Below are 57671 nucleotides of genomic sequence, written 5' to 3'. Positions count from 1 at the left end.
CCAATAGTATTCTTATAGCGTACTAATCTCCAATTACCCTCAATTCCTTCGAAAGTGGCTTTTCCAAAAGTTTCAGCGCAAGCTTCGATTTTAAACTTGTACGGCACCCCTCCGATGGCTTTAGCTGTTGCATCTGGCTTTTCGCGTATACGCATGCCCGACTGTGCTTCTATCTGAAGCACTTCGGTAAATGCACACTGGGTATTCTGTGCAAACGATTGATTTGAAAGGATGTATAGTAGGAGTAAAGTTTTCGTTTTTACTGAAAACAATTTCAAGGACATTATTTCTTTTTTTGCAAAAATATCAATTATTTAAAAGTCAATAAGATGAGCCTTAGCCAAAGGTCCTTCGTTAAAAATTAAATCCAGACACGAGACGTTGGGCATAAAGCCGTTTTTGTAAGAAAAAACTTGTGTATATTCCCTTGTCTTTTCATCGTTAAAAAATCCCTTTTTTAGCTCAATATCAGTTAGTTGAAGTAATTTGCAAGTCTTTTGATCACATCTTTCAGTTTTTTTTTCTTTTAACCAATACAGACACAAATCAATAGATTGGATTATAAATTCAATTAAGTAAACCGGACGATTTTTGTATAAATCTTCAAGATTATTTTGCAAAAATTCGTAAAAAGGACTGTTGTTGTAGGTAGAATGCAGGGTTTTTAGGTGAAGTGATGGCCAATCGGTGTGATAGGATATTTGAATTTGGCTTGCCAACGCATCCTTTTCAGGGTGTTTTACGGGTACAGTGAGTATTTGCTGACCGTTTGGTCCATCGATGTAAAAGCGGTTAAAGGCGGATTGCTTTTGCCAGGGCCAGTCTGTCACAATGCATTTATCCGGGCATTTTAACCATTTGCTAAACCAAGAAGTTGAGGGAAACAAAAAGGGAGGAAAACCTTTTGTATTCGATGGCATTCCAGATGTTATTATTCCAAGCCCAAGCTTTAAAATGAGAAATTACTTTCGCGGACGAATTTTTTTTTACTCGTTTATGCAGGTAGATTGCGCTTCTTATCTCTAATCTTTTTTATCACGTATTTCCAAAGCAAATTAAGCATGGCAACAACCACTACAAAGTGCCAGAAGTACGATTTCGGTTTGCCTTCGCCATGTACTGTCGTAAATATGCGCTTTGTGCGTATTCGATCGGTGAGCTTTTCGGCCGTTTTGTCATAACTCATCCAGATAAATACAGGCTTACCGACGATGTGATCTTCGGGTACAAATCCCCAATAGCGCGAGTCGAGCGAATTGTGGCGGTTGTCGCCCATCATCCAATAGTAATTTTGCTTAAAAGTATATGCATCAGCTGGTTTACCATTGATATAAACGAGGCTATCCGTTACTTGCAGATCGTTGCCTTCATAGACGGAGATAATGCGTTCGTACCACTCGATGTTGTCTGGTGAGATTTGTACCGTTACTCCCTTTTTAGGAATATACACAGGCCCGTAATTATCACGAGTATTGGTGTATTTAATGATGTCGGAGTGGAATCGGTTTGGAAACATCTCGCTGTTTGGCACGAGGTAGCGGTCTATGTAGTTCTTTAAGACGATAGGCGCGCTAGCATCATATGATCCAGGCTCTCTTGGCGCTATTACGGGTATTACCTCTTCTACATTTGGCAGGTATTTAAATTGGTCAACTTTATCCTCAGGAATAAAGAACAGATACTCGTTTTGATTGATTTGTCTTACTTGCGAAAAGTCATTTTCACCCGGTACAAGGTCCTTGGAGTAGTAAATATCGAGTTTGTCGTGCAGCATGCGTCTGTTGAAGGGTGCTCCATTGGTGCGCACGTAGTATTCGAACTGCAGTCGGGTGCGGTCAGGATAGGTAGGCTTTTGACCATTGATGATTAGCTCGCGGTCTTTTATCTCAAGGGTATCGCCGGGTAAGCCGACACATCGCTTTATGTAGTTCATCCGCTTGTCGATGGGCAGGTCGCTCTCCATTGGCCAGTTAAAAACCACGTTGTCAAAGCGCTTTATGTCTTCAAATTTGGGCAATCGGATATAAGGTAGCTGCACCCAATCGACAAAGCAATCGACATTTAGCATAGGTATTTTGCTGTGCATCAAGGGTATAGAGAGTGGTGTGATGGTAAGTCGATTGCCGTAGTGCATTTTGCTTACAAATAGAAAATCGCCTACAAGCAATGTTTTTTCCATGGATGGTGTGGGAATCACATAAGCTTCGAAGGTGAAAGCTCTCAGAACTGAAGCCACCACCACTGCGAATACAAGGGAGTTTAGCGTTTCGCCTACGTGTTTTTTGATGTAGGCATTATCGCGGCCCACGTACTGGAGTTGAGTTGAAAATTGCAAGTAGAGCAAGTATCCACCAAGGGTAAATGTGCTGATCCAAAAGTCTTTCCACTTGCGGTGATTAAATACGTGAAGAAGTTCGTACAAAGCCACAAGGGTCATTAGGTTGCTCACCACCGGGATAAAGAAGAGAAATATCTGCCATGTAGGTCTTTTAATGATTTTCAGCAGCACGTAGGTTTTATACACAGGTATTGCTGCTTCCCATGCCTTTCGGCCCGCTGCCTCATAAAAGCGAAATGTGTAGAGAAATGTAAAAACTTCAAGTATGATGAAAAAAGTAAAAAAATTGCTTTGGTGCATGTGTATATGCGGTTAAAAATTTATGTTAAGCATGTCATCCATCGTGAAAACTCCCTTTCGCCCTACAAGCCAACGTGCAGCAGCTAAAGCCCCCTGAGCGAAACCCACACGTGAAAACGCTTCGTGCCTTAAGGTTATTTCATCTACATCAGAGGTAAACTTTACTTCATGTATTCCTGTAACGTCTCCTTCGCGTATGGCATCTATTCTAAGGGTATTTTCTTCTGATTCATTGAGCGAATAGCCTCTCAATTGGGGATAATGTGGCAGCATTTGTTGGGAAAGGGTGATGGCGGTGCCGCTGGGGGCATCTAATTTCTGCGTATGGTGGATCTCGCGAATACTCGGCTTGTATTGCGAAAAAGTGGATAAAACTTCTGAAACTTTGTTTGTTATCTTAAAAAAAAGTTGCACGCCGATACTAAAGTTCGACGAATACAGCAATGCGCCTCCGTGCTGTTCAGCCAGTTCAATCACTTTTGGCAAATGCTGAAACCATCCAGTGGTGCCGCATACTACTGGTATGCCTGCCTTGAAGCATTCGTGAATATTGTCAACGGCTGCCTCTGGTCTCGTAAATTCTATGGCTACATCTGCCTGTTTCGAATATGCTGCTATGTCTTCAGTCTTAGTAATGCGCGCTATGATTTCATCTTGAGTATCAAGGGAAAGCGATTCGATCATCTTTCCCATCTTTCCGTATCCGATGAGTATGATTTTCAAAACTGTGACAGATTTTGTGATTTTTTTGAAATTCCGGAGTCAAAAATAAAAGTAATCTGCACTCCTGGAATAAAAGCTGTGTGTACTTGCTGCAAGCTCGGTTTTATGCGAAGACTGAGTTTATCAGAGATGTCGTAATAATAAAAATGTGCATCTACGTAAGCGTCAAGGATATTGAGGCCATATGCAGCTATGAACAGCAGTGCCGATAGGTCGCGCCAGCGCCTGTACGTATTGGCGATGAAAATGAGATTTTCGGGAGAATATCTACCTTCGAAAATATCGACACTGTCGAGTACCAAACGCTCTAATCCGCCGTAGTAGTAGCGATATTGATGGTCGTTTTCTAAGACAAAATATCCCGTAGCGCCCAGTGCAGCATATACGAGTGGTATCTTCCAGTATTTCTTGTTGTACGCCTGACCAAGCCCCGGAACCAGTGCACTATACACTACGGCACGCTGTACCGAGTGTCGCTCAGGGTTTTTAAAAATCCTGGATATGAGGCGTTTTTCTTGTGATGGCTTTTCTTTTTCTAACGAGTCTAACTGACCTTGGGCGTTTGAAAGAAAACCCATTAGAAGAAGAAGAATACACAGCGCTCGCAAGGCTTTACTGTTGTACGATGGCGAGTATTCTTTCCAGGTCGTTTGCGTCTTCAAAGTTGATGATGATTCGTCCTTTGCCATCGGGCTTTTTGCTGATTTCTACCTTTGTGCGCAGAGCGCGCGAGAGCACTTCTCTGATGGCGTCTAATTCTTCATCAATGGATTTTTTACCTTGACTTCGCTCTGGTTCGAGCTCTCCTTTTTGCTTATAGCGTTTTACAAGTTCTTCTACTTGTCTTACAGAGAGCTCCTTAGCCACGATTTTTTTATAAATCTCAATTTGAGCTTCCTCGTCTTCGATGTTTATGAGTGCGCGGGCATGTCCCATGCTGATAAGGCGGTCGCGCAGGCCCACCTGTATCAGGTCGGGCAGCTTGAGCAAGCGAAGGTAGTTTGTCACGGTTGAGCGTTTTTTACCCACGCGCTCACTGAGCTTTTCCTGAGTAAGGTTAATTTCTTCGATGAGTCGGCGATAACTGATGGCTATTTCGATGGGGTCGAGGTCTTCGCGCTGGATGTTTTCAACCAGTGCGAGCTCGAGCATGTTTTGGTCATCAGCTAAGCGCACATAAGCTGGTATAGTTTTTAAACCTGCCATTTGTGCAGCTCTCCATCGGCGCTCACCACTTATGATTTCGTATTGATTAAATCCTGTTTTTCTTACAGTTATTGGTTGAATTACACCCAATTGGGCGATTGATTGTGCCAATTCGTCGAGAGCTTCTTGAGAGAAATTTGATCTTGGCTGATAAGGATTTGGATGAATAGCATCGATGTCGATCTCAGCCACTGATCCTACCAGCTGTTCAGCATTTTTATCTGATGCAGATTTAATATCGGTAGCTGGATCTTTTAGCAGAGCTGATAAACCTCTGCCGAGCACTTGTTTTTTAGTGTCCGCCATTTTAAAGAAGTCAAAACCGTTAAAAAATCAAAAATACGCTATTTGGCAGTAGAGTTTTCGGTTGATGCCGTGTTATTTTTCAAAAATTCGCGTGCTAAGTTCAGGTAATTTGCTGCACCTTGGCTGGTAGCGTCGTACACTACAATGCTTTCGCCGAATGATGGTGCTTCTGAGAGTTTTACATTCCGCGAAATGATGGTGTCAAAGACCATGTTTTGGAAATGGGTTTTTACTTCTTCCACTACTTGATTGCTCAGTCGCAAGCGCGAGTCGTACATGGTGAGCAATAAGCCTTCGATATCGAGATCAGGGTTGTGAATCGATTGTACGCTACGTATCGTATTAAGCAACTTACCCAAACCTTCAAGAGCGAAATATTCACACTGTATGGGCACGATCACGCTGTCGGCAGCAGTGAGCGCATTAATTGTGATTAAACCTAAAGAAGGGGCACAATCGATTATGATATAATCAAAGTCATCTCGAATTTCGGATAAGGCAGCCCGAAGCATGTATTCACGTCTTTCCTTATCTACGAGCTCGATTTCAGCAGCCACAAGGTCGATTTGGGAAGGTATAAGCCATACGTTAGGTGTATTGGTTTTTATAATAACATCTTTGGGATTTACTTGATGCTCAATCAATTGATAGGTGCCCAACGTTACTGACTGCGGGTCGACACCTAAACCGGAGGTGGCATTCGCCTGAGGATCAGCATCGATGAGCAGCACTCTTTGTTCCAATACGCCAAGGCTTGCTGATAAATTCACAGCAGTTGTGGTTTTACCTACTCCACCCTTTTGATTGGCTATGGCTACTACCTTACCCATACAGTGTATTTTTGATTGCAAATGTACATACTTCGACTGACGCTACGGGTTAAATTTTACGTTAAATGGCCGGGGATAATTAAATTGTTAATTTGTTATAATTCTGAAAATCAGTGAATAAAAAATTTGTCTTTAGGTCTCATTACTATCCGAAGGCTTTGCTTGAGCATCCGTGGCTCATAGTGTTTTACTATTTATTTGTTCTACTTTACTACCCAAGATACCTGATTTTCATTTTCGAATTTAGCAGACATATTAAAAACCAACGTTCTAAAAAGATTTTAGAAATTGGATTTGGAGAGGGCCTTCACTTGATTCTTTTTGCATTGCGCTACAGAAAAAATACTTTCTACGGATACGATGTTCGAGAGGAGAACCGCCTTTTTGTTGATAGATTTTGTGCCCTTTTTAGATTAAAGAATGTTCACCTTTTAAACGATAGTGATTTTCGTGCACTTTCTGCCGATTCTTTTGAATTTGTATATATGGTTGGAGTGCTTCAATATGTAGAAAATGATATGGAAATATTGTTAAAAATTAAAAATCTTTTGAAGCCAAACGGCAAATTACTTCTTTATCAACCTGTGCGTTACAAAAGATATTTAAATTTACTTCATAATTTTATCGAAAGCTATGAGCATTATGAAAAGGAAGTAAATATTAAGAGACTTTACTCGGAATTTGATTTATTACAATTACTTAAGTCAGCTGGTTATACTATTGATAGTTGTAAAAAATACGCAATTAAAATTTATAGTATTTCGCACGAAATATTTTTGGTGTTTTATATTCCTTTTGTAAAAGATCATCGAGTAGCAATTAAACTTATCAGCTCGTTTGGCATATTAGGATTAACACCTATCTTGTTGATTTTAAATCTTATTGATCGTATGATCAAAGTAGGTGACAATAATACCGTGATGACAATAGCGACTTTAAGTCCGGTAAATGAGCTGATTTAAATTCTTGGTAAACGAAATTTTCTCTAAAAATCGATTAATGTCAGTAAAGGTAATAATACCTTTTCGTTTGATACTCACTCGTTCAAATTTTATTTTAAAGTATTTTTCAAATAGAAATGCTATGATTTTACCAAAAAGGGTCGAATTATTTTTTTTATTTAAATCTTCAAAGTGATTATTCACAATGTTTTTGAATGTGTAATCACCAGAAATTTCGTAAACTTCTTGAATCAAAAAGGCTTCTGAGTCTTCCTTTTCAAAACTTGCATCTGGAGTTAGTACAAAGAGAATTTTAGTGTCAAAAATGGAATATTTGTCAAAAAATTTCAGCAGTTTTTTTACAAGGTAATAAGTGGTATAAACAGTATCTTTCTCTACGATTAAATTCAGAAAAACTTCATTTGAATTGTTGTAAAAACTAGTCTTACTTATACTAACACTTTTGATAAAAGGAAAAAGTCTTAAAAATTGGCTTACTGCTCGAAATTGATTGATGAAATATTGGATTTCTAATTCTCTGTTCCAGCTTACATCAATTAAATTGAGCTTACCCGGTAATGCATATCTGTTATTTTCATACAGGAGTTCACCTTCTTCTGCCATTTGAAAAAGCATTGATGTAAAACTGGTAAAATCGACATCTGTGTCGATGTGATTGTAAATTTCCTTTGGATTAGGAGCCAATTCCATTTCATGAAAAAGAGAAATGGCTTGTATGATTTCGGCTTTCATAGTTTGGCTATGGTTTGTTAACGCAAATGTAACAAAAGTTCTTAAAATTTGTTTAACCTGGAAAGAATTTTGTAAATGAGTAAAAACGCTTTTTAAAAGGCAGTGGAGTTTAAATTGAGTTAGCCTTTCAAATTGAGTGAGTGGCTTTGAGTAAAGCCACATTTTCGATATGATGGGTGTGTGGAAACATATCGACAGGGCCGTAACGCTCTATGGTGTAATGGTCTTTCATTAGAGCAATGTCTCTTGCCTGAGTAGCACTGTTACAGCTTACGTAGATGATGCGTTGTGGCTTAAGGCGAACTAACTGTGATGCCACTGCAGGATGCATCCCATCTCGAGGCGGATCGACCACTACTACGTCTGGGTGTCCATAGTGAGAGATAAAATCTTCTGAAAAAGCGGTCTTCATATCGCCCACTATAAAATCTACATTTCTGATACCGTTTAGTTCAGCATTTATGTGAGCATCGGTTATGGCATCAGGTACAAGTTCAATTCCTGTAACGCTTTTTACATAACGAGCCATGTAGAGGGCTATTGTACCGGTTCCTGTATAGAGGTCGTAGATGTTTTCGTTACCTACAGGCTGCAGATAGTCTAACACACGGCGATAGAGTCGTTCGGCTTGCAGTGAATTTGTTTGGTAAAAGCTCTTAGGACTTACTCGGAAGATGAGGTCGGGATCACCTTCATTGTAGGCTTTCAATTTCTCTTCGATGTAGCCAGGCCCGCTGAAGGTGTGTAGGTCGAGGTCGTAAATAGCGTCATTTCCTTTAATATTGACAGCATATATTAAAGTGAAAATTTTAGGAAATGCCTCTAACAATCGACTAAGCAGTGAATGGATATCTCGCTGATTGTCTTCTCCAAATTGTATCAAAACCAAGTATTGGCCTGTGGTGCTGATTCGCAGCATTAAAGTGCGAAGTAGGCCGCGCTGCTCGCGAGGATTCCAAAAAGTCAAATTGTGTTCAACGGCATATTTAAAGATGAAATTCCTAATTTCGTTGGAATATGCATCGTGCAAATGGCAGTAATCGATGTGGAGCACTTTGTCCCAACGACCTGGGATGTGAAAGCCGAGAGCTCGACGATCGAGTGCATAAGTGGATGCAACCTCCGCCTCTGAGAGCCAGCGCATAGAACTGAAAGAAAATTCGACCTTATTTCGGTAGCCGAATATTTCGCTGCATCCCAATATCTGATCAGGTTCTGGCAACTGAAGACCTCCGAGGTGTTTCAGATTGCTGGTTACTTCGGCTTTTTTATGAGCAAGTTGGGCTTCGTAGTCCATGTGCTGCCATTTGCAGCCTCCGCAAGTTCCGAAATGTGAACATTTTGGAGGTATGCGAGCTGGTGATGGCTTTAAAATTTTATCAATTTGAGCTTCGAGAAATTTTTTTTTCGACTTTACAACAGTTACTTCTACCAAATCACCTGGAATGCCAAAGGGCACAAAAACTACTTGCCCTTCTGCAGTACGTGCCACTCCCATACCCTGTGCCCCGGCTGATTGGATTTTGAGAGTGAGTTGAGTTCCTTTTTTTATGTTCATTCTGATCGCAAAGGTAGTTACTGGTCTTACCTCTGCCAGTCGGAATCTTCGAGTTGAAATATTTGTTCGACGTGCTTTCCAAATACTTGGGCAATTTTAAGGGCAAGGGCTACTGATGGATTGTAATCACCCCGCTCAATGGCATTTATGGTTTGGCGACTCACTCCTACCTTTTGTGCCAGTTCGGCTTGCGAAAGTTTGATTTCCGCCCTTTCTACACGTAGGCGATTTTTCATGCCTCAATTTTATTGGAATGTTTCCAAATCAACCACCTGAATCGAATGATGAAAAAGAGTAGTGGTGTAAACATATTGAACACCATTACATAAAAAAACTTCATGCCGTATATAAAAGCGATTGTGATAAGTAGAACTAGGTAGTTGATGTGAATAGCCCAAGCCAAACAGTCAAGCCGTATTCTAGCAATAAATTCATCTTCTACCGTCTCACGACTAAATGCTACCAGCCATCCACCTACGATCAGGAGTACTGAGGCCACCTCGTCGAGAATAGTGTTTTCTTGAAATGTAAACCAAAGGTCCTTTCCTATAGGTTGATCTTCGTAAATGACAAAGACTTTTGAATTCGACCACGTTGGTTCAGAGTCGATCAATAGCCAGTATAATCCGGCTAGTATACCTATGCTCAATAAAATCCATCCGATTTGCTTGAATCGATGTGGAAGAAGAAATGAGGAATTCATGGCACCTCTTTTTTTGTTCAAAAGTAAAACAAATTTGTCAATATGACAATTATATTTTACATAAACGATGCTTTTTCCTTTACAAGATTGAATCTTTTCTCGTCTAAATTTAATTCTAATGCAGATGATTTCTGCCTTTTAAAATAATTTGAACTTGTTCTGTTTTTAATGAAACGCTGTTTGGGAGAAGATTTTAAACTTAAAATTAACCTTCAGAGCATTCAGAGAGGATTCTTAATACTTCGAAATTTTAAAAAGTGTAAATGACTAAGACTTTATTATTGATTTTGTTTAAATAGGTGAGAGAAATTAGGTTTGTAAACCATCTTTAACATGCACATTCAACAATTTTTTTATCTAAAAAGGGTAATGTTTCCTTTAAAATCTACAGGTTGTGGTCCATCCTCCGTATTTATTTGTACAGCAATGGTGTAAAAATATGTGCCTTCTGGACAGGGTCGGCCACTACTCTGATCGATGCCATCCCAGCCTTTTTCAGCAAACACATTAGCCTCAGACAGATAAACGATTTGTCCCCAGCGATTAAATATGGTTATTGTTCCACTGAGCACATCTGACCATTTAATAGGTAACAGAAGGTCGTTTTGCCCATCGCTGTTAGGAGTGAATACGTTGGGCATTTGAATCTCAGGACAGGGCGATAGGCATATATCTGGTGATTTTCGACTCTCTTTTGTGGGCTGTGCAGGATCTTGTGGATTAACTGTAACCACCGTAAAGGCATAGCAACCAGACAAATTCATGTTTTGAAGTTGGTAGGTAGGTTGTGTTATATTCGATACTGAGGGGGTAGTGGGATATTCGTCTGATTTCCGGTTTTTAAAGTACATGTTGTAGTACAAAAAATTCACATCTGTAGGACAAGAACCGGTATCGTTGAAAGTAAATTGAAATTCCAGATACTTTTCTTCACACCTGTAATCAACCTTTACTCTAGGTGGACAGGGCAGCGCAGTGTCCATTGGCACTCCGCAGGCGATCTGTGAACGATTGAGTATTGGTGCAGGCATTCCTGCACCGGTAAATGCACCTATGGTTTTTATATAGTAACAGTAACTACTTCCATTTGTAAGACCAGTATCCAGGTACGAGGGCTCAGTGCTCAGGCCAATGGAGTCAAAGGTGATGCTGCCCGCTTCACGGCGATATACTACAAAACTATCGTTTTGCCATGGTCCGTCGTATTGATAGCTCAAACGTAAAGCCCTGTTCGATGGCGTTAGTTCTAAAAAAGGTTGAGTTGCCGGATAAGCTCTTCCAACTACTTTTTGATTTTGACCTGACAGAAAATCAACCGTATAGCGATATAACAAACCCTCTGTATTAAGAAGAGAGTCGGTAAAAACAGTATCAATAAAAGAAGAAAAGTCTTTAACTGGCTGAAAGTCGGATCCATCAATGCCTATGGTGCGGTATAGGCGATACGAGTAGGGCGGTGGAAAATTAGAAGTATCGATTTCTTTTGGGGGTGTCCAACGGATGTGGATGATGCCTTGCGTTTGAGAGGTGTTTTCTACATCTACGTTTGTAAGAACCGGCGCGGTACGCACCACTTCGCTGCAAGCTTCGTTTGAGGCTATACTTTCGGCTCCATTTTCGAATTCAGCTACAATTCTATAACAATACTTAACACCCATTTTTGGAACGAGCGAATCCATATAGCTTGTAGCCTGGCTGCCATCGGAAAATCCGATGAGGGCAAAACCCGTAGAAGGCGGCAAGCCTGTTTGACATGAGTCAGGGGTAAAACCCGAGGGGCCTTCACGACGGTAAATTTTATAGCGTTTTACCATGTCTGAACAGCTGTATAGATTCCATGATAGCTCGATGCGACCAGCTGTACCGACGGCTTGTAAATTTTGAGGAGGAGGACCGATCACTACAATATCCGTTGTCATATAGGCTGACAGAGGATTTTCAAATGGATTAGATGGCTGATCTTCAGCTCTGAAAAATACTTGGTAGGGCTGAGGTCGTACATGGTTGCAGGAAGTAGTCCATCGAAAGATGCGCGTGACCGATGCTGAGTCAGTAGAGGCTCCCAACATGGTTGCTGGTGGTGGCAGTACAAAAGGACCGCCGGTGGCTGTGAGGGTTACATTTCGGAAGTCGGGATCGAAGGCTGCTACCGAAAATTGCAGCGTTTGGCCTGCTATTACGCAAAATGGACCAACCGGTGGGATTACCGGTGGCTTGTTGTTGCAAGGGCCTACGGTAATCTGCAAGTCGCGTGTCACTTGGCCAATGAGAGCCCACTGACCGGAAGCAGTCTTGCGAAACTCAGAAATTAAAATAGCAAAATTGTATTGACCTTGATTTTTTGGGATGTTCCATTGAAAGTCACCCGTTACAGGATCGATGGATACAGGGTCTTGTACAAGGTTGGGCGCATAAGTGGTTTGAAATTCTACTCCTCCTGCTCCACGGCAATTTACCAATGTGAAGGCCAAGGAGTCACCATCCTGATCGAAGGCTCCCGGATTGTGGATATAGGGCTGATTAAGACAAGCATCATCGATGGGTGGATTGAGCAACGTTACTGAATTGTTGGGACCAAGTATGGGATTGATGATTAAAACGCTTTGAATATAAAAGGGCACGGAGATGCTTCCCGGGATGTTGCTCACACCACCGTTGCGGTTTGGATCTTCCATGCTTATGGTGTAAATGCCTGCCGAGGGATAGGTATGGGTACCGCGATAGATGTTTAACTTCACGTCGTTGGCATTGGCGAGGCTTACACCCATGCCTATACCCGGGCCGCAATTAAGATTCGTCGGCCCATTGAGCCGGTTGAGTACTGAAGTAGTATTATCGCCCCACCAAACCGTAAGGCTGCACCTATCGGCTGCTACACTTGATTCTTTTGTATATGTAGTTATGGTAATTTCATACGTAAGACCAGAAATATGACGATATGTGATTTCGCCGGCCCTGTTGTGAGTGCCATGTAGTACAAAGCTGTAAAGAATCAAACCGGCAAAAAATCTTAACATCAGCTGCAATACTTGCTACTAAGATAAGACTCAATGCCGGTTAAAAGTTTTGTTTTACGGAATTTAATCAAAAACTCAATGTAAAAATCAGGAAATTCTTCAAGTAGTATAGGCCACTTATAGAATTCTTTTGACGTGATGTTAAAGAGAATAGTTTACGATTAGGTTGTAATTAGACATCATCACCCGATTAAATACGTACTGTAAATCATTATAGGTTTCGCCTGCGAGGCCTTTATATACATAGAGCGCCTGTAAATTCAATCCATTTAAATATCCTTTGAAACTGTAATTTAAAAACAAATTGAGCTGATTGAACGAGGGCATACCATTTTTGTTTTGGCGAAAGTTTAAAACATCGGGCATCAAAAAATAGCCGAAGGCTGCACCTGTTCTAAGTGTGTTGTTTAGCTGATATTCTGAGCGAAAGGTGAAGGCATGGGTATTGGCAGAGCCCTCATTTCGCTCACGAGCCATAAAGGTGTAAAAAGGTTCAATCCCCCATTCCCTAGGAAACAGAAATCTATCCCGGTCAAAGATGTGGGTGTAGTTGAGTGAGAAGGTTTTGTTGAGCCAACGCATGCCCAGGCGGGAACTGATAAAACCTGAAGAATGGCCAGGCAGTAGATATGCTTTGGCTTGATTGGAGTTTCCGCCGTTCCCGCTGCTTGACTGTATACCGTACTGTAAACCTGCTATGACGCTTGCTCTGTCTGATGAGAACGGATAATTGAGATCAGTTTGGACAAAGTGTAGATTAAAAACATTGTCAACATGGTAGAACCAGTAGTTTATTTTTAGGCTGTTGAAGGGTTTTATTTGGAGATTCCCAAGAAACACGTATTTGCTTTCTACCGAGTTTCTGTAGCCCGACGGATTGCCATCTACACCTTTTCCTACCGGATACACACCTATGCTTTTTCCAACAGTAAACCAATTAACTGTAGACCTCGGGCTCATTCCATAAATGTAACCTGCCCTGAATTCCAGCCATTTGAGCTCTTGCACATCGAGCCAGAAGGCATCCTGAAGCGACGGACGCATTCTTCCGTCTTGTGGGTTAATAAATGGAGTTAAAAGGTTTTGGCGGCCTATGGTGAGAGAAGTTTTCCTATAGCGGTATTTGAGGAATAGGCTTTCAAGTCGTTCGAGATTGTTGCGGTTACCTGGATCTTGAAAATCAAAATTACCCAGCTCGTAGCGGCTTCGTCCTTTGCCGAGTGTATCAATGGATCCAAGATCGTTTGACCAAACATTAAATAAGAAAAATCCACTAAATCCGGTAGAAAAGCCCTTGAATTCAGGCATTTGATAGCCTATTCCGGCGCCTACAGCAAGTGAATAATAGTCGGTTAACGGCCCATAATTGTTGGTGGCCATAAAGTAGTTGCGCATATGGCCACTCATTTTTCCTCTTTTAAAGAAATTTTGCAGACTCGATTGGGTAGTATCAACTGTTCCTGCAAAAGCATATGAAACCGATAAGACTAGAAACAGGAATTTACCAACCATTTTTACCACGAGAGCTGTGTATTTTGAAATTCTAAATAAATTGGTAATCTACACCGTACACTTGTGTAAGTAAGTTGGATGGAGCATCGATTGCCACTGCATTGCCCTTAGGAGTTGGGGTTACAGGTGAATTTGCTTTGAGGTATTCTTTGATCATCCGATGAAGTGAGAAATCCATATTTCTAGCGTCTTTCACACCAGTAAACCGGCAGAGCACATCAGCGGGGTCACCGTCGCGTTCACAGGCTGCTATTGAATAGGTTTTATCCGGGTCAATGGGTTGGCCCCCAACTGTAAGTTCTTGTACTCTGCTGCCAAAGGGTGCGTATGCCTTGAACTTGACTTTCATGCCATCAAATTTCACCACCCATCCGCCGAAGCGCTCTTTAGCTTTTTCAGCAAAAACGTTGTGCAATTCGCGCTCAATCCACTGTTGGATTTGTTTTCCAGTTACATAGCCCATTCTCACAGTGCTGTCGACGGGCAACATGTCGTAGAGGTAGGCACTTGTTATGGGAATATTCCCCGTTGTATCGCGCTGTACACGTGGTGGACAGAATCGGAAACCATTCGATAGAACAATGTCGATGTTTGGCATTTTCCAGCGCAGAGCATCGATGATGAGGGTGTCTATGGTATTTTCGATCACAAAATATCTGTACAGCGGAATAGTACTGTAGCCAATTACCGTTCTGAGGTCGTCGATAAAGGGTTTTTCGCTCTCTTCTACGATTTTCTGAACTATTGGATCAGCCTTTAATTTTTTAGGTGATACTTCTTCGAGCTTATAAATTTCATCTACTACTCTTCCATTTTCGATTACCAGCTGAAGTCTGCCCACAAATGAGCCGAAGGCTCCCGGTTCTACTACTTTCGAATATTTGCCTACAATTGGTTTTCGCACACGTTCATGTGTATCACCGCCGAGAATGATGTCCACCCCTTCACAAGCAGGCTGATTGGAGAGGTGTATTTGTTGCGAAAGCCCTAAATGAGCTACGATGATCACATAAGCGCATTTTTCCTGCTCGCGCAGCACTTTTACGTAGTGTTCCAGATTTTCTTCAGGATCTGTGTAGATAATGCCTTTGCTGTAATTAGGCGATTGGCGCTTTGGCACCAGCGGATCTGTATACCCTAAAAAACCGATTTTTACTCCAGCTACATGCCAAATGTAATAGGGTTGAAATATGAGTTCCCCTCGCTTGCCATTTCCGAGATCGTGATACATGTTGGCACAAACCTTAGGGGCGTTGAGCGAACCCATGAGGTCTTGCATGGCCGCTTTGTAGTACACTACCTCCCAGTTGCCGGGCAAATAGAGGTCATACCCTAAGGCGTTCAATATAGGAACAAGGGCTTTTCCGGTGGTTTTTACCGAGAGCTCACTGCCCTGAAACATATCGCCTGTATCGATTATAAAAGTGTTTTTGTAGCGCTTGCGCTCTTCTTTGAAAAAAGTGGCTAGCTGTGCGTATCCACCACATTGGCGAAATACGGCTTGATTGTTCTCCCAGAAAAGCTCATCGTGAGGAAATACTTGGCAGTGTACGTCAGTTGTTTGTAAAATATTTAGGATAGTGCGTGAGCTGCGGTTGCCATCTTCTGACAAACTTTCTGGTTCAAAATCTTCCTTTATGAAATCAGAAGCCATTAATCCATTCATCCATCCACTTCCAACACCTAAACCCAATAAACCCAACTTCTTTAGAAAACTTCTTCTTTTTTCTGAGTGCATGTCTTTTATTGTTAAATATTGGCAATTTTTTCGTAAAAAATCAATTTTTTTCGTGATTAATGTTACAGAATTGTTAATGCTTTTTTTATAATACTCTTTTTATTCGGTTACATGTACAATTTTTCCATTTTTAATGGTCATAATCACTTTAGAGTTAAGAATTTCATCGGGATTACAGGTTAGCCAATTTTTATTAAGCACAGTTAAATCAGCTTTTAAACCGATTTTTAAATCCCCTTTTTTGTGTTCTTGAAACATGCTGTAGGCTGCCCAGTGGGTCATACCTTTTATGGCCTGCTGGCGACTCATTGCCTGATTGATTAAAAAACCTTCTGCAGGCTCGCGCTGTGGATTTTTTCGATAGGTAGCTGAATAAAAAGTGTAAATGGGTGAAATGTTTTCAACGGGAAAATCAGTTCCGAGAGCTACCATGCCTGATGCTTCTAAAAGACTGCGGTAGGCATAGGCTGTTTTGAGTCGCTCGCCCAATCGGCGTGGGGCCCACATCATATCGCTGGTGGCGTGCGTAGGTTGTATAGACGGAATAATGTTGGGGTTTCTGAAATATATTAAGTCCTCAGGATGAACTACCTGGCAATGCTCTACTCGCCAGCGGAGGTCTTGGTCTTCGTATCCTTTCAGTAGCTGGTCGTAGATTTTTAAAATGAGTCGATTGGCACTGTCACCAATCGCATGAGTAGCTACTTGTAGGCCATATGAGCGAAGCTTGTCGAACCGCGTTACAAAATATTCAGGGTCGCGCAGCAATAGTCCGTATTGATCAGGCCTGTCGGTGTAGGGCTTCAAAAGACACGCTCCGTAAGATCCTAACGCCCCATCGCTGTAGAACTTCATACCCGTTACGCTGAATTCCCCCTCGGTGATAGGGCCATGTGTTAGAAGATTTTCAAAGGTTTTGTCATCATCGGCGGCTAAAGCGTGCAATCCGATGCGCAGAAGACCTCGTCTATAGAACTGTCGAAACCCATCAATTACATCCCAAGGCAGGCCTGCATCTGTAAGAGAAGTAACTCCTGCTTCGAAGAGCTGTTGCTCAGCTTTCTGAAGATATGGGAGGAGTTGGTCCATAGCTGGTTTAGGCACAGGGGCGAGTTTCATGGCTTCATCTACCAGCACCCCGGTGAAGCGTCCATCGCGTTTTTCGAGTTTTCCGCCTGTTACTTGTTCATTACCCGTAATGCCGTGCAATCGTGCAGCTGCTTGGTTGATCCACAGTGCATGTCCATCGATACGGGTGAGATAAACAGGTATATTAGGAAAAGCAGTGTCCAAGTATTCTGGTAAAGGCATTTGCCCATCAGGCCACAGATTTTGATCCCAACCGCGACCGGTAAGCCATTGACCGGGATTTTCAGCATAAAATTTTTTTAGCCTCTCTACTATCTCTTCCGGCGAAGATGCTCCACGCAAGTCGGCTGAGGTCATGTTAAGCGCTAATCCATAAAAATGTGCATGCGCGTCGATAAGGCCTGGCAAAACGGTTGCCCCTTTGCAGTCGATGACTTGGGCTGCTTTCCAGTGTTTTTTTATCTCTTGGTAATGACCTATTGCAGATATTGTGTCGCCACTTATTGCGATACAATCTCCCTCGAGTGCCCCTTCAGCGCCGATTAATTGTACATTGGTCAATAGAAGATCAGCATTTTGGCGAGATGTGCATGCGTGAAAGAATAGGGCAAATACAAATAGCTTAACAAAACCGAAGTAACGGATATTCCTGATGGTCAAAGGCTTGTTGAAGTGTTGGATCATAGGTAAAATCAGATGGTGATGCTTGCGAAAATAGCGCTCTCAAGAGGTAAGGTGTATGAATACCTATACGAAGGCGCTTAAGGTTTGAGACTTCGGGTTTGCCTTTAGCCGTTATCGAATAACCGATTAGAATACCTTCCAAAAAACACAAAAAGACTTTGCCGCTCCATGAATGGTCTTTTAGCTCAACCCATCCTGTAAAGTGAGAGTAAACCTCCTTTACAGCCAGGAGATCGCGAATCACTTTTTCAGCGACTTGATTGTGCTGTGGGTCATAATATTTTGCCGAAGCAGCCGATGCACCACACATAGCCGGATTGAGGTTATAGTCTGCTACAAGTGTAAGTAAGAATTCTTGAGCTTGTCTGTAGTTTTGGAAATAGGCGAGTGAAGAGTGTCTTTTTTCCTCTAGGGTTATTCCCAATCGGATGTTTCCAAAACCATCGTAGTAATAGATGATTCCCCAATTTTTCAGAGGTCTTCGCTGAGCGCTGTTAAAAGGTGGCCATAAGCGCTGTATTTCAGAATCTTCAACTAAAAGAGCTAACCAATGACTATGAGTTTCGAGAAATGACACTTGAGCGATAAAGCGACTTTTTTCAGGATCGCGCAGGTGTTGATAGACTCGATTTTTGATATTTAAAGCCTTTCCGACGTAGAGTATTTTACCCGTTTCATTTTTTAAATAATATACTCCTGTCGAGTTGGGTAGTTGATCTGTAAGGGTATTAGGCGATGTATAGCGCAATACACCCGTTGTGAATTGCTTTCCAGAGATATTTCGATAGTGATGGAGCATTTTCACAAAGGCTTCAGCGGTAGCTAAAGCATCGGGTAGGGCTCGGTGAGGACGTGTGTTTACAATGCCAAGTTGAGTGCAAATCCAGGCAAGTGAGGATTTATCGGATTGATAAAGCTTCCTGTAAAGCCTTGAGGTACAAATTTTTTCAGCCTCCCAATGTATTCCACTGGCTGCAAATGCAGCTTTGATGAATCCGTAATCAAAATGTACATGATGCGCTATAAAAATCTTGTTTTTTAACAAGGAATAAACTTCATCAGCCAGCTGTTCAAAGGGTCTGGCTGATTGTACCATTTCGTTGGTAATGCCTGTGAGGGCTATGATGTTTGAAGGTATAGGTACCGAAGGTTTTACCAGTGAGCTCCAAGTTTCTAATATCTTCGTTCCATCGGTTAGTACAATACCTATTTCAGTAATTTCAGCTAAACCCGGGCGGGAGCCTGTCGTCTCTACATCTACTACAGCATACAAATTGGACATAAAGGGCTATTGGCGTTGAAGATTTTTTGATCGCAATCAGTCGGCTAAAAATAAATTGCCTTGCCTTATACTTGCTTTTTAAAATCTCATAGTTATGCTATTAAAACGTTTGATACGCATTTCGCTTTTTGCATGGTTTTTCTTGCATGCTTCTGTTGCCTGGGCTATAGAAGGCATGTGGCTACCGATGCTGCTCGCACAGCTCAACGAGGGTGAGATGAAGACCCTTGGCATGCGAATAAGTGCTCAGGATATTTACAGTGTAAATCAGGCTTCACTCAAGGATGCTGTCGTGCAATTTGGAGGGGGATGTACTGGAGAGATCATCTCACCAAGAGGACTTTTGCTGACAAATCATCACTGTGGATATGGACAGATTCAATACCATAGTACGGTAGAACGCGATCTGCTGAAAAACGGTTTTTGGGCTATGTCGCAAGCTGAGGAGCTCAAAAATCCTGGTCTCACAGCCATGTTTGTGCGCTACATGGAAGATGTAACCAACGATGTACTAAAAGGCACACATGAGCTCAAAGGCGCTGAACGGCAGAAAAAATTGCAAGAAAACATTCAGGTACTGATTCGCCGTAAAAAGGTGCAAGAAGGCTATGACTACATCGTGCGCCCCTTCTATCAAGGCAATCAATACATTCTTTTTGCCACTGAGACGTATAAAGATGTTCGACTGGTAGGTACACCTCCCTCTGCCATTGGCAAGTATGGAGCCGATACCGATAACTGGGTGTGGCCGCGCCATACAGGCGACTTTGCCATTTTTCGAGTGTATGCTGGGCCTGATAACAAGCCAGCCGAAATATCAGACAACAACAAACCTTTCGTACCGCGCAATTTTTTAAAAATCTATATGAGTGGTGTAAAGCCCGGCGACTTTACAATGGTGTTTGGTTTTCCGGGTCGTACCAATCAGTATTTGCCGTCGAATGAGGTGCACAATATTGTAAATGTGTACAATCCAGTAAAAATTCAGATTCGCGACACGCTGCTTGCGCTGCTTGATCGTCGCATGCGCACCAGTGATGAGGTACGTATTAAATACGCTGCTAAATATGCTCGCATAGCTAACGCCTGGAAAAAGTGGATTGGCGAAACCGAAGGCGTGCGCGAAACCAAAGGTGTGGAGCGCAAACAGCGATTTGAAGCTGAATTTGAATTGAAAATTGCACAAAGTCCGAAACTCAGCAGTACGTACACCGGTACGTTAACTGCCCTAAAAAAAGCTTATGACGATCTGGTGCCCTATCAACTGGCTCGTGACTACTACATCGAAACAGCTATTCAGGGGGTAGAATTAATGAACTTCGCTCGAAACTTCATCAGCATTTATCAATTGCCAGATTCTACTCGTTTTAAACACTTACTTGAAAATCGGGAGAAATTACTTGCCTCCATTCAAGAATTTGTGAAAGATTTTGACAGAGATGCCGACGGTGAGGCATTCGAACACCTGATGCACATGTACGTAAATGCTGACCTTAAGATTGCCCCTGCACCTGCTTTAATGCGCTACAAGAAAGCATTGAATCGCGATCGTTCAAAAGTTCGTCGCGCCGTGTACGATCGCTCTTACTTACACACTTTATTGACTGAAGCACCGGAATATACCGATCGCCAATGGACTGCTGCATTAAAAAAGCTCGAAAAAGACCCCTTGTATCGCCTCTCAGCAGATATGTACAGCTACTTTTTAAGCGATATCAATAAACCCTACGACAGCCTCAGTCTCATTGCCAGAGACTTACAAGCTGACTACATGAAGGCTCTGATGGAGGCCTTTCCGGAGCGTCGCTTTTATCCAGATGCCAATGGAACACTGCGAGTGAGCTACGGACAGGTCGAAGGAATGATGCCGCGCGATGGCATATGGTATCACCACCAAACCTACGCAGAGGGCGTAAAGCAGAAATACAAGCCGGGCGATTACGAATTTGACCTACCCAAGCGCTATCTTGAGCTGTACGAAGCTCGGAATTTTGGCCGTTATGCTGATGCCAGCGGCAGATTGCCGGTATGCTTTATCGCCAGCAATCACACCACCGGAGGAAACTCTGGCAGCCCAGCCCTTAATGCCGATGGATATTTAATTGGCTTAAACTTCGACCGCTTGTGGGAAGGAACCATGAGTGATATCAATTACGACATCAGTAGATGCCGCAACATCATGGTCGATGTGCGTTACATCTTGTGGGTGGTAGATGTATATGCTGGTGCGGGTTACCTGCTCGACGAAATGGAGCTTGTTTATGGTAAATAATTCTGCTCTTTTTAGTCTGTAGTTGCTTGTATGATAAAGAATAAATGGGGGTTTCAAAAAAGCCCCCATTTTTTAAGAAAATAGCTTACTGACTTTTGGTAAATCTGCATCTAATAAGAAAAAATTACATTCTCTCCGGCGTTTTGATGCCCAATAGATCAAGACCTTGATTTAGCACAATGCGGGTGCAGTCGCTTAAAAAAATTCTGAGTTGTTTCTTCTCAATTGATTCAGCTGTAAGTATGCTGTGCTTTTGATACATAGAATTATAGAGCCTTGCCACCTCATACAGATAATTGGCCAATTCAGAAGGGTTGTACTCAGCCGCAGCTTTGTGTACGGTATCGCTGTAGAGCAAGAGCGATTTAAGTAAGTGATATTCTTCTTCGTTTAATTCAGTTGATTCAGTCGGAATGGAAACGCTTTCAGCTCTGTGAAGCAATGAGCTGATGCGCGCATGAGTGTATTGAATGAAGGGCCCTGTATGTCCGTTGAAGTCAATCGATTCTTCGGGATTGAAGATCATCTTCTTGCGCGGATCGACCTTTAAGATAAAATACTTAAGGGCACCATGGCCAATGGTGGTGTAAAGTTGGCGTTTTTCGTCCTCGGGTAGGCCTTCAGCTTTTCCAAACTGCGCTGTGAGTTCAGCACTGGTTTTTTCCATCTCGTCGAGAAGGTCGTCGGCATCTACCACGGTGCCTTCGCGGCTCTTCATTCGGCCGTGTGGCAATTCTACCATCCCGTAGCTCAAGTGGTAGAGGTGATCAGCCCAGCTGTAGCCAAGTTTTTTTAAGATGAGAAAAAGTACTTTAAAGTGATAGTCTTGCTCGTTGGCAACAGTGTAAATCAGTTTTTGAATGGGAAATTCCTCAAAACGAGCTATAGCGGTACCAATGTCTTGCGTGATGTACACCGATGTACCATCTCTACGCAACAGAAGCTTGTGGTCGAGGCCATCGGCCGTTAGATCGATCCAAACAGAGCCATCTTCTTTTTTGTAAAAAATACCTTTTTCCAATCCATGTTGTACTATGTCGCGACCGAGCAGGAAGGTTTGGCTTTCGTAATAGTTTTTGTGAAAGCTCACTCCGAGGCGGGCATACGTGCGATCAAAACCCTCGTACACCCAGGAGTTCATTTTGTTCCAAAGCTCAAGGGTCGCTGGGTCGTTTTGTTCCCAGCGCACCAGCATTTCGCGAGCCTCTCGCATGATGGGCGCTTGTTCTTTGGCTTCTTCTTCTGGCACACCTTGCTGAATGAGTTCACTGACCTGTTGCTTGTACTCTTTTTCGAATAGAACGTAGTAATCCCCAACAAAGTGATCGCCCTTAATACCTGTAGATGCCGGAGTAGCACCGTTGGCAAATTTTTGCCAGGCTACCATTGACTTACAAATATGAATGCCCCGGTCGTTGATGATCTGAACTCTGTAAACCGTATGACCAATTGCTTCATAAAGCCGTGATACCGACCAGCCAAGCAAGCAGTTGCGAATGTGCCCCAGGTGCAAAGGTTTATTGGTATTTGGCGATGAATATTCCACCATGATGTGTTGTGGCTCAGCCGTCGCGCTTATAAAGTGGCCTGACTGGTAGCGTTCTACAAGTTTTGTAAGAAAATAGCTCTTTCGAATAGATATGTTTAAAAATCCTTTTATGACGTTGAATTTTTCGACCAAATCAGGTGTGCTGACAAGCAGTTTTTCGCCAATTTCTTGGCCTAGTAGTTCGGGAGCTTTGCGAGTAATTTTTACAAGTGGAAAAACGGTGTAGGTTAAATCGCCTTCAAAGTCTTTACGCGTGGGCTGAAGGTCAACATGTTGAATTTCGTTTGAGTAATCCTTTTGTAAAATCTGAAGAAGTATGGAAGAAAGCGTTTGTTTGAGTTCGTTCATTAGTACGTCTTTAATTGGTCGGCAAATTTCGGAGCAAAGCTCGGATTTCGGGTTTTTTATTTGAAACCCTGTTTCTTAATCCAATAAAAAAAGGGTAGGAGAAATATGCTGATCCGAATTTTTAAGCAATCAGTAAAAGTAGAGCGAATAAAAAATGGTGACTTTTATGCTCTGTGTAAAAAATTTGTTTACCCTAAAACTTTAGGAACCTTAATGTAGTCGGTGTCTTTTAAAGCGGCATTTTTAAGAGCATCGTATTGACTTACGGTATAAACAACTTGGTCGTCTCTCAAAACATTCGTGTCTTCGTTTACATATTCTAAGGGTTCAATGCCTTCCAACGGGAGTTCGTTTATTTTTTCTACAAAAGCGAGGATTTTATTCATATCTGCCTCCATCGAGGTGAGTTGCTCTTCGTCGAGCGATAATTTGGCCAGAGCGGCAATTTTTAAAATTTCTTCTTTACTAATTTTCATTTTTCATTCAAAAGATGATGCAAAGGTATCAATCGCAGGAGTGTAAATAAAAAAGTCGCGACCAATGAGCCGCGACTTTTTGCGATTATAAAAAACTTTTATTGCTGAGCTACAACTTCAAACTCCAGATCAAACTGCACATTGCGGTGCAGGCGAATTTTTGCTGTGTATTTTCCAGTATTTTTAATAACTGAACCGGGAATGTAGATGTACTTTTTATCTACATGAAAGCCCATACCAGCAAGATGAGCAGCCAAATCGGCATTTGATACGGAGCCAAAGAGTTTGTTTCCTTTTCCGACTTTTACTGGCAGCTTAATTTCAACAGCCTGCATACTTTCCGCCAGTTTGCGAGCATCTTCAACGATTTTAGCCTCTTTGTGCGCTCTTTGGCGGAGGGTTTCGGCCAAGACTTTTTTAGCTGATTCCGTAGCTAAGATGGCCATGCCCTGTGGAATGAGGTAATTGCGAGCGTATCCTGGTTTTACATCTACAATATCATCTTTGAAACCCAGGTTTTCAACGTCTGTCTTCAGTATTACTTCCATGGCCTATCTTATTTAAGGTTATCAGCTACAAAGGGCAACAAGGCTAAATGACGAGCTCTCTTTACTGCCTGAGCCAGCTTGCGCTGGTACTTCAGTGAGTTACCAGTGATACGACGGGGTAGTATTTTTCCCTGTTCGTTTACGAAGCGAAGCAGAAAATCAGGGTCTTTGTAGTCTATAAACTTGATGCCATACTTTTTAAAGCGGCAATACTTCTTCTTCTTGGTAGTGTCTATTGCAATGGGCTGTAGGTAGCGGATTTCACCTTTACCTCCCCCGGTTACTGATGCTTCTAGTTCGTTAGTGATGTCCATTTTTTAAGCGTTTTGAAGTTTTTGTCTTCTTTTCTTAGCGTACTCGATGTGATCTTTATCCATGCGAACAGTGAGGTAGCGCATCACGCGTTCATCGCGCTTGAGTTCGGTTTCGAGGGTGTCGATCAGTTCACCGGGAGCTTTAAACTCCAGCAGGTGGTAGAAGCCACTGCGTTTTTTCTGAATGGGGTAAGCGAGCTTTCTTAATCCCCAGTGTTCTACGTGGGTCACCTCTCCGCCTTTGGCTTCGATGATGCCCTTGAATTTTTCGACTGTTTCCCTTGTCTGCTCTTCTGACAAGACGGGATTTAAAATGAAAACAGTCTCGTACTGTTGAACCATAACCTGTTGATTTAATTTACTTTAGTTGATTGATACTATTTTTCAATTAAGGGCTGCAAAAATAGGGGAAACATCTGTTTTTCAAAACATTTTTCATTAAAAGCTTTATAAAACCTAAAGCTATTCACATATTAATCCTCGTTGCCTTCTATAAAGGTGACAGTGCGGCCTTTAGGATATGATATTTCGAAGGCGAAAGATACAGAATTCTGTCTTCCGGGAGGTACAGATATGCTCCAGCGCAGTATTCCGTTGCGATCGGGTTGAACACCATCTGCCTTCTTAAATTTCACATCGATTTGGCTATCGGTGCTTACCGGTACTCGATCGATGATGGTAAGTGAAATGGGAGTAGATCGTCGATTCGCAATGCTTATGGTGTATTCGAAGGAATCGCGCTGTGTGTTGCCAAAAAAGGATCGGGAAGAGTAAGGGTTCTCGCGCTTACGCTGTATGGTTACATCTTTAAGGTAGCCTAATTGAAAAGCGGCACTATCACTGCTATATAGTACAGGAGCAGTGTTAATGCCTACAGGTCTGCCGTTTAATCTTACGACTGATGGAGTTTCACTGATGTCTTCAGTGCGCTCGCGTACGATGCCGAGCACTTGCACTTTATTGACTATGTAGGGAGCTACCAAAAAGTGCAATTTGATGGAAAGTGTATCCGTTGACAATTCAGCTTGCAAAGGTTTGGTAGAAGATAGCGTGTATGCACCTGTTAAAATGAATATTTCTCCGTCCATTCTTTGTTGCTTATTTGTTTGAACGTCTACTACATCTTCGGGCGAAAAAGCTCCTTGCACAGCAGTAGGTGTTAAAACCTTAGCCATATAGCGACTGGAGCTTTCACTCCGGTCACTTGAAGTGATAATTCGATGGTGAAATACTACTCTTAATGGACGTATTTGAAGTGGCTTTTCTGAAAATTCAAATGCCTTGTCGATCAATGTAAGTTTTATATTTCGCCAAGTCTCTTGAAAATCCGAATGCACCTGGGCTAGATTTTTCAAATACGCCTTTTCTTCAGCTTCTGCGATATCTATCTCTTGTTGTCGGTTCCATCTCACGCCTGAAGATACATAACTGAAATTGAGCTTATACAAACCATCGGTTTTTACATCCACCAATACTGATACTTTTCTGAAAGATTGTTTTATGTAGTTTGTACGTTGATTCAGTTGATTTTGAAGTGTTTGATATTCTTTCTGAAACTCATCGAGTTGATGTTTTGTCTTTAAACGAGCTTCTTTAATCTCTACGAGCTGCTTTTGCAAAAATGAAAGAGCATCGCGCAGCAGTTGCATATTCAAATTATTACTGTTTGTAATGCGCGAATTTTCCATGAGCAGTTTCTCCTGGGCATCGAGTTTTTCTAGTTCGAGAGATTTTGCTAAAATTTTTTCGCGAAAGAGTTTTACTTGTTCTGTGTAGTATCGACAACTGTCGTCTTCGTTACAAGTCAGCTCCATCGGTTCACTTATGCGTGCAATTTTTCCAAAAGGCATTATTTCGACTGCAAGGGTTTGCTGCTGTATTTCTCGACCGGGTAAAAGAATTGTTACGGCATTTACGCCTTTTTTCAAAGTAGTTTCGTGCTGTAGGTAAAGTTGGGCATAGCCGTTTGAATAAACTTCGGCTTCTGTAACTGCTACATTCAGGGCATTTTGTCCATTGAGATAAAAGCTCATTGCGACAAAAAGACCAAAGATTGATAGAGCATTCTTAAAATTCATTCAGAATAAAATTACTGGAATAAAACAGATTAAGTTAGTAACGAAGGTTTGCAATCATGAAGTATCTATGCTATGACAAAACGCAGCTTATGAGGTTTTTTCTACTAGGCCTTTTGGAGGTATTAGTAATCACTTTAAAAGCTCAACATAAAACCTACAGTGTCGGAGCAATCTCAGCTGCACATCCGCTGGCGGTAGAGGCTGGTGTGGAGATGTTGAGACGAGGAGGGAACGCCATAGATGCTGCAGTGGCGGTTCACTTTGCTTTAGCCGCGGTATATCAGGTAGCAGGCAATATTGCGGGTGGTGGATTTGCCGTGGTACACATACCTGAGGGGCAGGTATTGGCTCTCGACTTTCGCGAGACAGCGCCAATGGCCGCTACAGCCGATATGTATCTTGATTCCAACGGAAAGCCCATTAAACGGGCGAGCCTAGACGGTGCCCCTTCCGTAGGCATACCCGGCACGGTGGCCGGTATGAAGATGCTTCACGATTCACTCGGATGTGTGAGTTGGCAAGAATGTTTACAACCTGCCATCGAGTTGGCTAAAGGGCATAAACTCACAAAATACATGGCTGACCACTGGAACAATAACGCGAAGGAAATGCTGCGCATCAATGGTCAGCTGCCTTCGTTTCTCAACTTATATGTGCCATTCAAAGAGGGAGATTGGCTTGTTCAAACTGAGCTTGCTGAAACGCTTGAGAGCATCGCAGTTTTTGGATCCGATTCTTTTTACCTAGGTACATTCGCTCAGCAGATGGCTGAATTTCTTAAATCAAAAGGTGGGCGTCATACTCATGAAGATTTTGCCCTATACAGAGCATTATGGCGCAAACCGCAATTGATCAGCTATCGCGGCTATTCCATTTACACCATGCCCTTGCCTTCGGCGGGTGGCATTGGATTGCATCAATTCCTGAAAATGGCTGAGTTACTTTGTTTTAATCGCGTGAAGCCTTACACAGTTAAATATGCACATTTTTTTGCTGAAATGGCCAAACGCGTATATGCTGACCGCCAACGCTACCTCGGCGATCCCATGGCTGTCGATCAAATTGAAATTCAAAAAATTCAATCAGAAAAGTACTTAAAATCGAGAGCAGCTTCTATTTCTAAACGGCGAATAACTCCATCTGATGAGCTCGGCGCTTCTCAGTCGGGCAAGATCGAAAGTTTTCAAACCACGCATTACTGTACAGCTGATTCTTCAGGGTTGATTGTCAGCATTACCACCACCCTGAATGGCTACTTTGGCTCCAAGCTGTATTACAAAGGCATGTTTTTTAACAACGAAATGGATGACTTTTCGACTGCCCCAGGACACAGCAATCAATTTGGACTTCCGTATTCCGAAGTCAATAAAGTACGCCCTGGCCATCGAATGCTGAGTAGTATGTCGCCTACCATCGTTGTAAAAGATGGAAAACCGATTGCTGCACTTGGCACGCCAGGTGGAAGTACGATTATTACAAACGTCTTTCAGGTAATTGAGTTAATGATACGAGGCTGGGGGCTGCAGTCGGCTATTGATCAGAAAAAATTACACGCCCAGTGGTTGCCCGAAGATTTGATTGTCGAAAAAGGTGCACTCACGCCAAAAAAATTGAGAAAATTGAGCCGTATGGGATATAATGTTCAGGAAATCGAACAGATCGGAATTTTTAACGGAATTGAAATACAGGATAAAAAAATGATTCCGGCGGCTGATTTCCATCGCAAAGGAAATTCAGCCGCCGGAGGACTATAGTTGAGAAAAACTTATGAGTTATCGGATAAATTTTTTCTTCAGCATTGGCAGATAAATGGAGGCTTTTTCCATGTTTTCGATCTCAAAGATGTCGTGCTCCATGGCCGCCTTGTGGCGAAGGGTGTTTATGAGATTTTCTACCTTATTAAAAAAGTTTGTTATCACATCGGCACGCATCTCTTGATCGTCGATCAAAAGGAGTTTTTCGCGCAAATAGTTTTCAAGCGGAGTGAAGTTGCCCAAACTGAGTTGCTGTACAGCCATTGCTAAGGCTGAATTGGTAACAGTTGCTTGATGAGCAATGCTTTTATTAAGGAATTGTACGGAACGTTGGCTTACAATTGTTTTCATGGTGTTTGCTTTTTAAAAGGTTAGTTCGTTTTCCAATGGACAAATTTAAAAGAATTAAAAAATTTTTCTTTCAGCGAAATTTCACAAATAACAAATTTTTTTTAGTCAACCACTTAAAATCGCTTATGAAATGTCTCTTTTTGGCTATACGGATCAGAGAAACTTTAAAGTTTAAGGTAAAATTCTATCGTGCAGCTTCTTTCAGCCGTTGGAATCTTAAAAAATACCTACGTGCCAGTACCATCAATAAGCCTGAGGCTCATAGCATAATAAACTGTAAAAAAATAGCTCTTGTCTTTACTAAAAAGGTGGTGCTACCAGCAAGAGCAAGCGTGGAGGTTCAGCGCCATATAAAGAAATATGGGGCTAAGCTAAAAATCATAAAATCAAATATTTATGTAAATTTTCCGTTGATGAACTAATGCTATTTGGAAGTCTTTTTTTTCGATGCAGGTTCGTATAAGTAGAGTTTTGAGTAGTATTCGTCGGCCATTCTGATAGATCTAAAGTAGGTTAAAACCTCTTTCATAGAGTTCATCATAATCTTTTTCCACATGCCTTTTCCGTCGTAAAAGTCGGGGAGTAATTCGTTGTTTAAAACCTTGTAAAGATTTTCAAAATCCTCTTTGTCTTGAATGTCAACAATTCCCGGTGCTGTAGTATCGGGTATCAAATAACAGTTGTGCCGATGTTTTCCAAATTCTACCATCCAACCATCATTTATTGAAAAATTAACGGCTCCGTTCATAGCCGCAGTCATGCCGCTGGTACCTGATGCTTCACGCGGTTTTCGAGGAGTGTTGAGCCATACATCGGTGCCATTTTTGAGTATGCGCGATAGGGCAAGTTCATACCCTGTGAGAATACAGGCATTGGGAAGTTGCTTGGTCAAGTGAACAATGCGATTAAAAATCTCGATCGCATTGTAATCAGTAGGGTAGGGTTTACCAGCCCAGATGATTTGCACCGGATATTTTTTGTTGTTTAACAGTTCCATAAATGGCTCCATCTCTCTAAAGATCAGATTTGGCCTTTTGTATGCTGCAAATCGGCGTGCCCATACGATGGTCACTACTTCCGGATCGAAGAGTTTGCCTGTTTGGTCGGCCACGACTTTGAAGAGATTGTGCTTCAGCTCTTTTTTACGGGTTACGATGGCTTGATAATCATCGGCTTCTAAGGCTTCTTGCATGGGTTTATCGCCCCAGTATGACAGACTCTGAGCATTGGTGATGTGGTCGATCTCACAAATATCTTGGTAGTTTTTCCACATTTCGCGCGAAACTTCGCCATGCAGTTTGCTTACGGCGTTGGCTTTTTTGGCTAATCGCAGGGCTGTAAGGGTGTAATTTACCCTACCGGGTGTTTGGTGCGTAATTTTTTCAATTTCTGCTTTGTTCCAATTTGGGAAAAAGTTTATTTTTTGAAGTAACTCTAAAGATCGCTCTTCATTCCCAGCCTGTTCAGGTGTGTGCGTGGTGAAGACAAATTGCCTTTTTACGGCTTCTTTGTCTTTTGCTTTTCCATACAAATAGGTAAATGCCGGAAGAGCATGCCCTTCGTTGAGGTGATAGATGTCAGCCCCGCCTAATGCTTCTACTACTTTCGCTCCACCTTGCCCAAGAACAATGCTTTGTGCTACTCGAGTAAATTCATTGTCGTCGTACAGGCGATGGGTGATGGTACGGGAGAGATGGTCGTTGTCGTCCATATCAGTGGTTAACAGATAAATAGGTACGGTTTTAAAAATTTCTGGTCTTAAAACAAGGGCTTTTACCTTAACATGGGGGTTGTCGAAGATTTGTACATCTACTACAATTCCTGTATCTTCTAAAAAGGTGTAGTTTTTTTCAATAAAATCTACTCTTAGGGTTTGGTCGTGATTTCTGTTTTGATCGTAATATCCATATTTCCAGAGGATTCCTATACCTATTAAATTTTGTTTGAGGTTGTATGCCGAGCGCATATGTGAGCCTGACAAAAAGCCCAGGCCGCCACTGTATATTTTAAGGCTTTGATCGATGGCAAATTCCATGGAAAAGTAGGCTACTCGCTTTGAGTACTTTTCGTCTGGTGTATAAGGCATTTTCCAATTACTGTATTCTGAGACTGCCATTGTAATCGTTTATGATATGTGGGTGCAAATATGCTCATGATTTGTCGTGAAAATAAGTGTACACTATACACTTTTGATTTTATATACATCCTGTTTATTAACAATAAATTGTAAGATCTTCAAAATCGAAAAGAACTTTATGCTAATTACTAACCAGGCAGAACTCACAGGATGAATATGTAAAAAATCAAAGACAGATAAAATCTTAAAATTGGAAAAAATATTTAAAAAATCCCATTATAGGAAAACAAAAGATTTTTTCATTTTAGAAAATATCTGATAATCAATATATTAAAATTTTGGACTGATGTTTTGTTATAATTCATAAAAATGTAAAGTAATGAAAAAAGTTGTTTTAGTCTTAATAGCTGCTGGCTCAATTTTATCGAGCTGTAATAAGGAGGAAAAAATGCAAATACCTACCGAACCTGTAGATATCAAAGAATTGAAAGTAGGTAACCATTTTGATTGGAATGCAGCAAAAACTTATGAAATAGAAATCATCGGCTATGCAAATTCTGTTTTGAAAATTAAAGATATGGATGGAAACATCCTTCATCAAGCAATGCTGACTAAAAACGTGGGATATAAAACAATACTCCAACTTCCAGCTCACCAAAAAACGGTAAAAGCTGAATTTTTAGGCAACAGCTATGAAATCTCTCTAGACAATACAAATATCCAATTCACCTTAAATTAAACATCCCATGAAATCATTTATTAAGAAAGTATCATTTGCTCTTTCTTTTTTAACATACGCAGTAACCTCAAATGCTCAATCTGCGGCTTGTGAAATTACAAAAATTAACGGGGGTGGATTCTCAACCACGATAAGTTCTGTCGTTTGTAATCCTAACAACACTTACACTATTGTTCTGCACGTTTCTCACAATGGCTGTGGCGGACCAAAGTGTAAAGAACTTTCTCACTTGTCAATCGAAGCTGCACCGGGTACGTATTCTAACATTAGCTTGCAGGTACTTTCAGGGAGTATGACAGGAGGGAATTTGGTAATGGGGCCCAACCTCGGCTCTGATCCTTTCCAAGGTTTTAAGTTTGATAATACAAAAAAAATAGGTGGAGGTAGAGCAGGTTTACTTCGAATTACTTATACGCTCACTTCTTTACAAAATCAACGCGTATCAGCCAAAGCAGGTAGTAGTGGACAAATCGTTAACTTCTCCGTGGCTGATTTCACTTATGTGATGAATTGTAACGGAACAGGATGCACACCGGCACCTGCCGATACTGATGGCGATGGCGTACCTGATGGACAAGATGAATATCCTACAGATCCCGATAGAGCTTTCTCTTCCGTTGCCGCTCAAGGTACACTTGCTTATGAAGATCTTTGGCCTTTTAATGGCGATTATGATTTCAATGATATGGTAATTGAGTATAAGTTTAACGCTATCACAAACAGTCAGAATAAGGTAAAAGATCTAATTGCTACTTTTAAACTTAAAGCTTTTGGTGCTGGCTTCAAAAACGGATTTGGTTTTCAGTTTGGCAATTCATCAATAAATCAAAGTTTGATTACTATATCGGGATATCAACTCACTGAAAATATTGTTAATCTTACCCCTAATGGCCTTGAAGCCGGACAAAGCATTCCCACTGTAATTGTATTTGATAATGCTTATGCCATTATGCCTCATCCAGGCCAGGGGGCAATTGGCGTAAACACAACTCCGGGGACTGTGTATCGCGAACCACAAACACTGACGGTTGAAATCACATTTAGTACCCCTTTATACACGCTGGCCCAACTAAATCTTGCTGGTTTCAATCCGTTTATTTTCTCTAATCTGACACGGGGTCGGGAAATACACTTACCAGACAAAGCTCCTACTTCTCTTGCGAATATGACCTTATTTGGCACTGGTGACGATGATTCAAATCCTGGAGCAGGTAGATACTATAAGAACAAGCAGAACCTTCCGTGGGCTATCCATATTCCAGGAACGTTTGATTATCCCATCGAAAAGACTCCCATAACCAGCGCTTATCTGAAATTTAGCCAATGGGCAATAAGTAACGGCGTTTTATTCCCAGATTGGTATTTAAACTTGACGGGTTATCGCGACGCTACCAAGATTTATCAACGACCTTAATAGTTTCGAGGTGTTTCCATGTAAAAAAGCCCGGCTCCGCAAAGCCGGGCTTTTTATTTAAACTATAACAGAAAATCTATACTTTAAACAACTTCTCCAATCAAATCGTACTCCGTGCTGTCGGTGATGCGCACGTTGTAAAAGTCGCCAATGCGCAGGTATTCTGCTGATTCTATAGGAATGAGCACCTCGTTGTCTACATCGGGCGAGTCAAATTCTGTTCGGCCGATGTAGTGACCTGCCTCAGTTCGGTCGATGAGGACGCGGAAGGTTTTACCCACTTTTTGTCGGTTCAGCTCTTCAGAGATGCGTTGTTGTACAGCCATGATTTCGGCTGCTCGGGCTTGTTTCACCTCTTCAGGCACATCGTCTTTTAATTGATAGGCGTGGGTGTTTTCTTCGTGCGAATAAGTGAAGCACCCCAGACGGTCGAAGCGCGTTTGGCGCACCCATTCTTTCAATATTTCAAAATCCTCATCTGTCTCCCCAGGATAGCCGACAATCAGAGTGGTGCGTATGGCAATTCCCGGTACTTTTTCGCGCATGAGTGCCAGTAAGCGATCGGTCTTTTCACGTGTAGTGCCCCGGCGCATGCTCTTTAAGATAGGATCGCTGATATGCTGCAAGGGAATGTCCACATATTTGCAAATCTTCGGCTCACGGGCCATTACATCGAGTACATCCTCCGGAAAGCCAGCTGGATACAAGTAGTGCAACCTGATCCACTCGATGCCTTCTACTTTCACAAGCTCTGTGAGCAGGCGGGCGAGTTCGCGCTTTTTGTATAGGTCGAGGCCGTAGTAAGTCAGGTCTTGTGCGATCAAGATCAGTTCCTTCACCCCTTTAGCAGCCAGCGATTCAGCTTGTTTTACCAAGTCTTCGATGGGCGTACTCTTATGGCCACCGCGCATCAATGGAATGGCGCAGAAGCTGCAAGGGCGGTCGCAACCTTCAGAAATTTTCATGTAGGCATAGTGGGCAGGTGTGGTGAGCAGGCGTTCGCCTACCAACTCGTGTTTGTAGTCGGCACCCAGCACTTTAAGCAGCCGCGGCAGGTCGCGCGTGCCGAAGTATTGGTCCACTTCCGGAATTTCCTTTTCGAGCTCTGGCTTATACCGCTCGCTGAGGCAGCCTGTTACATACACTTTCTCTACTTTGCCGCGCTCTTTCAGATCCACGTAGTGTAAAATGGTGTCGATACTTTCTTGTTTGGCGTTATTGATAAATCCGCACGTGTTGATCACGATAATGTCGCCTTTTGGCGCTTCGGCTACTACCTCTTTGCCATTGGCGCGCAACTGGCCCATAAGTACTTCGCTGTCATACAGGTTTTTAGAGCAGCCGAGTGTAATGACGTTGATTGTCTTCTTTTTAATGCTTTTCGTTCGCATGGTCAGTTTCGATGAATTTTTGATATAAGTCGGGACGACGCTCTCGTGTTCGCTGCAGCGACTGTTCGAGGCGCCATTGTTCTATTTTGGCCTGATGGCCACTCAGCAGTACTTCAGGCACACGGTGTCCCATAAATTCTGGTGGCCTCGTAAAAACCGGAGGAGCCAGCAAGCCGTCTTGAAAGGTATCGGTCAGTGCTGAGGTCTCGTCGTTAAGTACCCCAGGAATCAGCCGAATCACCGCATCAGCTACCACAGCGGCAGCCAGCTCACCCCCAGAGATGACAAAGTCACCGATGGAGAGTTCCATTGTCACCAGCATATCGCGTACTCGCTGATCCACACCTTTGTAATGGCCACAGAGAATGATGAGGTTTTCTTTGAGCGACAGCTTGTTGGCCGTGTGCTGGTCGAAGCGCTCCCCGTCAGGAGTCATGTAAATCACTTCGTCGTATTTGCGCTGCGCCTTAAGATGTTGTACCAAATTGTAAATCGGCTCAATCATCATCACCATACCGGCACCGCCACCATATTGGTAGTCATCTACTTGCTGATGCTTTCCTAGGCCCCACGGCCTAAGGTCGTGTACTACTACCTCGGCCAGTTTGCGCTCCTGTGCCCGCTTGAGGATGCTGTGACTGAAGGGCCCTGTTAGTAAATCGGGATGCACCGTTATGATATCAATTCTCATGTTGCACTTAATAGTTTGTGGTCGCGCGTCACATTCATTGTCTCTCGCTCCATCAATTTAATAAAATGAATTTTGGAGTATTTGAGCTTCCTCTAAGGGGGAGTTTCCGGCACATATACTTCCGAAAAGAGGATTAAAAGAACTACACCCTGCTATCATTTGCCTTTCGTTTGGGATGTATTGCCAATAATGCATCATGGTCTATTGGCATAGTCGATAACCAGATGTTGTCCCCTCAAACCGAGAAAGACCCCAACTGCACCACCGTACACCGCCCCAAAAAGTACATCGGTAGGGTAGTGAACACCCAAATACACCCGACTGTATCCAACCATAGCCGCCCACAGCAGCATTAGCCAAATCCAGCGATAACGCTTGTGAAATAACCCCAGCATCAATCCCGTCAGCATAAAGCTGTTAGCCGCATGGCTAGATACAAACCCGTACAGTCCACCGCAACCGCCCGGCAGCCGCAGTTGAGTAGCTAAAGCCTCTACATGGCAAGGCCGAAGGCGCTTAAATGTGTTCTTAAACAACCAAACTGACCCTCCGTCGCTGAGCAGGAGCCCTATGCCTACCAGCACCACAAAGGCTATGAAACCTTGCTTACCGGCCACCTTCCATACCCATGCTAGTAGCAGGGCATACAGCGGTAGCCAATTCCATTTGCCTGTCACAAAGAGCCAAAAGGCGTCCATAGCCGGTGTGCCCCCGCCGTTGATGGTCAGAAGCAGCTGTTCATCGCCTGTGGTAAACCATTGGATAAAATCATTCATGGATCAGATTCCAGAGTTTGTCCTTTAGTACATCAAGATTCATTTGCGCGACCGATGAGATAGGCACGTAGTCAATTTCCTTTGGTACACGTCGCCATAGGTTTTTCAGTTGCTTTTCGTCCAGCAGGTCGCACTTGGTGATGGCAAGCAGCCGGCGTTTGTCGAGCAATTCGGGGTTGTATTTTTTTAATTCGTTCAGTAAGATTTTGTATTCTTTCGTAATGCTTACACTCGTGGCTGGAATCATAAAGAGCAAAACGCTGTTGCGCTCGATGTGGCGCAAGAAGCGATGACCCAATCCTCGACCTTCAGCAGCCCCTTCGATGATACCCGGAATGTCGGCCATCACAAACGATTTAAAATCCCGATAGGCAACAATTCCCAGGTTGGGCACCAGCGTAGTGAACGGATAATCTGCAATTTCAGGCTTAGCTGCAGTGATAGTGGCCAGCAGGGTTGATTTTCCGGCGTTCGGAAAACCTACCAGGCCCACATCTGCCAGGATTTTCAATTCCAGAATGCGCCAGCCTTCTTCACCAGGTTCACCTGGTTGTGCATAGCGGGGAGTTTGGTTGGTTGGCGATTTAAAGTGCGTATTACCTAGACCGCCCTTGCCACCGCGCATCACGATGTATTCTTGGCCGGGCTCGGTGAGCTCCGCTAGCACTTCGCCGGTATCGGGATTTTTCACCACAGTGCCGAGAGGTACTTCAACCACAACGTCTTTGCCCTGGCGGCCGGTACAGTTGTTCGACGATCCGTTTGCGCCGGCTTCGGCCTTGATGTGTTTTTGGTATTTGAGGTGCAGCAGTGTCCACAATTGCGGATTGGCCTTCAGGATCACATGCCCCCCGCGACCGCCGTCACCGCCGTCAGGTCCGCCCTTGGGCACGTACTTGGCACGGCGCAGATGAGCCGACCCGGCCCCACCCTTACCGCTGGCAAACCATATTTTCACGTAATCCACAAAGTTTGATCCCGACATAAGCTGCTGGCTATCAGTTTTGTAAATAGCATTAAAAAGGTTTGCAAAATTAGTTGGAAAGGCTATTATGGGGTTGTTAATATGTGTATTATAAAGCACGAGCAAGTAAGTATATCTGATTTCTAAATCATTAAAAGATGTTTGAAAAAATTTTTTAAAATCCCCATATAAGGGATGAAATCATAAACTATTCAAATTTTTTTCATAAAAAATTCATGATTAAATGAAAGAAAGAAAGCTGTAATTTCTAATTTTTAAAGTTGAATTTATTTAATGAATTTCTTCAATAATAAATATTGTATTATTTTCCAAATATCCTTTTATTTTAAAATTAAATACTTTTAAAACATTTAAAAAGTAATAGTATTAAAAATTAATTTTTTAAATCAATGATTTTAATTTTATTAGATAAAGTAAAATTTCATAAAATTCTTTTTAAAAGCTTCAAAAAGCTCTTTTCTGTTTCATCTTTATTGGGGATAGGTAGCTATGATGTGCTGAATGTTATTTGTTATATTTATCACCTAATAATTTCTAAAATTCTGAAATGTTTTTCACTATTGAAGACGCTGAAATATCCTTTGTTTTCCATCCTGTATGTTTATCAAATGTTTGTTTGTCAAATTGTAAAACATTTGTAAATTCTTTTTTGAATGAATCAAATGCTATAAATTCCTTTCAATCTGGATCATTTACTAAATAATGCAAATCATAAATGTGTCGAATCTTACCGGAAATTGCTGCCAATGAATTTTCCAAAAATGAAAATCAAATCAGCGACACCAGTTTTTCTATTAAAGTTTTTTTCCTTGCTTAAAACATTCATTTCAAAAGGATGTAACTCATATTCATCTATGAATTTTTCATGCTTTTTATGAATTAAAAATTCAGAGACCATACTCGTAATTATCTTTGCTTGAAAGGGAAAAGGATTAGCAAGTGAATTTATTTCAACCAATAGTTTATTTTTTGAGTTGTTTTTTACTATTGCTATATACTCAAAAACAGATCTCCTAAAACTTGAATCTTTACTCGTTATGCCTTGAATTTCCTTTTCCTTTAAATCTGTAGTTATTTCTTTTTGAATATTTCTTATGATTGTTTTTATTACATTTTCTGTTTGGTATTCTTTATAAATGATGGCAATATCTACATCTTCTGAATATCGGTCAATTAATTACATGCTTTTGATAAAGAGGTTCTACCTTTAAAAACTGCCTGGCTCCTGTAGTTACTTTTTGCCAAACGTTTTAGCACACTAGTAATTCAATAATCTTTTTCTACGAATTCCAATTTGATGTCCAGATATTGTGATGCTGTCCGCAGCGTTTGTTAATAGAGTTTTGTATCCTGGTGCAGTTTCATATAATATTCCATTTTTTTGCATAAATTAAAACTTTTGCTGCCCCGGGAATTTTTTATTTAGTAATCAGATTTAATGATTTGAAAAGGGGTGCGGTTTCTTGTTCCTCTTTTCAATTCATCTAACATGGCTCCCAGCAAAGCTCTTGTCGCTGAGGGATATTTCAGCGCCAAGCGAACAATTGTTTTAATTTCTTTGACACTTAACTCTTTTACGATGGTCAATAAGCGCTGGCACGATGATGCTACCTTTGTAACAGGTATTTTTTTGATGTATAGGATAGCGTCCAAAAGTTGTAATAAATATTCTCTCAGATGATGGTATTTATTTGGTTTATAAAAGCAATCGTGTAACATCTTCTTTGAAAGCCAGGACGCACCTCATTTTTACCGATGTGTATGGTATTACTTACTTGAGTAGTCAACCCCAATTGATTTAATGCGCTGTACCCTGTAAGTTAGCCGGTAATTTTTCCGTTATCTTCCAAAAGGTCTTTTACCACTTGTTATCGTTCCTGCAGTAGATTGCCAAAAGAACGGGTTTCGGGCTTATAATATTATCCTTTAGATAGTTTAGTAATTTTACCTGCTTTTACCGATCTGTTCAGGGATTTTATGACTGCTTCTTTTTGATTTACCCCGGCGGTAAAGTCTGTACAGGTGAATACATAGCCTTTGGAAAGCTTATCTATTTTATCACGAATGTATTCAGAAATTTTCATAGCGATTTAGGTATGACAACGGTAATTTATTTGTCTAATTTATTAAATAAAAAACTGGACATTTAATTGAATGTATATTCCCAATTACTAGCCCTATCTCGCTTTAAATGCAATGAAAGCTCTCACTTTAAGGAAACTTGAATTATCTCTTAAGACTTACATAGCATTTTTATACTGGGTTTTCCCATCCCCTGCCTGCCTTACCTTTGAGCGCGGTTTGTTGATGTCGCAGCTCAAAAATTTTCACTGATTCTCAGGTGTTTTTATGAATTCGTACTTTTCTACCCAAAATAAAATCGGCATACTCGGTGGCGGACAGCTCGGCAAAATGCTGGCCCTTGCGGCTGCTCCTTGGGATTTGTATCTAAAGGTGCTTGATCCCGCTCCCGATGCCCCTTGTCAACATTATGTAAAGGAATTTGTATTTGGCGACTTTCGCGATTATCAGACTGTGCTCAATTTTGGCCTTGATTGTGAAGTCATTACCATCGAAATCGAAGACGTCAATACTCAAGCCCTCTACGAACTCGAGAAGCTCAGGAAAAAAGTCTATCCACAGCCTGGAATCATCGAAATATTTCAGGACAAGCAGCGGCAAAAGCAGTTTTACATTAAGCACGAGCTGCCCACACCTTATTACCGGGAATTTTCAAGCAAAAAAGAGCTGTTGAACTTCTTGAAGCAGTCAAATGCTCAATACCCCCTGATATGGAAGGCAGCCCGGGGCGGATTCGACGGTCGCGGTGTGCGTAAGCTCCACTCCTTAGACGAAGCACAGCAGATGCCTGATACTCCTTGCATCGTCGAAGAGTTGATTGACATCAGGGCAGAAACAGCGGTAATTGTACACCGATCAGCCTCAGGCCAGATCGCCTGCCAGCCTGTGGTGCAAATGGAATTTCACCCCATGGCCCACTTTGTAGAGCTCGTTTACGTTCCTACCCGGCTAAGCATTGATATTGAACGGCAATGCTTCGAACTGGCCATGAAGCTGGCCGGAGAACTCAACCTCGTAGGTACTTTGGCGGTAGAGTTTTTTGTCACAACAGATCAGCGTGTACTCATCAACGAGGCTGCACCCCGTGTGCACAATTCAGGTCATCTGACCATTGAGGCCACAGCTTCGTCCCAATTTGAGCAGCACCTGCGTGCCATAACCGGATTACCGCTGGGCGACACATCGCTTCTTCACCCTGCTGTAATGTTTAATCTTACCGGGCATCCCGACCATCAGGGGCCTGTGCATTATGCCGGGGCTGAACATGTGCTCTCTATGCCCCAAACCTATTTTCACCTCTATGGCAAAAGCACTACCAAGCCCTACCGCAAGATGGGTCACATCACTGCGATAGGCAGTGATATAAATGAGTTACTTTCTCAAATTCAGAAAATTAAAAATACCATTCACGTCATTTCAACCTAACTGCACTTTATGGCCAAACGGAAAATACGACTTGTAAGCGTGATGAGTGAGCTTGGGGCAGGCACGCGCGGTGCCAGCCTAGGCCTTGACGCAATGCGCATTGCTTCTTTTAAACTCAATCCAAAATTTTTTAAAAAATACAAAGTCGAAGAGGTAAAACACCTCAACAACATGCTCTTCGAAGAAGATGTCACCCCATATGCCAAGCGGCTCGACGGCATCGTTACCATGTACCAGCGCATCGAGGAGAAGCTCGTCGAAGTGCTTGAAAACGGCTTTTTCCCCATCGTCATTTCAGGCGACCATTCCAATGCCGGAGGCACCATCGCAGGTATAAAAAGTGCTTATCCTGACAAACGCCTGGGTGTAATCTGGATCGACGCCCATGCCGATCTGCATTCGCCCTACACTTCTCCTTCAGGCAATGTACATGGAATGCCCCTGGCTACCGCCCTCTCTGAAGACAATCTGGACTGCAAGCTCAAGAAAGTGCCCGAAAGTACACTGCAGTACTGGAATCAGCTCAAAGGCAAGTCGCCCCGAATACAGTACAGCGACCTGGTTTTCATAGCTCTGCGCAGCACCGAGATGCCTGAAGATTATCTTATCTTTCGAAATAAGGTGCGTGTGATCAAAGTAGAGCATGTACGCGAATCGGGACCCGTACGCGCTGCCGAACAGGCTCTTCAATACCTTTCGGAGTGCGACATTCTTTACATCTCTTTTGATGTAGATAGTATGGACCCCTCTGTATCACGCGGCACAGGCACGCCTGTGCCCGGCGGACTTTACGAAGAAGAGGCTACCGCCATCATTAATCGCCTGCTCGAAGACCCCCGCGTCGTATGCCTCGAGTTTACCGAAATCAATCCTGTGCTCGACGACAAGGGCAATGCCATGGGCGAAGCTGCCTTCCGCATCCTATCAACCATTGTGGAGACAATAAAACTGAATAATTAATAGGCAACATCAATCTCTTTAGATGTTTACCTTTTAAAAAAGTTTTCTGAAATTCAATTTATTACAAACTATTAAGGTGCTGAAGAGTTAGGAAAAAGGATGCGTAAGGGCGTGTACATTTGCCAAGGATTAACGCAATGTGATATGAGTAACGATTTGTTTCAAGCGCCGGATTACTATCTGGTGGATGAATTGCTGAGCGAAGAGCACAAACTGGTGCGCGATACTACCCGTGAATGGGTGAAACGCGAAGTGACACCCATCATCGAAGAGTACGCCCAGCGTGCTGAATTTCCGGCGCATTTGAGAAAAGGTTTAGCAGAGATCGGTGCCTATGGGCCATTTATACCTCAGGAATACGGCGGAGCAGGCCTTGACTACATTTCTTACGGGCTAATGATGCAGGAGATCGAGCGCGGTGACAGCGGTATTCGCTCTACCTGCTCAGTACAGTCGTCGCTGGTGATGTTTCCCATTTACAAATACGGCACTGAAGAACAAAAGCGCAAATACCTTCCAAAACTCGCTTCCGGGGAATATTTGGGAGCTTTCGGTCTCACTGAGCCTAATTATGGCTCTAATCCCGGCGGCATGGTGACCAACTTCCGCGACATGGGCGACCACTACTTGCTCAACGGCAGCAAGATGTGGATCAGCAATGCTCCGATCTGCGACATTGCCGTAGTATGGGCAAAAAACGAAGAGGGCCGAATTCACGGGCTGATCGTAGAGCGCGGAATGGAAGGATTTACTACACCTGAAACAAAAAATAAGTGGAGCCTGCGCGCCAGTGCTACCGGAGAGCTGGTTTTCGACAATGTGCGCGTGCCAAAGGAAAATCTGCTTCCAGGTCGTTCTGGTTTAGGCGCCCCCCTTTCATGTCTCGACAGTGCTCGCTACGGTATCGCCTGGGGCGCTATTGGCGTTGCTATGGATTGCTACGATACTGCATTGCGCTATGCCAAACAGCGCATACAGTTTGATAAACCAATTGCAGCGTTTCAGCTTCAGCAAAAAAAACTGGCTGAAATGATCACCGAGATTACCAAAGCGCAGCTGTTAGCCTGGCGATTGGGTGTACTTCGCAATGAAGACAGGGCCACTTCTGCCCAAATCTCAATGGCTAAGCGCAACAATGTGGAAATGGCTCTCAAAATTGCTCGTGAAGCTCGCCAGATACTGGGCGGAATGGGCATCACCGGCGATTATCCAATCATGCGCCACATGATGAATCTAGAGTCAGTGATTACCTACGAAGGTACCCACGACATTCACTTGCTGATTACTGGTGCTGACATTACCGGTATCCAGGCTTTTAAATAATTTTCTTTACAAAGGTTTAAGACTGTAAACCCTGAAGTCTACTCGTAGAAAGCCTTCAGGGTTTTCTCTTTTAACCAGCTTTTTCTTTTTATGCAAATCAAAAGCGAGTAATTAACGCATCGGTACTTCGATAGCCAGTAGTTGTGTGTTGGGTGCTATTTCAAGCTGAAGTTTTTCGAATTCTGTCACTTCTATGCTATCGCGTCGGCTGAGTGGCATTCCTTCTACTGTAGCGCTTCCTTCAATCACCATCAAATAAAGTCCCTGTCCTTCAGTAAAAGGACGATACTCAGTTGTAAGGGCTGTATCTGTGCCCTTTAGCAACGACAAGTACGCATTCTGATGAATCCAGAGGGCCTCATCTGATGCACCTTGCGGACCGACAATGAGCGTCCACTCTCCTGGATGTAGCATTTCTGTATAAGCCTTCTGATCATAGCGCGGCTCTACATTGTCCTTGTCGGGGAAAATCCAGATCTGAAAAAGCTCAACCGGCTCATGATATGGATTTACTTCGCTGTGGTAAATGCCTTTGCCAGCACTCATCACCTGCACTTCACCGGCGTGTACGGTGGCGCTATTGCCCATGCTGTCGCGATGACGCAATCCTCCTGCGGTAGGGATGGTAATGATTTCCATATTGTCGTGTGGGTGCATGCCGAAGCCCATACCTCCGGCGATGTGATCATCGTTGAGCACACGCAGCATGCCGAAATGCATTCGACTAGGATTAAAGTAATTTGAAAAACTAAAACTATATCTGGTTTTGAGCCAACCTAAATCAGCTTTTCCTCTATTTTCTGATTTTAAAATGTTGATTTTCATATTTTAATTTTTAAAATTTTATTTGAAACAAATGTACATACACTTAAAAGTTACTTCCAATAGTTTTTTTCTATAAATACAGGAAAAACCCCGGTTTGGAAACCGGGGCAAGTGACATTTACATAAATCAGAAAAAAAGGGTGTAATTCAATCAGTTAGATCAATACCCAGTGTAAAACTCAGAAGATTTAATGTTGGGAGATTTGCTCTTTCTCTGAAATAAGAAAAAAATTCATAGGATACCGTGGCTGTGACGCCTCGAACGCCAAAAATGGCTCTTGCACCGGCGTAGAGTGGATTTATGTGAAAATTTGCATAAGTCACTGTTTCTCGCTTCATATCGTTGTTGGCTGTAAGGTCTCGTACGAATGTACTGTTGTTAAATCTCCAGCCGCCGAACATGCCCAAACCGAAATAAAAACCGTCGATGAAGCCTTTTTTGTGCGAAAATGTGAGCAGTAGTGGAACTTCGATCGATTGACTTCTTAGCCGGCTGTGCGTAGCTGTGGATTGTGGATCGTTTACAAACTGAATACCTGAAGGGGCTGCTACCATGCGCACTTCGTTTGGCAAACCAAAAGCTGTCCATCGGTAAGAGAGACCGTAATACAGGCCTGCAACACTAGTTTTGGTAAATTTTCGATTGCCGTGCAAGCCTATGGCAAAAGTCCATGAGCGCAACAAATCGGCGTTTAAAATACTGTTATCACCTAATTGATTGACCCCAAATGAAAAATGGAAGACAGATGCTTTATGTCCTGAACTGTATTTCGGAAATTTAAATTCATGGACAGAGTCGCGTTTGAAATAGAGTCCAGGTTTATCAGGTTTTTTTAAATTTCCAGCAGGCGGCTGATAAGCTATACCTGCACCATTTTCGAGTTCCTGTATGCGGTCTTCTATTCTTTCGAGTTGATCATTTGTTTTCTCAAAATGGTCATCGAGATACGTTTTCCAATTGTCTTTAGACATCTTGCTGAACGCTAAGCCCTCATCCACTGCTTCTACAATTTCTTTTAAAAGAGAATCAGCCTCACGGGGATCCAGAGCATTCTGTTCGCGCAAGTACTCAATCCGTTGAATCATTAACTGCATTTTGTGTGCAATTTTTTGAGCATTTCGGGTAATCTTTTTAATGACTTCGTCGAGTTCTTTCTCACTGATTGTGCGTATGTCTGGCGTATTGATGGCTATTTGGGTACCGTCCACCTCTATTTTAATGGATACTTTGGGTACTGTATCAGTAGTAGAACCTCTTTGCTGAGCTACCATATTGGTCATAAAATGTGTGCCGAATAGCACCGTTGCTGTTAACAGAACTTTTTTCATAATTAATTATTATTTTGATTTTGGTTTTTTCTTGATGAAATTCGATCAAAAAGATTATTTGAAATAGTCCGGCTGGCATCAGCTAAAGAGAAATCTTTAATACCTTTTTTCAATTGATGATACGCCTGATCAACTTCTTCGATTACAGGCGATTGAACGATAAATTTTTGATTTAATAGCTGAAAAGTGATTTGTGTTTGCTTTTCCATAGACTCAGCCATGGCATAATGGACAATTTGTTCTGAAAAACCGGTAACTTTTATTTCTATTTCAGGCTTTGCTGGAGAAATATTTTCGGTGGTTTCCGTCACTGTAGTATCTTTAAAATTAAAATCACTTACCTGTGAAAAAACTAAAGAATTGTCCTCAATTGGATTGTCATTTTTTATTGTGGCATATTTCCCTCTTGAATATACCCTTTTTTCATTAGAATAGATCACAGTAGAATGATTTTCTTTATCAATAATTTTATATGCTCCAGGTTTAAAGTTTTCATCTGAAGATTTCTCATTTTCTTTGAAAATAGTTAGTGATGTTTTTGGAGTTTGAACTACATCTTTAATCAGGAAATAACCACTAGATAAAATCAAGATAACAGCAGCTGAAGCACCAGTGGCAACTCGAAACATTTGCTTTGATTTATGTTGAGCTGCTTTTTTTAGAAAAATGGTTTTCGATTCCTGCCTTGGCTGTATTTCTAAATCCTCCAATTTTTCTTTAAAAAATCGATCAATATTCCCTTTCATTTGAGCGATTAATTTGATGGGTTTTCATAAGTTTTTCCTTCAGAATAGCCCTTGCTCGGCTGAGCTGGGATTTTGATGTGCCCATACTAATACCGAGCATCCCAGCGATTTCCGAATGGCTGTAGCCTTCAATGACATAGAGATTAAAGACTGTTCGATAGCCTTCTGGTAAACTGCGAATAAGGTCGAGCAGATATGTGATGTCGGCATCTTCAAATGCAAAATCGTTGTCTTCCTCTTCTACTTCGTGAAGTGGCACCATTTGAAATGCAGACTTTTTCCTGAGCTGTTTCAGACATTCGTTTACAGCTATGCGCTTTACCCATCCTTCTAATGTGCCTACAGCTTTATAGGATGCAATATTTTGCAGCGCCCTTAACAGCGACTGAATCATCATATCTTCGGCTTCATCTTCATCAGTCAGATATCTGTAGCACACTGCAAGTATTTTAGGTGCGAAGCGCTGGTAAAATCGTTCTTGTGCCTCCACCTTGCCTTTTTTTAATGCCTCAATCAGTTCATCCTCACTTATCTTCACGACAATTCACGTATTACTTTCAAAAATACTCACCTGTAAGATGCATTGGGATATGCAAATGGTTGCACGCGTTTAAAAATTCATAACATGAATCAAAGCGTAGAATTGAAATGATGCCTTAAACCCGAGATTGTGAAATTTTTCTAAAAAGGAAATTGAGGCTATTAAAGATAAAAAATCGCCATATATTTGCAGCCCCAAACAACGAGATAACAACTCAAGACTCGGTAGCTCAGCAGGTAGAGCACAACACTTTTAATGTTGGGGTCCTGGGTTCGAGCCCCAGCCGAGTCACTCCCCCAAAATATTTTGCCCAGGTGTTGAAATTGGTAGCCAAGCCACTTTGAGGGGGTGGTGCCCGTTCGGGCGTGCTGGTTCGAGTCCAGTCCTGGGCACTTCCAGTTCCGCTCTGTTAGCGGAATTTTTTATTTCTGAGCCACACATCTACCAAATTTCATTTGTTGTTTTCAGGGAAAAAAATATTTTTGTGGCATATCAACACTAACCATCATGCAGGAGAAAGACAATATGGACAAAGAGGAAATTTATTCCAAAGTTCTAAGAGCTGGAAGCAGAACGTACTTTTTTGACGTGCGTGCAACTAAAGCTAACGATTACTATCTCACCATTACTGAAAGCAAAAAATTAACTGAAGGTTCAGGTGAGTTTTATTACAAAAAACACAAAATTTATCTCTACAAAGAGGATTTTAACGCCTTCAAACAGATGCTTGACGATATTACAGAATTTATCATCAATGAAAAAGGCGAAGAAGTAATTTCTGAAAAACACGATCCAAACTTCAATAAAGAAAAATATTTCTCTTCTCGTCGGTCAGAAAAGTCTCTCGATTTTGAAGATCTATAAAATTCCCATTCTCACTTTTTGATCTTTACTAACCGGCCTTGGGCCGGTTTTTTTATTCTATACACATCAATATCTGACAATCGTCATATCTTGTAAGAGGATTTTTAGCTTTGCTTTACTAAAAAAATAAAAATGAAAAATTACCAACGTTGGTTTGCCGCACTTGTCATTCCAATTGCTCTCGTGCTGGCTTGGTTGATTTATGAAAAGATTCTTGGTGCAGGAAGCAACTTTGTAGGGGGTGTTAATACGGGAGAACCCATCAAGGGCAATTATCTCGGTGTAATGTACAAAGGGGGGCCATTGGTCGTGGTGCTTATTTCCTTTCAAATTATTCTTATCGCTTATGCCGTCGAAAGGCTCATTACACTTCGCAGAGCATATGGTCAGATTCAAACTCAGCTTTTTGTGTCAGAGGTTCGAAACCTCTTGAAACAAAAAAAGTGGGAAGACATCTATGCGCTATGCGATCAGCACAGAGGTGCACTGGGAAATGTAGTAAAATCTGCTCTGCAGGCATATCATCAGTGGGAACAAGCGCATCCTGAAGCTACTCAAGCCGAAAAAATTGCCTGGATCGAAACCGAGCTCGAAGAAGCAACTCAGCTCGAAATTCCCATCCTGCAAAAAAATATGGTTGTCATTTCTACCCTTGCCCAGATTTCTACTTTAATCGGTCTGTTGGGTACGGTTACGGGTATGATTGTAGCCTTTGCCTCGATGGCTCGCGTAGGGGCGCCCGATGCTGTAGGTTTGGCTAACGGTATTTCTCAGGCACTGGTTACTACAGCTTTAGGTATTCCAACCGCAGCTGTCGGCATTATTGTTTACAACTACTTAGCCACTCAAATTGAGCAAATTATTTACTCAATAGACGAACTCAACTTTTCCATCGCTCAATATTTTAAACTTCAAACTGCCTGAAAATGGCTATTGAAAAGGCTCGTCCCAAAATTGTAAAGCTCGACATGAATCCCATGGTGGACATGGCCTTTCTGCTGGTCACTTTTTTTATGTTGTCCACTTCCTTTCGCACCGACGACCCCACTGAAGTGATTTTACCTACTTCTAATGCCGAAATCCACATGCCAGAAGTGAGTGTGATGACAATCTACGTAAATCCCTCCGGACAAGTGTTTTTTGGTATAGATGGCAAATTTTCAAAAAAGGCACTCATCGAGCACATAGTCCGTCGGTATGAATTAGAACTCTCAGAGTATCAGATCGAAAACTTTTCGCTTTTGAGCGGCTTTGGTGTGCCTATCTCAGAATTACCAAACCTTCTGAATGACCGGGAAAATCTTAAGTTTTACCCGATGAAGGGGATACCTACCGATAGCCTTTCGAATGAATTGGCCGATTGGGTAGTATATGCACGCGTTGTAAATCCATCCATACGCGTTGCCATTAAGGCAGATAAAGCCACTGAGTACCAGCACGTGAAAAAAGTGATTAAGACGCTGCTCGACAACAAAATACTTCGCTTCAACCTGCTGACCGAAAAAATGCCCTCTCAAAAACAGCCATGAAAGAAACCACCTCTAAAAAAGCCCAGCGCTGGCGAAAGAAAATACTCGAATCGGGGGTTGACCTCGACATGAATCCCATGGTGGATATGGCTTTCTTGTTGCTCACCTTCTTCATGCTCACCACTACATTAACACGACCCTTTGCCATGGAGCTGATTATGCCTGCTGAAGAGAAACAACAAGAGAGCGAGCGTCCGGCTATTAAAGCCTCCAGGGTATTGGTTCTGATACCGTACAAGCAAGATACAGTGCTTTATTATCAAGGACTTCCCGAAGGAGATTTCAAAAAACTGCTCCTTTACGACGTCCAACAAACAGAAAACTTTTTTACTGCCTTTAAAAATTCAGTAAAAGATCCAGTAATTTTCATAAAGCCCACAGCATCAGCTCCTTATGAAACAGTAGTACACACCATCGACGCGCTGAATAACCACGGGCTCAACCGGTATGCCCTCGATGAACTCAACGATCAGGAATCCAAATTTTTACAACCATGAAACTTCCTGATGAACTAAAACAATGGGAAGAATGGCTCTACTACCGACGCAATAAGCTGTACGGAAGTTTTGTAGAGCGCCATAAAATCTGGAAACGCGAATGGATAGGACTCTTCGTGTCGGGTGTTTTAATACTTGCCATCTATGGTAGTCCGCTGTTAGTGTACAAGATCAAATCAGCCCGCGAAAAGGACGCCATCAAAGTAGAACAACTTACGGTCGTTTCTTATTCCCAGCTACTGCAACCACCTCCCATTGAAATGGTAAATCAACCCCAGCAAACCATCGAAAAACCCGCAGAGGTATCTACAATAAAATTTGTAAAGCCGGAAATCAAAAAAGACGAGGAAGTGCGCGAAGAAACCTACGTGCCTACGCAAGAAGAATTTCAAAAAGCTAATCCGGGTACAGAAACAGTAAAAGGCATCGACAGCGTGGTGATCGATCAGCAAAACGTGAAAGTGAAAGAAGATGAATCAGAAAATGTGCTCTTTGCTGTGGTTGAGATTAAACCTGAATTTCCTGGGGGTAGGGAAGCGCTGATGCGCTATTTGGCCGAAAACATCAAATACCCACAAATAGCCCGCGAGCTTAACATTCAAGGTGTAGTAATCGTACAATTTACTGTAGATAAAAGTGGCCAAATCAGAGATGTGGAAATAGCCAGAGGCATTGGTGGCGGCTGTGATGAGGAAGCGCTGCGCGTTGTAAAAAACATGCCCGCCTGGTCGCCTGGCCGTCAAAACAATCGCCCAGTAAATGTACGCTACGCATTGCCCATCCGCTTTGCTCTAAAAGATTAACGCTGTATAGGCTTAGCTGGAACACCTACTACCGTTGCTCCCTCCGGCACGTCTTTGTTCACCACAGCCCCTGCACCTACAGTAGCGCCATTGCCTATGGTAACGCCATTCAACACTACTGCGCCGGTTCCAATCATCACCTCCTTGCCTATACGCACTTGCCCTGAAATGTGCACGCCCGGCATCAGACTGCTGTAATCACCTATTTGAGCATCATGGCCCACTGTGCAGTTGAGATTGATCAGAACATGACGACCCACAACGATTTCAGTTGTAAGCACTGATCCGGGACAGATAGCAGCGCCCTCACCTACTTTAATGCCATTGAGATCTACAAGAATCGCTCTTGGATGAACCAGCACCGGAAATTCTATGCGAATGCTTTTATATCGTTCATCGAGTTCTCGTTTTACTTGTGGGCTTCCCACCGCGAAGAGCATAGCGCATTCATCACCTAAACTAGCTTCTTCAGTCTTGAAAATCGGATGATTGCGAAAGCTTAGACCTGATGCAGCGTCGTCTAAATAGCCTTTAAAAACATAATCGCTTTCAAAGTCAAACGTTTGGAGAATGTAGTGATAATATTCTTTTCCTAATCCTCCTGCGCCAAACAGATAAAAAGGCTTTTGCATCTAAAAACTGTAAGCTGCTTGCAAATAAAGGTAAAAAATCTGGTGAAAGGTCGTTTTGTAGTTGGCTTCTCGCCGACCAAAATCAGGAGCAAAAACATCATTTAACCCTTGATAATACCTCAATCCTGCCGTAAAAAAGGCATCTGACTCAAGCTGAAAACCATATCCTACTCCGGCAAATACTCCGCCGTCAAAGAGATTGGTATCGTTAAACAGATGGATCGTTCGACTGCCCATCTGCTCATCGCGGTATATCACCACGCGCGAAGCAAGCAAATAAGCTGCATAGCCTCCTGCTTCAAAAAGCCATCTATTTGGCTGAAATTGTATGCCGATGGGAATTTGAAAATAATTCATTGAAAAATGCCGAAAAGCAGGCGCATTTAGCCGATTGATGACATAATTACCTCCTGCCCTCAAATAGTACACCCCTCCGAAAATGCTTACATCTTGTGTCAAGCGATAATGAATATTACCTCCGGCTGATACATTTAGCTTCATCTGGGCATCAAACATATCCGAATTAAATGTGTATTGATGACTTAAATAACTCGCGACACCACCCAGCGTAAAAGAGTAATACCAGGTGTCGGCATCGTAAAACTGTGCAGATAACTGAATGCCACTAATAAAAAGGCCAAGAGATAGAATTTTTTTCATGCCAAACCTATTCGATGGCAGAAATGTAAAAGATTTATTAAAAATCCTTATTGCCTTTTTTGTATTAACTAAGCATTTCTACGCGAATGAGATGTTTCTCAAAAACATTTAAAACCAATTGCTCGTACTTTTCAAAAGTGACTTATCCATGCCAATACTCGAATTTAAGGGAAAAACCCTTGTAATCACTACAGACAAACCACTGCGAAACCAGCTGATCGAGGCCGGCCTTTCGCCACACAACGGCCAAAGTCAATGGCTTAATTGCAAAGGCCTTGGCACTTGCGGCACCTGTTGTATTCGCATCGACTCAGCTCTGTGCTCCGAACCCACGCCTCTAGAAAAGTGGCGTCTAAACTTCCCTCCCTTCAAAAATGGACTAAAAAAAGGTCTTCGCCTTGCCTGTCAAACTCATTTGCTTGACGATGGCAAGGCCGAGAAAGGCAGGGGTTTCTGGGGTGAAGAGTTCGATTGAGTGAGAGTACTTTTAGTTAAGCTTCTACACCTGTATCACCCCAGGATTGTATTTTTTAATGTTCGGGTTGTGATTAGCCATCTCTATGCCCATTGATATCCACTTGCGTGTATCCACCGGGTCGATGATGGCATCTACCCAAAGTCGAGCAGCTGCGTAGTACGGACTCATTTGGCTATCGTATCGGCTCTTGATCTTCTCCAGCAGGGCCTTTTCGTCTTCTTCTGAGAGTTGTTCGCCCTTTGCCGCGCGATTAGCTTTTTCGATCTGCAGCAATACGCTGGCAGCTTGTTGGCCACCCATCACGGCTATTTGAGCTGTAGGCCATGCTACAATTAAGCGAGGGTCATATGCCTTGCCACACATTGCGTAATTTCCCGCTCCAAACGAATTTCCAATAATCACCGTAAATTTCGGCACTACGCTGTTAGCTACGGCATTTACCATTTTGGCTCCGTCCTTAATGATGCCCCCGTGTTCCGAACGGCTACCCACCATAAAGCCCGTTACATCTTGTAAAAAGACGAGTGGTATTTTCTTCTGGTTGCAGTTGGCAATAAAGCGCGTTGCCTTGTCAGCCGAATCTGAATAAATTACACCACCAAACTGCATTTCGCCTTTTTTGTTCTTCACAATTTCACGATTGTTGGCTACTATGCCCACAGCCCAGCCGTCGATGCGTGCATAGCCCGTTATGATGGTCTTGCCGTAGCCTTCTTTGTACTCCACCCAGCTGTCAGCATCTACCAGGCATTCAATGATTTCCCGGGTTTTAAACGGTTTAGATCGATCGGCGGGCAGTATTTTGTAGATGTCTTTCGGGTCGCGCACCGGTTGTTTAGCCTCTGCGCGATCGAAGCCCGCTTTTGGCTCGTGACCCAACTTGTCCACAATCTTGCGAATGGTTTGCAAAGCCGTAGGGTCATCCGGCATCTTGTAATCCGTTACCCCCGATATTTCACAATGCGTTGTCGCACCACCCAGCGTTTCGTTGTCTACATCTTCGCCTATGGCTGCTTTCACCAGATACGAACCTGCCAAAAAGATGGAACCAGTTTTTTCTACGATCAAGGCCTCGTCGCTCATAATGGGCAGATACGCTCCACCAGCCACACAGCTACCCATGATGGCTGCTATCTGTGTAATGCCCTCTGACGACATGATCGCATTATTCCGAAAGATACGTCCGAAGTTCTCCTTGTCCGGAAAAATTTCATCTTGCATCGGCAGATACACTCCTGCACTATCTACCAGGTAAATGATCGGTATGCGGTTCTCCATCGCAATCTCCTGCGCCCGCAGATTCTTTTTACCAGTTATTGGAAACCACGCCCCGGCCTTTACCGTGGCATCATTGGCCACTACTATACACAAACGGCCACTCACATAGCCAATCACCACCACCACACCACCCGCAGGGCAGCCACCGTGTTCCTTATACATTTCCCAACCGGCAAATGCCCCAATCTCAAGCATGGGCGCATCCTTATCTAGCAGATGTTCGATGCGCTCCCGTGCAGTCAATTTGCCCTGTTGGTGCTGTTTTTCAATTTTTGATTTTCCTCCACCCAGGGCTACTTTATCAAGTCGGCTTTTCAGCTCGCCAATCAGCAGCTTCAGCGAATCCTCGTTTTTATTCTGTTCCAATTCAATCGGTGTCATCGGTAGTTAACAATTCCCTTAGTTCAGTGCCCGAAATTACAGCCTATGCACTCATTTCCAATTTCATTTTCTTTTCTTTGTTATTTATTTGGGCGTGCCCCTCGCAGCATTGCCCTTGCAGGCAGCTGCTCGGGTCGGGCTATCCGCTCATATTCGCCTTGCGCGTGGGCGCATCACTGTCTGGGTGCGTTGTCTGCCCTTTGGGCCAGCCATCCGCTCCCAGAGTGCTGCTGCCCACCCGCTGCGGCTCATATCCGCTCCTATCCCTCACGCAGCAGCGGCCTCCGGCCGCTCTATAAAACCTTACTTTTATCGAAAACTAAAACTGAGAATACAGATTTGCGCAGACTTATCCACAGATTTTCACCAATGTTAAATAAAAGACCCTTCAGAGCCATATGCTACCAGCATCTTCGGCACATATCAACCTTTTGCTCCCAAGCAGCGATATTTCCCAAGTAATGCTCCACGGCTGTTAGTCTTAGCCTACATGCAGTCCATGTGGCCGACCATCACTTACCATACACATCTCTTCAACTTTCTCTTTAACATAACCATTTCCAAGCGATTAAAAATTCTCAGGCTTATCCTCTACATCTTGTTCCAACCACTCAAAATGATTATATTGTACTCTATTAATTGATTATATAATTAACAAAAAAGAGATGCGGTATGGACATGCTGGAGCTTGCAGCGCGCGACAACAGAATCGTTACACACATGGACCTCGATACCTTCTTTGTATCGGTAGAGCGGCTTAAAAATCCCAAACTCAACGGACTGCCCGTGGTAGTAGGCGGCAGCAGCGACCGCGCCGTAGTAGCTTCGTGCAGCTACGAAGCGCGCAAGTATGGCATACACTCAGCCATGCCAGTGAAGATGGCCCGACAGCTCTGCCCCGATGCAGTCTTTGTACGTGGTGATATGGACGAGTACAGCCGGTACTCTCGCCTGGTCACCGACATCATCGCCGAGGCTGCACCCATTTACGAAAAGCGATCGATCGATGAGTTTTACCTCGATCTCACAGGTATGGATCGCTTTTACGACGCCTATCGGTGGGCCTGCGAGCTGAGGCAGCGCATTGTGCGCGAGACGGGCTTACCAATATCCATGGGCTATTCTGTAAACAAAACCGTAGCCAAGATTGCCACCGGCGAGGCTAAGCCCGCCGGATACCTGCGGGTAGAGCGCGGGTCAGAGCGCCCCTTTCTGGCGCCTTTGCCTGTACAGCGCATCCCTGGTGTGGGCCAAAAGATGCAAAACACCCTCTATGAGCTCGGCATACGGCGCATAGCCACCCTACAGCAGATGCCAGCCAGGCTTATCGAACACACCTTCGGAGCCAATGGCTTAGATGTCTGGAAAAAGGCACACGGCATCGACCCTTCGCCCGTAGAACCCTACAGTGAGGCTAAGTCTATGGGCTCAGAGCAAACCTTCGAACGCGATACCATCGACCACCAGGCCGTAAAAAGACTATTAGCCGGCATGACGGAAGAGCTGGCGCAGCAGCTGCGTAACCGAAAGCGCATGACCGGTTGCGTGACCGTGAAGGTTCGTTACAGCACTTTTGAGACGGTAAGCCGCCAGCAGATCATAGGCTATACCCAGGCCGATCACAAGCTCATTCCTGTGGTGCACAGCCTCTTCGACCGACTCTATGACCGCAGACTCCGAATACGACTGGTCGGAGTAAAGTTTAGCAAGCTCATTCACGGAGTATGTCAGCTCGATCTGTTCGACGAGCAAGAGGAACACCTACAACGCCTCTATAGCGCTCTCGATCGGCTAAATGCCCGATGGGGCACACGCGTGGTGGGCCGTACAAACTCAGTATTAGGCGTACGACTCTAACCTTTAAAACCGATAACTATTAAAAACGTATCAATTCCTTAGAAACAAACTTATCTGAATTATGAACAGCACTTGTCTCTTTATACCAATCAGTTTTTGAGCAGTACGAAGTAGAAGTATTTGTAATAAAAAATCCAGACTTCCCAAGAAGTCTGGATCGATTTATAAAGAGTAAATTTTATGTGCTAAAAGCAATATCTGCCCTCTGCAATGAGCTTAACAGCTATTTCCCGACGTAGTGCCTTCGGATTCACCGGTTGTTGGTACTTGGTAAAGCGCTTTAGCCCCATGAGCAAAATGCGTTGCTCATCGCCTTCGGTAAAGCTGTAGATGGCTTCGCGAGCGGCTTTTTGAATTTTTTCAACTGCCAAATAGGTGTACAGTTGCGCCATTTTGATTGGGTATTTTGCGGCTTCTTCTCCTTTTGTATTCAGAATCTTAAGTGCGCGAAGCACAGCTGATTCGGCCACATAGGTCTCAATTAAAATATCGGCTGCATTCATTAGCACCTCTTGTTCATCCTCCACGTTCATTCCAAATTTCTCAACTGCCTTACCGGCTACCATCAGAAAGGCTTTTTTCAGATTATTGATGATCTCGAGCTCCTGAGCCAAGGGCTGGCTGTAATCAGGTGTATCAAACGATGGAATAGCCATGAGTTCAGAGGCCACTTTCATAGCCGGAGTCATTAAATCGAGTTGTCCCTTCAGTGCCCGGCGCAGCAACATGCCTACCGAAAGCATACGGTTTATTTCATTTGTACCCTCGTAAATACGTGCAATGCGCACATCGCGATATGCAGCCTCCATAGGAGTATCGGCAGAGTACCCCATACCACCGTAGATTTGCACACCTTCATCAGCTACAAAAGAGCCCGTTTCAGAACCATGAACTTTCAGAATGGCACATTCGATGGCATATTCTTCTACCCCTTTAAGTTTTGCTTCCTGAGGTGAGAGTCCTGAAGCCTCCAGGCGAGCAATGTTGTCTTCTATGTCTTGGCCAGCACGATATGTGGCTGATTCGCTGGCCCATGAACGCGTAGCCATATCAGCTAACTTCTGCTGTATAGCTCCAAAGCTCGAAATCGGCACACCGAATTGTATGCGTTCATTGGCATACTTCACAGCTAACGAAGTAACTCGGCGGCAAGAGTCCATTACAGCAGCAGCCAGTTTTATGCGGCCTACGTTTAAGGCATTCATCGCTATCTTAAAACCGCCCCCGCGCTCACCGAGCATGTTTTCAGCGGGTATTTTACAGTCATTAAAAAATACCTGACGCGTAGAGGAGGCTCTAATACCTAATTTGTTTTCTTCCTCACCGAAACTCATGCCTGGCGTACCGCGCTCCACAATGAAGCCTGTGATGTATTTATCGTCTTCAATACGGGCAAATACAATGAACAAGTCGGCAAAGCCAGCGTTAGAAATCCACATTTTCTGTCCTGTGATGCTCCAAGTGCGGTCAGCTTCATTCCACACAGCGCGGGTTTTTCCTGAGTTAGCATCTGATCCAGCGCCTGGTTCAGTAAGGCAATAGGCACCCATCCACTCTCCGGTTGCCAGTTTTGGCAGATATTTTTTCTTCTGCTCTTCAGTGCCATATAACAAAATAGGCAAAGTGCCAATACCAGTATGTGCACCATACGCTGTAGAAAGTGAACCAGATATCCCCGAAATTCGGTCGCATACCAGCATAGATGTATTAAATCCCATGCCTAAGCCTCCGTATTCTTCGGGTACTGAAATACCGAGCATACCCAGTTCACCCAACTTTTTCATAATCTGTAGGGTGAAATCGTAATCTTTCTCTTCAAATCTGTGTCTTTGTGGCAATACCTCTTTGTCGATAAATTCAGTACAGGCATTTGCCATCATCAGCTGCTCCTCGGTGAAGTCTTCAGGTGTAAATACTTCTTGCCAAGACTGTGTTCGTATTATAAACTCACCTCCTTTGATGGGAATTTTTGTCGTTGTTTCCATATTGAAAGGATTTTATTGCCCCAAATATACTTAAAAAAGTTATGCATGCATAATAATAATTGTTTTTTAACGAATGAGGAGAAAATTTATCCGAAACTGGCTAAATCTCAATCGCTACTGAGGTGCTTATTAGTAAACGAAAAAGGAAGAAAAGTGCTTATGTCGGGGGCAACTAATAAATGACCACTCCCGTTGGCTAGAATGACTTGTATCTCAGAGTCTTGTGCATTTCTATATTCAGCAAATACTTGCAAGCATGCGCCACATGGTGGGATAATTTGCTCTCCCATGACGTGAGGTACAGCAATGGCTGCTTTTCGGATCGATTGACCATTGCATAAATGGCCTACCTGAAAGAGCGCCACGCGCTCAGCGCAGAGTCCGCTGGGGTACGCGGCATTCTCTTGATTGCTGCCTGTTATTATAGTACCGTCGCTTAGGAGTAAAGCAGCACCTACTTTAAATTTCGAATACGGAGCATGTGCTCTACTTGCTGCCCTCTGTGCTTCCTGTACCAAATCTTGTGTTTCGCGATCTGCTTCAGTGAGGTGCAGGGTGGTGTAGTGGAGGTGAATTTCCTTTTTATTCATGCGCAAGTATAAAAAGAAAGAAGGTGTCCAAAAAGTAAAGGACGCCTTCTTTTTTATTTTGATAAAACCCTTAATTGAAGTAAATTAGAGCCATCATAGACATTTTAAGTGAGGCGAGTAGTCTTTAAACAGCAACCCGGCAA

The 57671-nt window shown here is 42.9% G+C and carries 56 protein-coding genes and 2 tRNA genes (1 of these 58 running past the window's edge); 18 read left to right on the top strand and 40 right to left on the bottom strand.

The features are described 5' to 3' along the window. From EIP89_RS08240 to EIP89_RS08210, 7 genes are all read right to left on the bottom strand, one after another. On the bottom strand, window positions 1–284 hold the beginning of the coding sequence (locus EIP89_RS08240) for a hypothetical protein (protein ID WP_124398198.1). It extends 868 nt beyond the left edge of the window; only the first 284 of its 1152 coding nucleotides appear in the window; it begins with the start codon at window positions 282–284; its stop codon lies beyond the left edge, outside the window. A 30-nt stretch (window positions 285–314) separates the two neighbouring features. Next, window positions 315–920 carry a WbqC family protein gene (locus EIP89_RS08235; RefSeq protein ID WP_124398197.1) on the bottom strand — a complete coding sequence of 202 codons (606 nt, stop codon included), beginning with the start codon at window positions 918–920 and terminating at the stop codon, window positions 315–317. A 74-nt stretch (window positions 921–994) separates the two neighbouring features. Next, window positions 995–2638, bottom strand: a complete 1644-nt coding sequence (gene lepB, locus EIP89_RS08230; RefSeq protein ID WP_124398196.1) for a signal peptidase I — start codon at window positions 2636–2638, stop codon at window positions 995–997. A 12-nt stretch (window positions 2639–2650) separates the two neighbouring features. Beyond that, window positions 2651–3361, bottom strand: coding sequence for a 4-hydroxy-tetrahydrodipicolinate reductase (gene dapB / locus EIP89_RS08225; protein WP_124398195.1), 711 nt, complete (start codon window positions 3359–3361; stop codon window positions 2651–2653). Beyond that, window positions 3358–4050, bottom strand: a complete 693-nt coding sequence (locus EIP89_RS08220) for a DUF5683 domain-containing protein (RefSeq protein WP_124398194.1) — start codon at window positions 4048–4050, stop codon at window positions 3358–3360. Before EIP89_RS08220 ends, dapB begins: the two co-directional genes overlap by 4 nt. Continuing rightward, window positions 3974–4873: a ParB/RepB/Spo0J family partition protein gene (locus EIP89_RS08215; protein ID WP_124398193.1), complete on the bottom strand. Its 900-nt coding sequence runs from the start codon at window positions 4871–4873 to the stop codon at window positions 3974–3976. Before EIP89_RS08215 ends, EIP89_RS08220 begins: the two co-directional genes overlap by 77 nt. Before the next feature lie 38 nt (window positions 4874–4911). Next, a complete protein-coding gene (locus EIP89_RS08210) occupies window positions 4912–5703 on the bottom strand; it encodes a ParA family protein (protein WP_124398192.1) in 792 nt (263 codons plus the stop codon). Window positions 5704–5816: 113 nt separating this feature from the next. Here EIP89_RS08210 and EIP89_RS08205 point away from each other — a divergent pair, with 113 nt between their 5' ends. Further along, window positions 5817–6665 (top strand): class I SAM-dependent methyltransferase, encoded by an 849-nt coding sequence (locus EIP89_RS08205; RefSeq protein ID WP_124398191.1) that lies wholly within the window; start codon window positions 5817–5819, stop codon window positions 6663–6665. On the opposite strand, the gene EIP89_RS08200 is transcribed toward EIP89_RS08205, so the two are convergent. From EIP89_RS08200 to EIP89_RS08160, 9 genes are all read right to left on the bottom strand, one after another. Next, the gene (locus tag EIP89_RS08200; RefSeq protein WP_124398190.1) at window positions 6639–7559 is read right to left on the bottom strand and encodes a hypothetical protein; all 921 of its coding nucleotides are present in this window, start codon (window positions 7557–7559) and stop codon (window positions 6639–6641) included. The genes EIP89_RS08205 and EIP89_RS08200 overlap by 27 nt on opposite strands. After that, window positions 7525–8955: a 23S rRNA (uracil(1939)-C(5))-methyltransferase RlmD gene (gene rlmD, locus EIP89_RS08195; protein WP_124398189.1), complete on the bottom strand. Its 1431-nt coding sequence runs from the start codon at window positions 8953–8955 to the stop codon at window positions 7525–7527. Before rlmD ends, EIP89_RS08200 begins: the two co-directional genes overlap by 35 nt. A gap of 26 nt (window positions 8956–8981) precedes the next feature. Further along, the gene (locus tag EIP89_RS08190) at window positions 8982–9191 is read right to left on the bottom strand and encodes a helix-turn-helix transcriptional regulator (protein ID WP_124398188.1); all 210 of its coding nucleotides are present in this window, start codon (window positions 9189–9191) and stop codon (window positions 8982–8984) included. Next, a complete protein-coding gene (locus tag EIP89_RS08185) occupies window positions 9188–9658 on the bottom strand; it encodes a hypothetical protein (RefSeq protein WP_124398187.1) in 471 nt (156 codons plus the stop codon). The genes EIP89_RS08190 and EIP89_RS08185 overlap by 4 nt, the downstream gene beginning before the upstream one ends. 353 nt (window positions 9659–10011) lie before the next feature. Next, window positions 10012–12675, bottom strand: a complete 2664-nt coding sequence (locus tag EIP89_RS08180; protein WP_124398186.1) for a T9SS type B sorting domain-containing protein — start codon at window positions 12673–12675, stop codon at window positions 10012–10014. Window positions 12676–12816: 141 nt separating this feature from the next. Next, window positions 12817–14187 (bottom strand): OprD family outer membrane porin, encoded by a 1371-nt coding sequence (locus EIP89_RS08175; protein ID WP_124398185.1) that lies wholly within the window; start codon window positions 14185–14187, stop codon window positions 12817–12819. 31 nt (window positions 14188–14218) lie between these two features. Beyond that, on the bottom strand, window positions 14219–15925 hold the full coding sequence (locus tag EIP89_RS08170; RefSeq protein ID WP_124398184.1) for a bifunctional metallophosphatase/5'-nucleotidase: 1707 nt from the start codon (window positions 15923–15925) through the stop codon (window positions 14219–14221). Window positions 15926–16024: 99 nt separating this feature from the next. After that, on the bottom strand, window positions 16025–17698 hold the full coding sequence (locus EIP89_RS08165; protein ID WP_124398183.1) for an amidohydrolase: 1674 nt from the start codon (window positions 17696–17698) through the stop codon (window positions 16025–16027). Next, window positions 17637–18980 carry an exonuclease domain-containing protein gene (locus EIP89_RS08160; RefSeq protein WP_124398182.1) on the bottom strand — a complete coding sequence of 448 codons (1344 nt, stop codon included), beginning with the start codon at window positions 18978–18980 and terminating at the stop codon, window positions 17637–17639. The genes EIP89_RS08165 and EIP89_RS08160 overlap by 62 nt, the downstream gene beginning before the upstream one ends. Before the next feature lie 94 nt (window positions 18981–19074). Here EIP89_RS08160 and EIP89_RS08155 point away from each other — a divergent pair, with 94 nt between their 5' ends. Then, entirely contained in the window at window positions 19075–21252 is a 2178-nt protein-coding gene (locus EIP89_RS08155) for a S46 family peptidase (RefSeq protein ID WP_245966127.1), read from the top strand. A gap of 124 nt (window positions 21253–21376) precedes the next feature. Here the strand turns inward: EIP89_RS08155 and argS are convergent, their stop codons facing one another. From argS to EIP89_RS08125, 6 genes are all read right to left on the bottom strand, one after another. After that, entirely contained in the window at window positions 21377–23149 is a 1773-nt protein-coding gene (argS, locus tag EIP89_RS08150; RefSeq protein ID WP_124398181.1) for an arginine--tRNA ligase, read from the bottom strand. Between the two features lie 188 nt (window positions 23150–23337). After that, the gene (gene gatC, locus EIP89_RS08145; RefSeq protein WP_124398180.1) at window positions 23338–23625 is read right to left on the bottom strand and encodes an Asp-tRNA(Asn)/Glu-tRNA(Gln) amidotransferase subunit GatC; all 288 of its coding nucleotides are present in this window, start codon (window positions 23623–23625) and stop codon (window positions 23338–23340) included. A gap of 98 nt (window positions 23626–23723) precedes the next feature. Further along, window positions 23724–24173: a 50S ribosomal protein L9 gene (gene rplI / locus EIP89_RS08140; protein WP_124398179.1), complete on the bottom strand. Its 450-nt coding sequence runs from the start codon at window positions 24171–24173 to the stop codon at window positions 23724–23726. Between the two features lie 8 nt (window positions 24174–24181). Continuing rightward, window positions 24182–24487: a 30S ribosomal protein S18 gene (rpsR, locus tag EIP89_RS08135; RefSeq protein WP_124398178.1), complete on the bottom strand. Its 306-nt coding sequence runs from the start codon at window positions 24485–24487 to the stop codon at window positions 24182–24184. Window positions 24488–24490: 3 nt separating this feature from the next. Then, window positions 24491–24829, bottom strand: coding sequence for a 30S ribosomal protein S6 (gene rpsF, locus EIP89_RS08130; RefSeq protein ID WP_124398177.1), 339 nt, complete (start codon window positions 24827–24829; stop codon window positions 24491–24493). Window positions 24830–24960: 131 nt separating this feature from the next. Continuing rightward, window positions 24961–26565 carry a DUF4139 domain-containing protein gene (locus tag EIP89_RS08125; protein ID WP_124398176.1) on the bottom strand — a complete coding sequence of 535 codons (1605 nt, stop codon included), beginning with the start codon at window positions 26563–26565 and terminating at the stop codon, window positions 24961–24963. A gap of 89 nt (window positions 26566–26654) precedes the next feature. Between EIP89_RS08125 and ggt the strand changes: the two genes are divergently transcribed. Further along, window positions 26655–28319: a gamma-glutamyltransferase gene (gene ggt / locus EIP89_RS08120; protein WP_160160565.1), complete on the top strand. Its 1665-nt coding sequence runs from the start codon at window positions 26655–26657 to the stop codon at window positions 28317–28319. Window positions 28320–28337: 18 nt separating this feature from the next. Here ggt and EIP89_RS08115 read toward each other — a convergent pair whose 3' ends face one another. After that, window positions 28338–28670 (bottom strand): hypothetical protein, encoded by a 333-nt coding sequence (locus EIP89_RS08115; RefSeq protein WP_124398174.1) that lies wholly within the window; start codon window positions 28668–28670, stop codon window positions 28338–28340. A gap of 125 nt (window positions 28671–28795) precedes the next feature. Between EIP89_RS08115 and EIP89_RS08110 the strand changes: the two genes are divergently transcribed. Further along, entirely contained in the window at window positions 28796–29092 is a 297-nt protein-coding gene (locus tag EIP89_RS08110; RefSeq protein WP_124398173.1) for a hypothetical protein, read from the top strand. Window positions 29093–29094: 2 nt separating this feature from the next. On the opposite strand, the gene glgP is transcribed toward EIP89_RS08110, so the two are convergent. After that, a complete protein-coding gene (glgP, locus tag EIP89_RS08105) occupies window positions 29095–30786 on the bottom strand; it encodes an alpha-glucan family phosphorylase (RefSeq protein ID WP_124398172.1) in 1692 nt (563 codons plus the stop codon). 340 nt (window positions 30787–31126) lie between these two features. Here glgP and EIP89_RS08100 point away from each other — a divergent pair, with 340 nt between their 5' ends. After that, window positions 31127–31486 (top strand): hypothetical protein, encoded by a 360-nt coding sequence (locus EIP89_RS08100; protein WP_124398171.1) that lies wholly within the window; start codon window positions 31127–31129, stop codon window positions 31484–31486. Window positions 31487–31493: 7 nt separating this feature from the next. Next, window positions 31494–32900: an LruC domain-containing protein gene (locus EIP89_RS08095; RefSeq protein ID WP_124398170.1), complete on the top strand. Its 1407-nt coding sequence runs from the start codon at window positions 31494–31496 to the stop codon at window positions 32898–32900. An 83-nt stretch (window positions 32901–32983) separates the two neighbouring features. Here the strand turns inward: EIP89_RS08095 and rimO are convergent, their stop codons facing one another. From rimO to EIP89_RS11590, 7 genes are all read right to left on the bottom strand, one after another. Next, window positions 32984–34291: a 30S ribosomal protein S12 methylthiotransferase RimO gene (rimO, locus tag EIP89_RS08090; protein ID WP_124398169.1), complete on the bottom strand. Its 1308-nt coding sequence runs from the start codon at window positions 34289–34291 to the stop codon at window positions 32984–32986. Continuing rightward, entirely contained in the window at window positions 34272–34982 is a 711-nt protein-coding gene (gene trmD, locus EIP89_RS08085) for a tRNA (guanosine(37)-N1)-methyltransferase TrmD (protein WP_124398168.1), read from the bottom strand. Before trmD ends, rimO begins: the two co-directional genes overlap by 20 nt. 194 nt (window positions 34983–35176) lie before the next feature. Beyond that, complete coding sequence (locus EIP89_RS08080) at window positions 35177–35758, bottom strand: phosphatase PAP2 family protein (protein WP_124398167.1); 582 nt, start codon at window positions 35756–35758, stop codon at window positions 35177–35179. Further along, window positions 35751–36743, bottom strand: a complete 993-nt coding sequence (gene obgE / locus EIP89_RS08075) for a GTPase ObgE (protein ID WP_124398204.1) — start codon at window positions 36741–36743, stop codon at window positions 35751–35753. Before obgE ends, EIP89_RS08080 begins: the two co-directional genes overlap by 8 nt. 727 nt (window positions 36744–37470) lie before the next feature. Further along, window positions 37471–37917: a nucleotidyl transferase AbiEii/AbiGii toxin family protein gene (locus tag EIP89_RS08070; protein ID WP_124398166.1), complete on the bottom strand. Its 447-nt coding sequence runs from the start codon at window positions 37915–37917 to the stop codon at window positions 37471–37473. Window positions 37918–38165: 248 nt separating this feature from the next. After that, window positions 38166–38396 carry a hypothetical protein gene (locus EIP89_RS11595; protein ID WP_218019354.1) on the bottom strand — a complete coding sequence of 77 codons (231 nt, stop codon included), beginning with the start codon at window positions 38394–38396 and terminating at the stop codon, window positions 38166–38168. Window positions 38397–38662: 266 nt separating this feature from the next. Further along, on the bottom strand, window positions 38663–38827 hold the full coding sequence (locus EIP89_RS11590; RefSeq protein ID WP_218019353.1) for a hypothetical protein: 165 nt from the start codon (window positions 38825–38827) through the stop codon (window positions 38663–38665). 265 nt (window positions 38828–39092) lie between these two features. Here EIP89_RS11590 and EIP89_RS08060 point away from each other — a divergent pair, with 265 nt between their 5' ends. The 3 genes from EIP89_RS08060 (at window position 39093) to EIP89_RS08050 (ending at window position 42533) form a co-directional block, all read left to right on the top strand. Continuing rightward, the gene (locus EIP89_RS08060; RefSeq protein WP_124398165.1) at window positions 39093–40250 is read left to right on the top strand and encodes a 5-(carboxyamino)imidazole ribonucleotide synthase; all 1158 of its coding nucleotides are present in this window, start codon (window positions 39093–39095) and stop codon (window positions 40248–40250) included. Window positions 40251–40259: 9 nt separating this feature from the next. After that, the gene (locus tag EIP89_RS08055; protein WP_124398164.1) at window positions 40260–41210 is read left to right on the top strand and encodes an arginase; all 951 of its coding nucleotides are present in this window, start codon (window positions 40260–40262) and stop codon (window positions 41208–41210) included. A gap of 144 nt (window positions 41211–41354) precedes the next feature. Then, window positions 41355–42533 carry an acyl-CoA dehydrogenase family protein gene (locus EIP89_RS08050; RefSeq protein WP_124398163.1) on the top strand — a complete coding sequence of 393 codons (1179 nt, stop codon included), beginning with the start codon at window positions 41355–41357 and terminating at the stop codon, window positions 42531–42533. Between the two features lie 111 nt (window positions 42534–42644). Here EIP89_RS08050 and EIP89_RS08045 read toward each other — a convergent pair whose 3' ends face one another. The 4 genes from EIP89_RS08045 to EIP89_RS08030 form a co-directional block, all read right to left on the bottom strand. Further along, window positions 42645–43358, bottom strand: a complete 714-nt coding sequence (locus tag EIP89_RS08045; protein WP_124398162.1) for a pirin family protein — start codon at window positions 43356–43358, stop codon at window positions 42645–42647. 147 nt (window positions 43359–43505) lie between these two features. Continuing rightward, the gene (locus tag EIP89_RS08040) at window positions 43506–44687 is read right to left on the bottom strand and encodes a coiled-coil domain-containing protein (RefSeq protein WP_124398161.1); all 1182 of its coding nucleotides are present in this window, start codon (window positions 44685–44687) and stop codon (window positions 43506–43508) included. Between the two features lie 2 nt (window positions 44688–44689). Next, a complete protein-coding gene (locus EIP89_RS08035) occupies window positions 44690–45433 on the bottom strand; it encodes a hypothetical protein (RefSeq protein ID WP_124398160.1) in 744 nt (247 codons plus the stop codon). After that, window positions 45417–45971 (bottom strand): RNA polymerase sigma factor, encoded by a 555-nt coding sequence (locus EIP89_RS08030; protein ID WP_218019352.1) that lies wholly within the window; start codon window positions 45969–45971, stop codon window positions 45417–45419. The genes EIP89_RS08035 and EIP89_RS08030 overlap by 17 nt, the downstream gene beginning before the upstream one ends. Before the next feature lie 221 nt (window positions 45972–46192). Between EIP89_RS08030 and EIP89_RS08025 the strand changes: the two genes are divergently transcribed. The 7 genes from EIP89_RS08025 (at window position 46193) to EIP89_RS07995 (ending at window position 49667) form a co-directional block, all read left to right on the top strand. Continuing rightward, a tRNA-Lys gene (locus EIP89_RS08025) sits at window positions 46193–46265 on the top strand. A gap of 17 nt (window positions 46266–46282) precedes the next feature. Further along, a tRNA-Leu gene (locus tag EIP89_RS08020) sits at window positions 46283–46366 on the top strand. A 115-nt stretch (window positions 46367–46481) separates the two neighbouring features. Beyond that, window positions 46482–46838: a PUR family DNA/RNA-binding protein gene (locus EIP89_RS08015; RefSeq protein WP_124398158.1), complete on the top strand. Its 357-nt coding sequence runs from the start codon at window positions 46482–46484 to the stop codon at window positions 46836–46838. A 132-nt stretch (window positions 46839–46970) separates the two neighbouring features. After that, window positions 46971–47762, top strand: a complete 792-nt coding sequence (locus EIP89_RS08010; RefSeq protein WP_124398157.1) for a MotA/TolQ/ExbB proton channel family protein — start codon at window positions 46971–46973, stop codon at window positions 47760–47762. 2 nt (window positions 47763–47764) lie between these two features. After that, window positions 47765–48367 (top strand): ExbD/TolR family protein, encoded by a 603-nt coding sequence (locus EIP89_RS08005; RefSeq protein ID WP_124398156.1) that lies wholly within the window; start codon window positions 47765–47767, stop codon window positions 48365–48367. Continuing rightward, a complete protein-coding gene (locus EIP89_RS08000; protein ID WP_124398155.1) occupies window positions 48364–48864 on the top strand; it encodes a biopolymer transporter ExbD in 501 nt (166 codons plus the stop codon). Before EIP89_RS08005 ends, EIP89_RS08000 begins: the two co-directional genes overlap by 4 nt. Further along, entirely contained in the window at window positions 48861–49667 is an 807-nt protein-coding gene (locus tag EIP89_RS07995; RefSeq protein WP_124398154.1) for an energy transducer TonB, read from the top strand. Before EIP89_RS08000 ends, EIP89_RS07995 begins: the two co-directional genes overlap by 4 nt. Here EIP89_RS07995 and EIP89_RS07990 read toward each other — a convergent pair. Together EIP89_RS07990 and EIP89_RS07985 are read right to left on the bottom strand one after the other, a co-directional pair. Next, window positions 49664–50299, bottom strand: a complete 636-nt coding sequence (locus EIP89_RS07990; protein WP_124398153.1) for an acetyltransferase — start codon at window positions 50297–50299, stop codon at window positions 49664–49666. The two genes, EIP89_RS07995 and EIP89_RS07990, sit on opposite strands and share 4 nt — an antisense overlap. Next, a complete protein-coding gene (locus EIP89_RS07985; protein WP_124398152.1) occupies window positions 50300–50959 on the bottom strand; it encodes a porin family protein in 660 nt (219 codons plus the stop codon). A 148-nt stretch (window positions 50960–51107) separates the two neighbouring features. Here EIP89_RS07985 and EIP89_RS07980 point away from each other — a divergent pair, with 148 nt between their 5' ends. Continuing rightward, window positions 51108–51434, top strand: a complete 327-nt coding sequence (locus EIP89_RS07980; protein WP_124398151.1) for a 2Fe-2S iron-sulfur cluster binding domain-containing protein — start codon at window positions 51108–51110, stop codon at window positions 51432–51434. Window positions 51435–51458: 24 nt separating this feature from the next. Here EIP89_RS07980 and EIP89_RS07975 read toward each other — a convergent pair whose 3' ends face one another. Next, on the bottom strand, window positions 51459–53096 hold the full coding sequence (locus tag EIP89_RS07975; protein ID WP_371851065.1) for an acyl-CoA carboxylase subunit beta: 1638 nt from the start codon (window positions 53094–53096) through the stop codon (window positions 51459–51461). 672 nt (window positions 53097–53768) lie between these two features. On the opposite strand from EIP89_RS07975, the gene dinB reads away from it, so the two are divergent. Then, window positions 53769–54953, top strand: coding sequence for a DNA polymerase IV (gene dinB, locus EIP89_RS07970; protein ID WP_218019351.1), 1185 nt, complete (start codon window positions 53769–53771; stop codon window positions 54951–54953). A 185-nt stretch (window positions 54954–55138) separates the two neighbouring features. Here dinB and EIP89_RS07965 read toward each other — a convergent pair whose 3' ends face one another. Further along, on the bottom strand, window positions 55139–56938 hold the full coding sequence (locus EIP89_RS07965; RefSeq protein WP_124398150.1) for an acyl-CoA dehydrogenase FadE: 1800 nt from the start codon (window positions 56936–56938) through the stop codon (window positions 55139–55141). 107 nt (window positions 56939–57045) lie between these two features. Next, a complete protein-coding gene (gene cdd / locus EIP89_RS07960; RefSeq protein ID WP_124398149.1) occupies window positions 57046–57528 on the bottom strand; it encodes a cytidine deaminase in 483 nt (160 codons plus the stop codon). Between the last annotated feature and the right edge of the window lie 143 nt (window positions 57529–57671).

The organism is Thermaurantimonas aggregans (assembly GCF_003851885.1).
In the GTDB taxonomy this organism is placed as follows: domain Bacteria; phylum Bacteroidota; class Bacteroidia; order Flavobacteriales; family Schleiferiaceae; genus Thermaurantimonas; species Thermaurantimonas aggregans.
This window is presented reverse-complemented; position numbering and strand designations above follow the sequence as displayed.

What these genes read in the sequence shown, in the direction of transcription:
- EIP89_RS08125 (WP_124398176.1), bottom strand. Translation starts at nt 26,565, where the DNA reads ATGAATTTTAAGAATGCTCTATCAATCTTTGGTCTTTTTGTCGCAATG.
- dinB (WP_218019351.1), top strand. Translation starts at nt 53,769, where the DNA reads ATGGACATGCTGGAGCTTGCAGCGCGCGACAACAGAATCGTTACACAC.
- EIP89_RS08080 (WP_124398167.1), bottom strand. Translation starts at nt 35,758, where the DNA reads ATGAATGATTTTATCCAATGGTTTACCACAGGCGATGAACAGCTGCTT.
- EIP89_RS08165 (WP_124398183.1), bottom strand. Translation starts at nt 17,698, where the DNA reads ATGATCCAACACTTCAACAAGCCTTTGACCATCAGGAATATCCGTTAC.
- cdd (WP_124398149.1), bottom strand. Translation starts at nt 57,528, where the DNA reads ATGAATAAAAAGGAAATTCACCTCCACTACACCACCCTGCACCTCACT.
- EIP89_RS07990 (WP_124398153.1), bottom strand. Translation starts at nt 50,299, where the DNA reads ATGCAAAAGCCTTTTTATCTGTTTGGCGCAGGAGGATTAGGAAAAGAA.
- rplI (WP_124398179.1), bottom strand. Translation starts at nt 24,173, where the DNA reads ATGGAAGTAATACTGAAGACAGACGTTGAAAACCTGGGTTTCAAAGAT.
- EIP89_RS08110 (WP_124398173.1), top strand. Translation starts at nt 28,796, where the DNA reads ATGAAATGTCTCTTTTTGGCTATACGGATCAGAGAAACTTTAAAGTTT.
- EIP89_RS07985 (WP_124398152.1), bottom strand. Translation starts at nt 50,959, where the DNA reads ATGAAAAAAATTCTATCTCTTGGCCTTTTTATTAGTGGCATTCAGTTA.
- EIP89_RS08215 (WP_124398193.1), bottom strand. Translation starts at nt 4,873, where the DNA reads ATGGCGGACACTAAAAAACAAGTGCTCGGCAGAGGTTTATCAGCTCTG.
- EIP89_RS07995 (WP_124398154.1), top strand. Translation starts at nt 48,861, where the DNA reads ATGAAACTTCCTGATGAACTAAAACAATGGGAAGAATGGCTCTACTAC.
- EIP89_RS08235 (WP_124398197.1), bottom strand. Translation starts at nt 920, where the DNA reads ATGCCATCGAATACAAAAGGTTTTCCTCCCTTTTTGTTTCCCTCAACT.
- EIP89_RS08015 (WP_124398158.1), top strand. Translation starts at nt 46,482, where the DNA reads ATGCAGGAGAAAGACAATATGGACAAAGAGGAAATTTATTCCAAAGTT.
- ggt (WP_160160565.1), top strand. Translation starts at nt 26,655, where the DNA reads ATGAGGTTTTTTCTACTAGGCCTTTTGGAGGTATTAGTAATCACTTTA.
- glgP (WP_124398172.1), bottom strand. Translation starts at nt 30,786, where the DNA reads ATGGCAGTCTCAGAATACAGTAATTGGAAAATGCCTTATACACCAGAC.
- obgE (WP_124398204.1), bottom strand. Translation starts at nt 36,743, where the DNA reads ATGTCGGGATCAAACTTTGTGGATTACGTGAAAATATGGTTTGCCAGC.
- rpsF (WP_124398177.1), bottom strand. Translation starts at nt 24,829, where the DNA reads ATGGTTCAACAGTACGAGACTGTTTTCATTTTAAATCCCGTCTTGTCA.
- EIP89_RS08035 (WP_124398160.1), bottom strand. Translation starts at nt 45,433, where the DNA reads ATGAAAGGGAATATTGATCGATTTTTTAAAGAAAAATTGGAGGATTTA.
- EIP89_RS08155 (WP_245966127.1), top strand. Translation starts at nt 19,075, where the DNA reads ATGCTATTAAAACGTTTGATACGCATTTCGCTTTTTGCATGGTTTTTC.
- EIP89_RS07965 (WP_124398150.1), bottom strand. Translation starts at nt 56,938, where the DNA reads ATGGAAACAACGACAAAAATTCCCATCAAAGGAGGTGAGTTTATAATA.
- EIP89_RS08185 (WP_124398187.1), bottom strand. Translation starts at nt 9,658, where the DNA reads ATGAATTCCTCATTTCTTCTTCCACATCGATTCAAGCAAATCGGATGG.
- EIP89_RS07980 (WP_124398151.1), top strand. Translation starts at nt 51,108, where the DNA reads ATGCCAATACTCGAATTTAAGGGAAAAACCCTTGTAATCACTACAGAC.
- rlmD (WP_124398189.1), bottom strand. Translation starts at nt 8,955, where the DNA reads ATGAACATAAAAAAAGGAACTCAACTCACTCTCAAAATCCAATCAGCC.
- EIP89_RS07975 (WP_371851065.1), bottom strand. Translation starts at nt 53,096, where the DNA reads ATGACACCGATTGAATTGGAACAGAATAAAAACGAGGATTCGCTGAAG.
- EIP89_RS08000 (WP_124398155.1), top strand. Translation starts at nt 48,364, where the DNA reads ATGAAAGAAACCACCTCTAAAAAAGCCCAGCGCTGGCGAAAGAAAATA.
- EIP89_RS08210 (WP_124398192.1), bottom strand. Translation starts at nt 5,703, where the DNA reads ATGGGTAAGGTAGTAGCCATAGCCAATCAAAAGGGTGGAGTAGGTAAA.
- EIP89_RS08055 (WP_124398164.1), top strand. Translation starts at nt 40,260, where the DNA reads ATGGCCAAACGGAAAATACGACTTGTAAGCGTGATGAGTGAGCTTGGG.
- lepB (WP_124398196.1), bottom strand. Translation starts at nt 2,638, where the DNA reads ATGCACCAAAGCAATTTTTTTACTTTTTTCATCATACTTGAAGTTTTT.
- EIP89_RS08160 (WP_124398182.1), bottom strand. Translation starts at nt 18,980, where the DNA reads ATGTCCAATTTGTATGCTGTAGTAGATGTAGAGACGACAGGCTCCCGC.
- EIP89_RS08045 (WP_124398162.1), bottom strand. Translation starts at nt 43,358, where the DNA reads ATGAAAATCAACATTTTAAAATCAGAAAATAGAGGAAAAGCTGATTTA.
- EIP89_RS08095 (WP_124398170.1), top strand. Translation starts at nt 31,494, where the DNA reads ATGAAATCATTTATTAAGAAAGTATCATTTGCTCTTTCTTTTTTAACA.
- gatC (WP_124398180.1), bottom strand. Translation starts at nt 23,625, where the DNA reads ATGAAAATTAGTAAAGAAGAAATTTTAAAAATTGCCGCTCTGGCCAAA.
- EIP89_RS08190 (WP_124398188.1), bottom strand. Translation starts at nt 9,191, where the DNA reads ATGAAAAATCGCCTACGTGTAGAAAGGGCGGAAATCAAACTTTCGCAA.
- EIP89_RS08005 (WP_124398156.1), top strand. Translation starts at nt 47,765, where the DNA reads ATGGCTATTGAAAAGGCTCGTCCCAAAATTGTAAAGCTCGACATGAAT.
- rpsR (WP_124398178.1), bottom strand. Translation starts at nt 24,487, where the DNA reads ATGGACATCACTAACGAACTAGAAGCATCAGTAACCGGGGGAGGTAAA.
- EIP89_RS11590 (WP_218019353.1), bottom strand. Translation starts at nt 38,827, where the DNA reads ATGAAAATTTCTGAATACATTCGTGATAAAATAGATAAGCTTTCCAAA.
- EIP89_RS08200 (WP_124398190.1), bottom strand. Translation starts at nt 7,559, where the DNA reads ATGTGGCTTTACTCAAAGCCACTCACTCAATTTGAAAGGCTAACTCAA.
- EIP89_RS08115 (WP_124398174.1), bottom strand. Translation starts at nt 28,670, where the DNA reads ATGAAAACAATTGTAAGCCAACGTTCCGTACAATTCCTTAATAAAAGC.
- EIP89_RS08175 (WP_124398185.1), bottom strand. Translation starts at nt 14,187, where the DNA reads ATGGTTGGTAAATTCCTGTTTCTAGTCTTATCGGTTTCATATGCTTTT.
- EIP89_RS08060 (WP_124398165.1), top strand. Translation starts at nt 39,093, where the DNA reads ATGAATTCGTACTTTTCTACCCAAAATAAAATCGGCATACTCGGTGGC.
- trmD (WP_124398168.1), bottom strand. Translation starts at nt 34,982, where the DNA reads ATGAGAATTGATATCATAACGGTGCATCCCGATTTACTAACAGGGCCC.
- rimO (WP_124398169.1), bottom strand. Translation starts at nt 34,291, where the DNA reads ATGCGAACGAAAAGCATTAAAAAGAAGACAATCAACGTCATTACACTC.
- EIP89_RS08100 (WP_124398171.1), top strand. Translation starts at nt 31,127, where the DNA reads ATGAAAAAAGTTGTTTTAGTCTTAATAGCTGCTGGCTCAATTTTATCG.
- argS (WP_124398181.1), bottom strand. Translation starts at nt 23,149, where the DNA reads ATGAACGAACTCAAACAAACGCTTTCTTCCATACTTCTTCAGATTTTA.
- EIP89_RS08050 (WP_124398163.1), top strand. Translation starts at nt 41,355, where the DNA reads ATGAGTAACGATTTGTTTCAAGCGCCGGATTACTATCTGGTGGATGAA.
- EIP89_RS08040 (WP_124398161.1), bottom strand. Translation starts at nt 44,687, where the DNA reads ATGAAAAAAGTTCTGTTAACAGCAACGGTGCTATTCGGCACACATTTT.
- EIP89_RS08010 (WP_124398157.1), top strand. Translation starts at nt 46,971, where the DNA reads ATGAAAAATTACCAACGTTGGTTTGCCGCACTTGTCATTCCAATTGCT.
- EIP89_RS08170 (WP_124398184.1), bottom strand. Translation starts at nt 15,925, where the DNA reads ATGCACTCAGAAAAAAGAAGAAGTTTTCTAAAGAAGTTGGGTTTATTG.
- EIP89_RS08180 (WP_124398186.1), bottom strand. Translation starts at nt 12,675, where the DNA reads ATGTTAAGATTTTTTGCCGGTTTGATTCTTTACAGCTTTGTACTACAT.
- EIP89_RS08220 (WP_124398194.1), bottom strand. Translation starts at nt 4,050, where the DNA reads ATGGCAAAGGACGAATCATCATCAACTTTGAAGACGCAAACGACCTGG.